This is a genomic window from Acidisphaera sp. L21 (assembly GCF_009765685.1).
Classification (GTDB): domain Bacteria; phylum Pseudomonadota; class Alphaproteobacteria; order Acetobacterales; family Acetobacteraceae; genus LMUY01.
This window is the reverse complement of sequence record NZ_LMUY01000048.1, coordinates 1-41,378: the sequence shown is the minus strand read 5'-3', so window position 1 is coordinate 41,378 and position 41,378 is coordinate 1. Positions and strand designations below refer to the sequence as shown.

Annotated in this window: 39 protein-coding genes, 1 tRNA gene and 3 pseudogenes; 22 read left to right on the top strand and 21 right to left on the bottom strand. The window is 64.5% G+C overall.

Going from position 1 to position 41,378, the window contains the following annotated elements; genetic code table 11:
• Together GSQ76_RS10960 and GSQ76_RS10955 are read left to right on the top strand one after the other, a co-directional pair.
• On the top strand, positions 1-860 hold an 860-nt coding region (locus tag GSQ76_RS10960; RefSeq protein ID WP_216850994.1), incomplete at its 5' end, for a transposase.
• 52 nt (positions 861-912) lie between these two features.
• A pseudogene (locus tag GSQ76_RS10955) lies at positions 913-1,029 on the top strand (IS5/IS1182 family transposase); the annotation flags it as partial.
• A 54-nt stretch (positions 1,030-1,083) separates the two neighbouring features.
• On the opposite strand, the pseudogene GSQ76_RS10950 reads toward GSQ76_RS10955, so the two are convergent.
• From GSQ76_RS10950 to GSQ76_RS10930, 5 genes and pseudogenes are all read right to left on the bottom strand, one after another.
• Positions 1,084-2,307 (bottom strand): annotated as a pseudogene (locus GSQ76_RS10950) (IS256 family transposase).
• 345 nt (positions 2,308-2,652) lie between these two features.
• Positions 2,653-3,531, bottom strand: a complete 879-nt coding sequence (locus tag GSQ76_RS10945) for a WcbI family polysaccharide biosynthesis putative acetyltransferase (RefSeq protein ID WP_158743952.1) — start codon at positions 3,529-3,531, stop codon at positions 2,653-2,655.
• Between the two features lie 361 nt (positions 3,532-3,892).
• Positions 3,893-4,496, bottom strand: a pseudogene (locus tag GSQ76_RS10940) (IS3 family transposase); the annotation flags it as partial.
• Between the two features lie 334 nt (positions 4,497-4,830).
• A complete protein-coding gene (locus GSQ76_RS10935) occupies positions 4,831-5,007 on the bottom strand; it encodes a hypothetical protein (protein ID WP_158743950.1) in 177 nt (58 codons plus the stop codon).
• Positions 5,008-5,028: 21 nt separating this feature from the next.
• On the bottom strand, positions 5,029-5,316 hold the full coding sequence (locus tag GSQ76_RS10930; protein ID WP_158743949.1) for a hypothetical protein: 288 nt from the start codon (positions 5,314-5,316) through the stop codon (positions 5,029-5,031).
• A 441-nt stretch (positions 5,317-5,757) separates the two neighbouring features.
• Here GSQ76_RS10930 and GSQ76_RS10925 point away from each other — a divergent pair, with 441 nt between their 5' ends.
• Positions 5,758-6,348 carry a phage baseplate assembly protein gene (locus GSQ76_RS10925; RefSeq protein ID WP_158743948.1) on the top strand — a complete coding sequence of 197 codons (591 nt, stop codon included), beginning with the start codon at positions 5,758-5,760 and terminating at the stop codon, positions 6,346-6,348.
• Between the two features lie 248 nt (positions 6,349-6,596).
• On the opposite strand, the gene GSQ76_RS10920 is transcribed toward GSQ76_RS10925, so the two are convergent.
• The gene (locus GSQ76_RS10920; protein WP_158743947.1) at positions 6,597-7,730 is read right to left on the bottom strand and encodes a DUF4238 domain-containing protein; all 1,134 of its coding nucleotides are present in this window, start codon (positions 7,728-7,730) and stop codon (positions 6,597-6,599) included.
• Positions 7,731-7,958: 228 nt separating this feature from the next.
• Here GSQ76_RS10920 and GSQ76_RS10915 point away from each other — a divergent pair, with 228 nt between their 5' ends.
• Positions 7,959-8,165, top strand: a complete 207-nt coding sequence (locus GSQ76_RS10915) for a hypothetical protein (protein ID WP_158743946.1) — start codon at positions 7,959-7,961, stop codon at positions 8,163-8,165.
• A gap of 14 nt (positions 8,166-8,179) precedes the next feature.
• Here the strand turns inward: GSQ76_RS10915 and GSQ76_RS10910 are convergent, their stop codons facing one another.
• The 3 genes from GSQ76_RS10910 to GSQ76_RS10900 form a co-directional block, all read right to left on the bottom strand.
• Positions 8,180-8,701: a hypothetical protein gene (locus GSQ76_RS10910; protein WP_158743945.1), complete on the bottom strand. Its 522-nt coding sequence runs from the start codon at positions 8,699-8,701 to the stop codon at positions 8,180-8,182.
• Positions 8,702-8,996: 295 nt separating this feature from the next.
• Positions 8,997-9,089, bottom strand: a tRNA-Ser gene (locus tag GSQ76_RS10905).
• A 55-nt stretch (positions 9,090-9,144) separates the two neighbouring features.
• Complete coding sequence (locus GSQ76_RS10900; RefSeq protein WP_158743944.1) at positions 9,145-9,393, bottom strand: Lrp/AsnC ligand binding domain-containing protein; 249 nt, start codon at positions 9,391-9,393, stop codon at positions 9,145-9,147.
• A 172-nt stretch (positions 9,394-9,565) separates the two neighbouring features.
• Here GSQ76_RS10900 and GSQ76_RS10895 point away from each other — a divergent pair, with 172 nt between their 5' ends.
• The 9 genes from GSQ76_RS10895 (at position 9,566) to GSQ76_RS10855 (ending at position 18,468) form a co-directional block, all read left to right on the top strand.
• Entirely contained in the window at positions 9,566-10,171 is a 606-nt protein-coding gene (locus GSQ76_RS10895; RefSeq protein ID WP_158743943.1) for a glycoside hydrolase family 19 protein, read from the top strand.
• A 3-nt stretch (positions 10,172-10,174) separates the two neighbouring features.
• The gene (locus GSQ76_RS10890; protein ID WP_158743942.1) at positions 10,175-10,612 is read left to right on the top strand and encodes a hypothetical protein; all 438 of its coding nucleotides are present in this window, start codon (positions 10,175-10,177) and stop codon (positions 10,610-10,612) included.
• 42 nt (positions 10,613-10,654) lie between these two features.
• A complete protein-coding gene (locus tag GSQ76_RS10885; protein WP_158743941.1) occupies positions 10,655-12,415 on the top strand; it encodes a thiamine pyrophosphate-dependent enzyme in 1,761 nt (586 codons plus the stop codon).
• A complete protein-coding gene (locus GSQ76_RS10880) occupies positions 12,412-13,608 on the top strand; it encodes an MFS transporter (RefSeq protein WP_158743940.1) in 1,197 nt (398 codons plus the stop codon). The genes GSQ76_RS10885 and GSQ76_RS10880 overlap by 4 nt, the downstream gene beginning before the upstream one ends.
• Positions 13,609-13,662: 54 nt before the next feature.
• Complete coding sequence (gene serS / locus GSQ76_RS10875; protein ID WP_158743939.1) at positions 13,663-14,928, top strand: serine--tRNA ligase; 1,266 nt, start codon at positions 13,663-13,665, stop codon at positions 14,926-14,928.
• A 91-nt stretch (positions 14,929-15,019) separates the two neighbouring features.
• Complete coding sequence (locus GSQ76_RS10870) at positions 15,020-15,637, top strand: TetR/AcrR family transcriptional regulator (protein ID WP_158743938.1); 618 nt, start codon at positions 15,020-15,022, stop codon at positions 15,635-15,637.
• An 82-nt stretch (positions 15,638-15,719) separates the two neighbouring features.
• Entirely contained in the window at positions 15,720-16,118 is a 399-nt protein-coding gene (locus GSQ76_RS10865) for a DUF2852 domain-containing protein (protein ID WP_158743937.1), read from the top strand.
• Between the two features lie 111 nt (positions 16,119-16,229).
• Positions 16,230-16,820, top strand: coding sequence for a hypothetical protein (locus GSQ76_RS10860; protein WP_158743936.1), 591 nt, complete (start codon positions 16,230-16,232; stop codon positions 16,818-16,820).
• Positions 16,821-16,887: 67 nt separating this feature from the next.
• Positions 16,888-18,468, top strand: a complete 1,581-nt coding sequence (locus GSQ76_RS10855; protein WP_408836452.1) for an ABC transporter substrate-binding protein — start codon at positions 16,888-16,890, stop codon at positions 18,466-18,468.
• Here the strand turns inward: GSQ76_RS10855 and GSQ76_RS10850 are convergent, their stop codons facing one another.
• The 7 genes from GSQ76_RS10850 to GSQ76_RS10820 all read right to left on the bottom strand — a co-directional run bounded on the left by GSQ76_RS10850 (position 18,469) and on the right by GSQ76_RS10820 (position 29,193).
• Complete coding sequence (locus GSQ76_RS10850) at positions 18,469-20,619, bottom strand: malate synthase G (protein ID WP_158743934.1); 2,151 nt, start codon at positions 20,617-20,619, stop codon at positions 18,469-18,471.
• Positions 20,620-20,689: 70 nt separating this feature from the next.
• Positions 20,690-22,048, bottom strand: a complete 1,359-nt coding sequence (locus tag GSQ76_RS10845; protein ID WP_158743933.1) for a cytochrome P450 — start codon at positions 22,046-22,048, stop codon at positions 20,690-20,692.
• 4 nt (positions 22,049-22,052) lie between these two features.
• A complete protein-coding gene (locus GSQ76_RS10840) occupies positions 22,053-22,241 on the bottom strand; it encodes a hypothetical protein (RefSeq protein ID WP_158743932.1) in 189 nt (62 codons plus the stop codon).
• A gap of 175 nt (positions 22,242-22,416) precedes the next feature.
• Positions 22,417-25,575: a CheR family methyltransferase gene (locus GSQ76_RS10835; protein ID WP_158743931.1), complete on the bottom strand. Its 3,159-nt coding sequence runs from the start codon at positions 25,573-25,575 to the stop codon at positions 22,417-22,419.
• Between the two features lie 28 nt (positions 25,576-25,603).
• Complete coding sequence (locus GSQ76_RS10830; protein WP_158743930.1) at positions 25,604-27,403, bottom strand: ABC-F family ATP-binding cassette domain-containing protein; 1,800 nt, start codon at positions 27,401-27,403, stop codon at positions 25,604-25,606.
• Between the two features lie 45 nt (positions 27,404-27,448).
• Positions 27,449-28,327 carry an MBL fold metallo-hydrolase gene (locus tag GSQ76_RS10825; protein ID WP_158743929.1) on the bottom strand — a complete coding sequence of 293 codons (879 nt, stop codon included), beginning with the start codon at positions 28,325-28,327 and terminating at the stop codon, positions 27,449-27,451.
• The gene (locus GSQ76_RS10820; RefSeq protein WP_158743928.1) at positions 28,324-29,193 is read right to left on the bottom strand and encodes an ATP-binding protein; all 870 of its coding nucleotides are present in this window, start codon (positions 29,191-29,193) and stop codon (positions 28,324-28,326) included. The genes GSQ76_RS10825 and GSQ76_RS10820 overlap by 4 nt, the downstream gene beginning before the upstream one ends.
• A 74-nt stretch (positions 29,194-29,267) precedes the next feature.
• On the opposite strand from GSQ76_RS10820, the gene yajC reads away from it, so the two are divergent.
• Entirely contained in the window at positions 29,268-29,606 is a 339-nt protein-coding gene (gene yajC, locus GSQ76_RS10815; protein ID WP_158743927.1) for a preprotein translocase subunit YajC, read from the top strand.
• Positions 29,607-29,634: 28 nt separating this feature from the next.
• The gene (locus tag GSQ76_RS10810; RefSeq protein WP_158743926.1) at positions 29,635-30,288 is read left to right on the top strand and encodes a hypothetical protein; all 654 of its coding nucleotides are present in this window, start codon (positions 29,635-29,637) and stop codon (positions 30,286-30,288) included.
• Positions 30,289-30,292: 4 nt separating this feature from the next.
• Here GSQ76_RS10810 and GSQ76_RS10805 read toward each other — a convergent pair whose 3' ends face one another.
• The 4 genes from GSQ76_RS10805 to GSQ76_RS10790 form a co-directional block, all read right to left on the bottom strand.
• On the bottom strand, positions 30,293-30,868 hold the full coding sequence (locus GSQ76_RS10805) for a nitroreductase (protein WP_158743925.1): 576 nt from the start codon (positions 30,866-30,868) through the stop codon (positions 30,293-30,295).
• Positions 30,868-32,298 (bottom strand): M20 family metallopeptidase, encoded by a 1,431-nt coding sequence (locus GSQ76_RS10800; RefSeq protein WP_158743924.1) that lies wholly within the window; start codon positions 32,296-32,298, stop codon positions 30,868-30,870. Before GSQ76_RS10800 ends, GSQ76_RS10805 begins: the two co-directional genes overlap by 1 nt.
• 108 nt (positions 32,299-32,406) lie before the next feature.
• The gene (locus GSQ76_RS10795) at positions 32,407-33,294 is read right to left on the bottom strand and encodes an alpha/beta hydrolase (protein WP_158743923.1); all 888 of its coding nucleotides are present in this window, start codon (positions 33,292-33,294) and stop codon (positions 32,407-32,409) included.
• A gap of 225 nt (positions 33,295-33,519) precedes the next feature.
• A complete protein-coding gene (locus tag GSQ76_RS10790) occupies positions 33,520-33,735 on the bottom strand; it encodes a hypothetical protein (RefSeq protein ID WP_158743922.1) in 216 nt (71 codons plus the stop codon).
• A 486-nt stretch (positions 33,736-34,221) separates the two neighbouring features.
• Here GSQ76_RS10790 and GSQ76_RS10785 point away from each other — a divergent pair, with 486 nt between their 5' ends.
• The gene (locus GSQ76_RS10785) at positions 34,222-34,707 is read left to right on the top strand and encodes a helix-turn-helix domain-containing protein (protein WP_158743921.1); all 486 of its coding nucleotides are present in this window, start codon (positions 34,222-34,224) and stop codon (positions 34,705-34,707) included.
• A gap of 26 nt (positions 34,708-34,733) precedes the next feature.
• Here GSQ76_RS10785 and GSQ76_RS10780 read toward each other — a convergent pair whose 3' ends face one another.
• Complete coding sequence (locus tag GSQ76_RS10780; RefSeq protein ID WP_158743920.1) at positions 34,734-35,705, bottom strand: tetratricopeptide repeat protein; 972 nt, start codon at positions 35,703-35,705, stop codon at positions 34,734-34,736.
• Positions 35,706-35,806: 101 nt separating this feature from the next.
• Between GSQ76_RS10780 and GSQ76_RS10775 the strand changes: the two genes are divergently transcribed.
• The 6 genes from GSQ76_RS10775 to GSQ76_RS31070 all read left to right on the top strand — a co-directional run.
• Entirely contained in the window at positions 35,807-38,017 is a 2,211-nt protein-coding gene (locus tag GSQ76_RS10775; protein WP_158743919.1) for a TonB-dependent siderophore receptor, read from the top strand.
• A 3-nt stretch (positions 38,018-38,020) separates the two neighbouring features.
• A complete protein-coding gene (locus GSQ76_RS10770) occupies positions 38,021-38,701 on the top strand; it encodes a Fe2+-dependent dioxygenase (RefSeq protein WP_158743918.1) in 681 nt (226 codons plus the stop codon).
• Positions 38,701-39,855, top strand: a complete 1,155-nt coding sequence (locus GSQ76_RS10765; protein WP_158743917.1) for a PepSY domain-containing protein — start codon at positions 38,701-38,703, stop codon at positions 39,853-39,855. Before GSQ76_RS10770 ends, GSQ76_RS10765 begins: the two co-directional genes overlap by 1 nt.
• 80 nt (positions 39,856-39,935) lie before the next feature.
• Positions 39,936-40,700, top strand: coding sequence for a tonB-system energizer ExbB (gene exbB, locus GSQ76_RS10760; protein WP_335904896.1), 765 nt, complete (start codon positions 39,936-39,938; stop codon positions 40,698-40,700).
• Between the two features lie 5 nt (positions 40,701-40,705).
• Positions 40,706-41,131: a TonB system transport protein ExbD gene (exbD, locus tag GSQ76_RS10755; RefSeq protein ID WP_158743915.1), complete on the top strand. Its 426-nt coding sequence runs from the start codon at positions 40,706-40,708 to the stop codon at positions 41,129-41,131.
• A 56-nt stretch (positions 41,132-41,187) separates the two neighbouring features.
• Positions 41,188-41,378: hypothetical protein (locus GSQ76_RS31070; RefSeq protein WP_216850993.1), on the top strand; the 191-nt coding region annotated here is incomplete at its 3' end.

The following is a 41,378-nucleotide window of genomic DNA, read 5'->3' as shown; positions in this document are numbered from 1 at the left end:
ACCTGATGGAGAACGTCAGCGCCGCCTTCCTGGAAGCCGTCAGACGCTCGATGCGCGCCATCCGCGAGATGCTCAACGCCACGGTGATCGATCCGGCGCTGCTGACCCAGGCCGAGCGCATCCAATACGATGGGTTTCTGCTGCGCCAGGACAGCAACCGAACCATCAAAGCGCTGGCCGCGGCAGGGATGCCGATCAAGAAGATCGCGCGGCAGACGGGTCGAAGCCGCAAGCTGGTACGCGGCGTGCTGCGCGGCGCCGACGGCGATGTATTCCGCTGCCTCACCAGCATCCTGGAGCCGTTCCTCGTTAAGCTGGCAGCCGAGTGGGACGGCGGTTGCCGCAATGGTGCCGAACTCTGGCGCCGACTTCGCGCTGCGGGATTTCAAGGCGGTGTTTGGGTGGTGGCGGAATGGGCTACCCGGCGGCGGCGCACCGAGAAGGTCGGGCAAACCCTGTCCCGCACCGCGCCACCTGCGCGCCAACTGAGCCGCTTGCTGACGACGCGGCGTGACCACCTGTCCAAGGCGGATGCCATAACGGTGGCTGCGATCGAAAGCGGGGTGCCTGCTCTTGGGATGGCGCGCGATCTGATGGACCGCTTTCACCGCATGCTGCGGGCGGGTGACGCTGACGCGCTGGCACCGTGGCTGGCCGACACCGGAGCCAGCCTGCTTGCCTCATTTGGCAAGGGCGTCAAAGCCGACCTGGACGCGGTGCGAGCCGCATTGACCCAGCCATGGTCGAACGGCCAGACCGAGGGTCAGATCACGAAACTGAAGCTTTTCAAACGCCAGATGTATGGCCGCGCTCGGCTTGATCTCCTCCGGGCACGCCTCGTCATCCCAAGTCCAGCCTGACCATCAACCTGCACCGAGATTGAGTCAGAGCCCAAATTCCATGCCGATTGACAAGAACCGCGCCCGGCTGCTGGACGGCGATGTGGCCCAGCGGCTGCTGGCTGCCGTGGTGGCCCAGCCGGGGGTGCGGGCGTTGATGTCGGATGAGCATTTCTCTGTGGATGGCACCAAGCCAGGGCGCGAGGGACTATCCGAATTTCCGTGTATGGGGCCTGTTGATTGCTCAGGCTCGCGCTTTTGTGGATCGCTCTGGGAAGAGGATAGCGAATTGTGCCTTTGCCATGGTCCATTCACGCGGTGGCATGATCCATTCCTTCTCGGCACGGTGCAAGACGAGAAACAGCAGCTTGAGGGCTGCCTTGTCGGTTGGAAAATGTCCGCGGGTTCGGACGCTACCGCAGCTTTGCGTTTAGCGCCTCAATGGAATTGGTGGTGTAGAGGATCCTGCGGACGTCATCGGGAACAGCGTAGAACGGGATGACTTCGTGCCAGGCGCGACGCCAACTCTGCACGATGGCGGGATATTTTGCTCCCCAGGGCCCGGCCTCAAAGGCATCCAGCGCGACGGAGGCGGCGATATCGTCTTTGGCCCGGTAGATGTCCTTCAGCGCGGTGGCGACATCCCTGCGGTCCTTGAAGGATACGAAACCCAGCGAATAGCGCAGCAGATGAACAATACAGGTCTGAACCGTGGCTTCAGGAAAGACCGCCCGGATGGCTTCCGGAAAACCTTTGAGCCCATCGACTACGGCGAGCAGGATGTCCTCCACACCAAGGTTTTCAGTTCGTTCATGACCCGCAGCCAGAATATGGCCCCCTCATTCTGCTCAATCCAGAGCCCCAGCACCTCCTTGGTTCCGTCCGCCCTGACGCCAAGGGCGACATGGATGGCCTTGTTGCGCACCAGGCCCTCATCGCGGATCTTGACCCGCAAAGCGTCGAAGAAGACCAGAGGATAGCTCGCCTCCAACGGTCGGTTCTGCCAGAGGGCCACCTCCTCCAGCACGGCATCAGTAATGGCGCTGACCAGGTCTGGGGAGATGTCCAGGCCGTAGAGTTCACGGATGTGGCCCTGGATCTCTCGCGTGCTCATTCCACGCGCATACATAGAGATGATCTTCTCATCGAAGCCAGGGAATCGGCGCTGATACTTGGCAATCAACTGCGGATCTAATGTGCTTTGCCGATCCCGGGGTCCATTCCAGGGCCAACCGTCCAGTGTCGGTCAGCACCGTCTTCTGGCCGTAGCCATTGCGGGTGTTGGCGCGACCGCCGGCCGCTTCGCTGCCCAGGTGCTGATCCATCTCGGTATTCAACATCCGTTCGGCCACGCCTTCTTTAGCGCGTCGAGCACACCGTCCGGGTTGAAAGCTGTGCGAGGATCCGCACCGTCGAGAAGCTGGTCAAGCAGGGCATCCGGGATAACAGGTTGTTTGCGACGCGCCATGGAAAGGGTCCTTTCGTCCTAATCGGACCCCAGACACGAATTCCTGATAGAACCCGCGCATGGCTCCAGCATGCGACGTCAGTCAGGGGAGGTGCACCGCCAAGCTGCGCGGGCGGGCAGAGTTGTTCGAACCCAGCATAGGCGTCAGCGTGCAGACAACCACGGTTGGCGCCGAGCAGGCACTCTCTTGGTGACGTGGCCAGCCAGAACTCGAGGATGCGTCGCCGGTCTCATCCCATCCTCATGGGTCTGCGCCGACTGCCGTGGCGTAATCAGAACGCAACCTATGAAAACATCTCATACTTTTTAAGTGCGATACTCATAATCCTAAGCACGAGGGTCGAACTATACGGCCTGAACAAGCTCAGCCTGCAGAAACCGGCGTGCACGGTCCAATGCCGGGGCGGTAAACCCTCCTTCGACCGCTGCAAAAGCCTCGTGGCTTGCGACTACGAACTCGTGCAGATTCTTTTTTCCCAACACAGCGTGAAAGAACTCATAACTGCCGCCCGGCTTGCTGAGGGCCTGGGCGATTCCGGGGTAGATCGGCCACCGCGCCGCACCACGCAATTCATCGTCAGGGGCGTTCGGGATGAGGTCTCGATCAAACCGGATCCCGGCGAGATCCAAGGCTTGGATGGCGACAGCATGTATGGCCGAGATGGTTGGGTGATTGACGGTGTGCATGAAGACGTCTCCGTGCAACATTGGGCCAATGTCGTAGCCGAGCTGCGTCGCCGATCGCTGCAACGCAACCGCGGCTTTCTCAAATTGGTCGAAATAGCCAAGCGAGGCGAAGACGTAGTTGTTAAATAACCGAACAGTCCTGGCTGCCGACAATCCCTCAAGAAACGCACCTGCAACGAGGGCGGAGTGGTAAGGCCCCATCGGTCCCTGTATATCGCGACCCTCTTTCCTAATATAAATGCAATCAGGTTGATAACCCGTAAAGGCAATATACGGAAACCGGACGACCTTCTGGCAAATCTTCTCCAACTTATCGGGCTCGAAGTCCCCGTAGGTGCCGCCGCTCAGCGGCAGAGAAAAGACTATGTCTGCTTCTGCCAAAGACTTAAGCCACCCAGCCTTTCGAACTTCAGATGGCTCTGTGGCGATCTTGCCTAAATGGAAGACGAAAGCGCGTGATCCAGGAACAAGCAACTCAAGGCTACGTGCGAAACCTCGAGCCGTACAATTCCCTACGATACCAAACGATGCACTCATCGGCTTCTCCTTTCCTGTCCACTCTATTGAATTAAGGACAGGTGGCGTTCTCAAGCGAACAGAAAATTCCTGCTAACACACGGTAACTCAGCTGTCATGATGCAAACAGTCCATGGTCCTTGCTAGAGGTAGCAAGCTATTGAGGCTTTGGATACCCACGAGTGATTTCACGGAGTTGGAACATCGTGGAACTGCGTTGTAGGCGACCGTGGCGTGGACATTGGACTGCTTGATAAGGTTGCCACCCCGGCCGGGTTGATGAGCGCCTCGCCACCCCAGAATGTACCTTTGACCCCTTGCCCCGGCCTTGACCATTCTGACGCGCATTCCCGCAACTGCTGATGAGTCGAGCAAGCAGAGCTTATTGCAAAGGCTCTGCGCGGCCAGAGTCGCGTCCCTGGCGTCTCCCTAGGGCCGAATGAAGGCGCTGGCGATTGTAGAAGCCCTCGACATACGCGAACAAGTCGCGTTTGGCGTCATGCCTGGTGGCGTAGGTCCTATGATGCACCAGCTCGGTCTTCAGCGTGTGGAAGAAGCTTTCGATCGGCGCGTTGTCCAGTGGGTTAGCCCGCCGGCTCATGGATGGGATGATACCTACAACCTTCAGGGCTGCTTGGTAGTCATCGCACGCATATTGGACTCCGCGGTTGGATTGCTGGCCGAGATCCGGGCTCGGCCGCTGACGTTGGATGGCCATCATGAGCGCCGATGTTGCCAGCTCAGCGCGGAGATGCTCACGCATGCTCCAGCCGACGATCTTGCGGGTGTGCAGGTCCATAACGGCCGCCATGTAAGCCAGCCCGCTTCGGTTGCGATGTAGGTCAGGTCTGCCAGCCAGACTTGGTTTGGCGTTGCAGTCGTGAACGTTCGGTCCAGCCGATTGGGGGCAATCGAAAGGCGTGGCGGCTGTCGGCCGTTTGCACCCGCCGTCGGGGGACGACGAGACCGCGCACGCCGCAGCCGCGCGATCTCGGCCGCCTGGTCGGCTGTCGGAACGGGCACGCGTTTGAGTGAGGGGACAGTTGCCAATCGTCCCGCCTCGGCCGTGGCAGTGCCAGCGCTATACTACCGCACCCATTGGCACAGCAATGTCGGGTGCAGGCCGATTTCGGCCGCAACTGCCGTCGACGTACCCACGCTGCTTCCCCAAGGTCCACGACCTGGCGCTTATAATCCTCTGTAAAGGAACGGCTTGGCTCTCGTCGCCTGCTGATCCATCGAACACCTCTCGCTAAATCATGCCGCATGGTGTCCACGAAAACAAAGGAAGATCAGTTAATCGGCTGCGTTCTCAGTCGCCTAGGCTGCTTGCCGCTGCTCGAGCTCCGCGACCGGCTCGTTTGCTTCACAGACGTCCTTAGCATTATTGGAAGCGTCATCGATTGCGTGAAGCCAGGTGAAGGCCCGGTCGACGCTGTCCCAGTCACGGCCAAGGGCATCAACAAACCGGGCAATCAGGGCTGTCTCGTCAAGCATCTCGTCAACTCCGGGAGCGGATCACTTCACCAGCGTGTAGATCAGTCCACCGATCCCGGCCCAGATCGGCACGGACAACGCCACGCCCAATGCGATGCCGCGTGCCGGCGCAATCGGATCTACCTCAATGGGCAGTTCGCCTTCATCCTCAAGTGCACGGCGAAGATCCTCGGGGAGGTCGGCGTCTTTCGCAGGCGCCCGCAGCAGCTCGATGAGCGTAGGCGAGACATCGGCTCGGCCTAAGCGCCGACGCTCAGCCGAGCTGATCGCGTCAGTCTGATCAGCCACGTTCTGCACATCGATGGTCATGGCACCCGCCGGGAAAAGATGCCCACTTGTAAACGCTAGGGGTTACCAGATTGTTAGCGCGTCACGGCTTGGTCGGGGTGGAAGCGCGAGTGGCAACCCACTCCAGCGGTTGTCCTGGTCCCATGGTGTTGGCTCGATGCTTCAAGTATTGTTTTACCCGGCGTTGCAATCACAAGCGGTTGCATTATTGCCGCTGGCGCTATCGTCTCTTGAAGGACGAGGGTGGCGACGACGAGGCCACGAAGAAGCTGAAGGCAAAGAAGCGCGCTGCCAAGAAAAAGGTCAGCGATGGCGACGATGATAGCGACGAAAGCGACGACACGGACGCGAAGGTCAAAGGCGCCCGCGAGCGTGGTCGGATCGCTGCAATCATGTCGTCCCTCGCTGCACACAAGAACCCGGGCGCTGCGCTGAAGCTGGCTTTTCCCACAGGGCGTGAACGTGGAGGCTGCCGGCACGACGTTCTCGATGGATCAGCGGTTCTCAGATTACGTCGTGACGTGGATGTCCACCGATGCGTTTTTCCAGACGAGGCAAGCTTTCGATGGGGCGACAAACGGCAACAGCCAGGTCAACTTGCACGACGCTTCCCAGCCCCCGCTTCGCCTCCGGCCGCACATCATCGTTTCAGAGCAAGTTGACCAAAGCATGAACTTCGCCCAGCGCCGGGCGACGTGGGAGATGACCCGGAGGAATGGCAGAAGCCGCGTCAGCACTTTGACAACCGACACGTGGCGCGACAGCGCTGGAAAGCTATGGCAACCCAACGCGCTGGTCAGTGTGGACGTGCCGTTGCTAAAGGTCAGCACGCAGCGCTGGGTTATAGGTGAGGTCACCTACCGCTTGGACGAGAGCGGCACCCATGCGGATCTTACGTTGATGCCGCCAGAGGCTTACCAGCTGGAGCCGTTCAACCTGCAGCCCGTCCCTTGGCAGGTGTATCAGGAGCTACAACGCGGCGGTGCAAGCCGTGATCTGCCGTCGGCCGACAACGGGTATGACCCGACCATCCAGGGTCGGGGCGATCTATAGGCTGGTGATCGAGACCCGACCCGAACTGGTGAACGCCTGGCGCCGGGCGGGAGGCGGGCAGCCAAGCAAACCATTGTCGGCCGTGACGGATTAGAGATCGCCCTGTGCCAGTCCCCAGCGCTTGCGCTGCGGCTGGGCTGAGGTGTTGCGAAGGGCTGCCCTGGCTTGTGGAAGACGGGGCAGCCTGAGCGTCTAAACAGTGCGATGGCGTAGGCTGCGGCTCCGGAGAAGCGCCGATAAGGTGAAACCTAAGTCATTTGTCCATCGCGATCAAACTTCCACCCACGCTGTTGCGCAAACTCGGGAAAGTCGCCCCACATTCGCTTGCCAGCGTCAATCTCTTCTGAAAACTCGCCGACCAGTTTCGCCCAAACAGGATCCCGAGGGCCGGGCTGCCGAACTCTGACGCCCTTTCGGGCCGTGAATGCCGACGGTAGTGATGGGCAAAATCTCGGATGGCGCTGCCCAAATCGCAAGAGCTGATTAGGGCTGCCGTCGATTGGAGACGTTTCAAACAACACCGTGGAATCTAGCCTAAGTCCTGCGTATCTGGCGTGTATGCTGCGGCACTCTGCCGCTCCGACCTCAGTTTTAAAATACATGTTATTAAGCGCATTGAGATAGAATGCTATATTTAGCTGGCGGACGTCTTGCGCGGTAATCGCAACAGTCGGTTCCTTATTTTTTCCCAACTTGTAGACGCTGGAGTCGTACATCACCAGGCAAAGCCCTGGATTGATAGGAAGTGCTATTTGGAGGCCTATGGAAGACATGCCATGTGTAAAAGGAGAGTTGCTTTCTCTAAAATGCGAGTTGAATTCCAATACAGGATTGTCAGACAGCAAGAACGCGGTTCCGACGGGAGAAGCAAGCAGCTTTATATTGAGGTCAATAAGGATGGGGCTGAGCATCATCCCCATCCTTACATTGTAAGCCGGAGCGCTTTCCATTCCAATTCTGAAGCCAAGTCGGTCAATGTAAGCAAGCAACTCAGGCGCGGTTCGCTCCATCATCGCACGAGCCACCTTGTCGGCCATTTCATTCGTGTGCACTGAGCGCGCCTCAGTGCGAGAGGCCTGCAGGGCAATGAAAGTCAGCAAATCAAAATGCGCTCTTGTCCCGTATGCCGGAGCCCTGCGCCCCTGTATTATGGCTTTGAACAAGGCACTTATTGTTCCCTCAAACTCGGACAATATGTTTTCCATTACGAGATCTTGACCATAGAAGTAAGGTTTCTGGCATTGCCCGCTCAAGCCAACTGGGCAGTCAAGTGTTTTCCCTTTGCGTATGTTGAACATACCAATGGTCTTTTCTTCCACATCGGGAGAGAAGTGGCGCATCAGGAATTTTGGCACGAAATGCTGGTTCTTTTTGTCTGCCATCTGGACCGCCTCTCTGCACAAACTGCGCCCCATCGTAGGTCGGCACCAGCGCCCCTCCAGCCGGAAATAGCTACGTGACACGCATACCTTTGGCGTGGGTATGCGCCTGACGCGAATACCTCAGTTGTAGAGGCGCCACCGTGATGGTGATGCCTTCGACCCACCCCAAGGAGGGGTGCACCAGATGGCACACTTGCCGTCCATTTGAGATAGACGGGAGAGGAGATCGTGACGATCTCCGCAGCCGATCGCCAACCGGTACTGGCCTGTCCCACCCTATCCCTGGAGGCCGTCAGCAGTAGCGCCGACCACCGAGTTGGGCCGTCCAAGGTCTACCCCGCGCCGGTTAGCGGCGGCCCGGTCGAGCAGATGGATGATGAGGGCGAACGGTTCTGGGCAGTGACGATCGTTGTGCTGGAGGAGGATCTGGGCTAAATGGGGTGTCGCACTTAGCGTACACCCGGGGTAAGATGGGGGACTGGAGGCACGGTAGTCGGTTGCGTAGCGCTAACCGCGGGATGAGTAACAAGCGCCGACACGGCTCGTTCACCGTAGAAACCACCAACGATGAACGAAGTGATGCTGAGTGCACCGAGCACACCGGTAGAAACCTGAGCGGAAATGCCAACGGCCACCGCCCAGCGCGCTCCTCGGCGAGCTTGGCGTAACTGCTTTCTCGCAAGACCGTCCATGCCTGCAGGTAGTAGGGCCTCGCGCGCCTCCAGCATTGGAAGCAACGTGGCCGCAACGGTCATACGGGATGCAGTCGTTACGGTCAGAAACGCAATCACGACGCCGATGCCGGCCAGTGCAACCCCAATGGCAAAAGATATAAACGCGATCAAAAAGCCCTGTGAAACAGGGGCATCGCTTGGTGCAAGCGCCTTGTAGAAGGTCGGGAAACCCACAACCGCGCCCCCATTCAGCGTGACGCACGTCTGCAGCAGCAGAGTCCCAAGATCGGTGGCCATTTTGGTGGCCTCCCGAGTGAGAGGCTCAACCGTTTTCATTGTGTCGCGTATCACCGCTAGGAGTTGGCGACCAGCCTGCGGGCTATTCGGAGTCGAAGGCGTTCCTGACATGTGAGCACGCTGCCTGACAGGCTCTGCTTCAGCAATGTCTCCCCGGGGCCATGTGGGATTGTAGTGGCTCCGACTTGTGCCCGGCGATCCCTACCAAACCCTAGAGGCGAGTGGGACCCAAATTGGGTCATAATTTGAGCTCGAGAGAATTACCTCACGAAAACAGTCGGTTACGAGCTTGGAATGGAGGAGGGGATGGGATTCGAACCCACGGTACGGCTTGACACCGCACAACGGTTTAGCAAACCGCCGCCTTCAGCCGCTCGGCCACCCCTCCGTCGGACAAAGCCTTATAGAACACCCCATGGGGACGCAACCCCCGGGATCGCGCCCTATGTCGCGGCGAAGGCGTTGAACGTGATGAGCGTGTAAGTATCCTTCACGCCTGGCAGGGTCTGGATCCGTTCGGTTACAAATAGGCCGGTGTCCTGGTCGGGCTCCAGGTAGAACTTGCCTAGTAAATCATACTGGCCGGAGGTCGAATAGATCTCCGAGCACTCGGCCACGCCGTCGACGCAGGCTCGAGCCACCTGGTAGGCCTGGCCCATCTCGCATTTCACTTGCACAAATATCGCCCGCATCCGACGCACCATTTCCTGGCTGGTCGCAGATGGTAGCCACGTCAGGCGTCACTTTGTCAAAACCGGGCCATCAGCAGGAATCCCTCGAAACTCCGCCCTTCCGCGTGACAGGGTGCGGGCGCGGTTGGGCAAGTGCCTGGCCAGCATCCCCTCAATTTCGAAGGATTGTCCTATGACCGTCGATCGTTCGACGTTCTTCACCCGTGTCCGTCCCCTGTTCGCCGGCGAGCTTAGCCAAGGCCAGGTCGACGGCATGACCGCCATTCTGGATGCGTGGGAGGCATGGTTGCCCGGCAATGCCGACCTCAACCCGAACATCCGTTGGCTGGCCTACGCCCTTGCCACCGCGTTCCACGAAACGGCGCGCGCCATGCAGCCAGTCGCCGAATACGGGCACGGGGCCCATCGCGACTACGGCCTGCCCGACCCGGTGACGCACCAGGTCTATTACGGGCGCGGCCTGGTGCAGCTCACCTGGAAGGCGAATTACCAGCTACAGGGTGCCCGGCTCGGCTTGGATTTGGAGCATAATCCGGACCTGGCGTTGGGCCTGGATGCGGCGGCCGACATCATGCTGCACGGCATGGCCGCCGGGTCGTTCACCGGGCGCCGGCTGGGCCAATATTTTGGCGCGAATCCAGCCAACGACAACCCGAACGCCGCCCGCCGCATCATCAACGGGCTGGACCAGGCGACGCTGATCGCCGGGTATCACCGCGTCTTCCTCACCGCACTCGTCCCACCCACGCAACTTCAATCCGTGACGCAAGGCGCCTAAAGCATGGACATCAAGACCTATACCGCCCCGCTGCTGGCGGCGGCCACCGATCCGTTGGTGCTGGCGGCCGTCACCTTCGGGGGGCTGATGGCGCTGGCCAACTGGCTGCAGCACCGCAAGAACGTGCAGCTTCAGCAACTCGGCCAGTTGATCGCGATGGGCGGCGGCATTGCCTACAAGGCGTTGGCGTTGCGGGCGGCCGGCGGCGGCGCGGTGACAGCCGCGGGGCTGGCGGCGCTGGAACAACAGGCGATCGGGCAGGGCGTGGCCGCCATCAAGAACGCCGCGACCAAATCCGCGGGCACGCTGCCCGACGCGGCAACCCTGGCGGCACATGTGCAGGGCAAGCTCGGCAATCTGCTGGCGACGGACCCGACCGTGACGGCGCTGCCGCCATCGGCGCAGGCCGCACCCGAACCTGCGCGCCCCGCATTGGCGTGACGCCCGGCCGCGTCTATCCTGCCGCCGCGAGGGAGACGCGATATGGAATTGAAGCGGGCAAGCGCGGCACGGCAAGGGGCGCGGCCGGGGGGACGAGTGCTGGCGGATGCACTCGTGGCCCAGGGCATCGACCACGTGTTCGCCGTGCCGGGCGAAAGTTATCTGGACGTGCTGGACGGCCTGTATGCCGTGCATGACCATCTGAAGCTGGTGACCTGCCGGTTCGAGGCCGGGGCTGTGAACGCGGCGGAGGCTTACGGCAAGCTCACGGGCCGACCGGCCGCGGCGATGGTCACCCGCGGCCCCGGCGCCTGCCATGGCGCCATCGGCGTTCACATCGCCCAGCAGGACAGCACGCCGATGCTGCTGTTCGTTGGCCAGATTCCATTTGCCGAAACCGACCGCGAGAGCTTCCAGGAGGTGGATTACCGCCGGATGTTCGGGCCGTTGGCCAAATGGGTCACGCAGATCGACGATGCCGACCGCATTCCGGAGATCGTGGCCCATGCGGTGGACGTTGCCACCACCGGGCGTCCCGGTCCGGTGGTCATCGCTCTGTCGGAGGAGATGCAGAAGGATCTGGTGGACGTGCCGGACCTCGGCCCCGCCCTGGTGTCCCGCCCGCAGCCGGATCCGGACGCGATCGCGGCGATCGGCAAGTTACTTGCGGGGGCCAGCAAGCCGCTGGCGATCCTGGGCGGTGGCGGCTGGACCGCGACGGGGCGGGAGGCGATCCATCGCTTCCTGACGGCGCACGACATCCCCACCACCGTCGCGTTCCGGCGGCAGGGGCTGTACGACGGCACGCTGTCCAACTTCGTCGGCGACCTCGGCGTTGGACCAGACCCGGCGCTGGTGGCGCGCGCGAAAGAGGCTGACCTCATCCTCGCCATCGGCACCAGGCTGGGAGAGGCGGTGAGCCAGGGCTACACCCTGTTTGACCAAGCCGGCGGCACGGCCATCGTGCACGTGCATCAGGAAGCGTCCGAGATCGGGCGCGTGTTCCGCCCACGTCTGGGCATCACGGCGGATCTGAACGCGTTCGCCACCGCGGCCGCGGCCTTGCCGGTGAAGCGGGTGCCGTGGGGCGAGTGGACGGCGGAATTGCGCGCCATCCGCCAGGCCGGGCGGGTTCCGACCGACACGGCGTATCCGCTGAACGTCGGCGCTGCGATGCGGGAACTGGAAACCTTGCTGCCGCCCGATGCGATCTGCACCTGCGACGCCGGCAATTTCGCAGGCTGGCCGCAGCGCTTCATCGATTTCGGGCCGGGCCAGCGTTTCCTGGGACCGACCAATGGCGCCATGGGCTACAGCGTGCCAGCCGCGGTGGGGGCGAAGATCGCGTTTCCTGACCGCATGGTCGTGTCCTTCGTCGGTGATGGCGGGTTCCTGATGACGGGGCAGGAAATTGCCACCGCGTTCCACCATGGCGTGGCGCCGATCGTCATCGTTTTCAACAACTCGATGTACGGCACCATCCGCATGTATCAGGAGCGGAGTTACCCTGGCCGCGTGTCCGGCACGGCGCTTACCAACCCCGATTTCGCCAAGTGGATCGAGGCATTCGGCGGCCATGGCGAGACGGTGAAGGAGACGGCGGAGTTTGGACCCGCCTTTCGTCGCGCCGTGGAGAGCGGGCGCCCGGCGGTGATCGAACTGGTGATGGATCCAGAGCAGATCACCAGCCGGGCGACCGTCACGCAACTGCGCGCCGGCACTGGTGTGGTGAAGCCGGCGGCCAAGCCGCCGGCCGCCAAGCCAGCACGCCCCGCCACCGCACGCCCCCGCGCGAAACGTTGAGCGGGGGGAATGCACCCGCCACGCAAGCCAAGCCTAATTCCGCCAGCACTGTAACGAGGGCGCTGCTGCCGTTCATCGCGGTGACGTTCGTCGGCTACTGCGCGGTGGGGCTGCCGCTGTCTACCCTACCGCTGCTGGTGCATCGCATGGGCTACGGCACGGCCATCGTCGGCGTGGTGATGGGGCTGGCGCCAGCGGTGACGCTACTGACGCGGCAAATGGCCGGCAGCCTGGCGGACCGGGTTGGGCCGAAGCGCATGGTGATGATCGGGCTGGTGACGGCGGCGCTCAGTGGCGTCGCCTACCTGTTCTCCGCCGGGCTGCCGCCAGCGATGGCGTTGGCGGCGGTGATGATCGGCCGCTTGGTGCTGGGGTTGGGCGACAGCCTGTTCACCACGGCACTGACGGGTTGGATGGTGACGGAGGTCGGGCCGGCGAATGCAGGCCGCGCCCTGTCGTTGAACGGGGTGGCGATGTATGGCGCCTTTGCCGCGGGTGCGCCGATCGGTGCGCTGTTGGGCAGCCTGGGCGGGTTTGGCGCCGTGGCCGTGGCCGTGATACTGCTGCCGTTGCTGGGTATTCCCATCATCGCCGCGCAACCCAGCCTGCGCGTCGCGTCTGCCCGGCGTAGCGGGTTCGGCAAGGTCGTCGGTGCCATGTGGCCGCCTGGCGTGGGCCTGATCCTGGCATCCAGCGGCTTCGGCACGATCGCGGCCTTCCTGGCGCTGCGGTATGACGAGCAAGGCTGGGCCGGCGGCGGTTGGGCGCTAATGACGTTCGGCGGCGTCTATATCATCGCCCGCCTGCTGATGGGTGGCCTGCCGGATCGCCTGGGCGGCATAAAGGTGGCCCTAGTCTGCCTGGTGACGGAGGCGGCCGGCCTGTCTGTCATCGCAGCCGCCGGGTCTCCGCTGGTGGCGGTGTTGGGCACGGCGCTCACCGGGCTCGGCTACTCGCTGGTATTCCCAGCCTTGGGGGTGGAGGTGGTGCGCCGGGTTGCGCCGGAAAACCGCAGCGTGGCGTTGGGCGCGTTCCTGGCGTGTTTCGACCTGGGGTTGGGGGCTGCGGGCCCGGTGATGGGGTTGTTGGCGGCTGGCCACGGGCTGTCCACCGCGTTTATGGGGGCGGCCGCGGCATGCCTGGTTTCCCTGGTGCTGGTCTGGACCACGCGGGTGCGTCGCCAAGTCGCTTGACCCGGCAATTCGGCCGGTTCAAAGCCGCTTGCCAATGACGATTCGGGGTTTCTGATGCACGACATACGCGCGATCCGTGAAGATCCAGTCGCGTTCGATGACGCAATGGTCCGCCGCAACGTGTCGCCCATGTCTGCCGGGATCATGGAACTGGACCTGGAGCGCCGTGCCGCACAGACCACGCTGGGTGAGCGCCAGGCCCGGCGTAACGCCTTGTCGAAAGAGATCGGCCAGCTTCGTCGCACCGGCGGCGAGACGGCGGCGTTGGAGGTGGAAGCCGTTGCCCTGCGCGACGACATGGTGGCGCTGGAAACCACAGTCACCGCGCTCGGCGCAGACATCGAGGCCCGGCTGGCCAGCCTGCCCAACGTGCTTGACCCGGACGTGCCCGATGGCACGGACGAGACGGCGAACATCGTCGTCAAGCAAGTCGGCACGCCGCCGGAGATGTCCGCCGCCCGGCAGCATTTCGAGTTGGGCGAGGCGTTGGGGCTGATGGATTTTGCTGCCGCCTCCAAGCTCGCCGGGTCGCGTTTCACCGTGTTGCGCGGTTCGCTCGCGCGGTTGGAGCGGGCGTTGGGCCAGTGGATGCTGGATTTGCACGTGACCGAACACGGGTATGAGGAAACGGCGGTCCCGCTACTGGTGAACGATGCGACGGCCTATGGCTCCAACCAATTGCCGAAATTCGTGGACGACATGTTCCGTACCGCCGATGGGCGCTGGTTGATCCCGACGGCGGAGGTGCCGCTGACCAACATGGTGGCGGGCGACATCGTGGCGGAAACGCGCCTGCCGTGGCGCATGACGGCGCTGACGGAGTGTTTCCGGTCGGAGGCTGGGTCGGCCGGGCGGGATACGCGCGGCATGCTGCGGCAGCACCAGTTTCGCAAGGTGGAGATGGTGTCGATCACTCGCCCGCAGGACAGCGACGCCGAGCACGAGCGGATGACCCGTTGCGCCGAAACCGTGCTGGAGCGGTTGCACCTGCCGTACCGCCGAATGCTGCTGTGCTCCGGCGACACCGGGTTCGGCGCGGTGAAGACCTTCGATTTGGAGGTTTGGCTGCCGGGGCAGGGGATGTGGCGGGAGATCAGTTCCTGTTCCAACACCCGCGCCTTCCAGGCCCGGCGTATGAACGGCCGCTATCGCCCGGCGGAGGGCAAGGTGGAGTTCGTCCATTCGCTGAACGGGTCGGGCGTGGCGGTTGGCCGGGCGCTGATCGCGGTGATGGAGAACTACCAGCAGCCGGATGGCTCGATCACCGTGCCGGAGGTGCTGCGCCCCTACATGGCCGGGCTGGACCGGATCGGCGGCTGAGCCGACCCAGCACCGCGCAACGCTGGCCGATTCTCGCTGGCTTCGTTGCTGCGCTGTCCCAATCTGCGGCAGTGATGTAAACCCTGCTCACATGAGCTTCGGGCGCGATAGCTATCATCACGGCAACTTGCGAGAGGCGTTGGTCGAGGCGGCGCGGCGGTTGATTGCCGAGCGTGGTTTGGGCGGGTTTGCCTTCGCGGAGCTGGCACGCGCTGCCGGCGTCAGCCCCGCCGCGCCCTACCGGCATTTCCGCGACCGTGGCGCCTTGGTGGCCGAACTCGCCCTGCGTGGCTTCGCTATGTTGCGGGAGGATTTGCTGACCGCCTGGAACGATGGCCGCCCTGACCCGGCCGCCGCTATCGAACGCTGCGGCCGTGCCTATCTGCATTTCGCGCGGCGCGACCCGGCGGCCTACGCGGCCATGTTTGACGGGACGCCGGGCGAAACCGACCCAGCACTGCGCGCCGCTGCCGATGCTGCCTTCGCCGTGGTGCGCAACGCTGCCGAAGCCGCGTGCGCCGCCGCGCCCACCCGCAACCGGCCGCCGGCGCTGATGGTGGCGCTGCATGTCTGGACCCTGTGCCACGGCACGGCGTCCTTGTTCACCGGCCCACCATCGCCGGGTCGCCGCCCGCTGCCGATGACGCCGGAGGATCTGCTGGAGGCGGGATTGCTGGTCTATCTACGGTCCCTCGGGCTCGGCGGATAACAAATTCGCGAGCGGCTTTACGCAGGCCCGAGGAAGGGGCATCTATGTGAATGTGATTAACATTCACCCTCGGAGTTCCCCAATGGCTTTCTCCGCTTCGCGTCTCGATGAGATTGGACGACCCGCCTGGATTGCCATCACCATCGCCACCTTTTGGCTATGGTGGCCGCTTGGGCTGGCCGTGCTGGCCTATTGCGCCTTCGGTCGTCGCCGGGGTCGCGGCATGAACCGCGGGCAGTGGCGGTTTCCGGACATGATGGGGCGCTGCGCCAGCGGCTTTTCCTACGCGCCACCCTCCGGCAACCGCGCCTTCGACGAGTATCGCTCGGAAACCCTGCGCCGTCTGGAAGACGAGCAGAAGGAGTTCGTCGAGTATCTGGATCGCTTGCGCCAGGCGCGTGACAAGCAGGAGTTCGACCAGTTCATGGCCGATCGCCGCCAGCGCCCGGCGCGCACGGAAGACTTCAACCAGCCTTCGTAGGCTCTGAAAACCGCCTCCTTCCTGGACGAGGGAGGCGGGTTCGGGCTGGCGTCCCTTGCCCCCGCTAGCCAGCGTTCTTAAACAGACGCCGAACTTCGATGGATCGGTCCTTTGCTTCGAATCGTCGTTCTCGGCACCCTGCTCGTGGCTCTGGCCGGCTGCAAACCGGATTATTCGGCCAACTCCTACAACAGCAGCGCCGTGCAGCAGGCCAACAAGGTCGATGAGGCAGTGGTCGTTGGCCGCCGCAATGTTGGCGTCACCACGGCTGGCGCCACCGGCGCGGTGACGGGTGCGGCCGCGGGCGGGATCGCCGGGTCGCAGGTAGGCGGGGGCGTGACCTCCGCATTCGGGGCTTTGGACGGTACGGTCGTCGGTGGGTTGCTCGGATCGGCCGTTGAGAAGACCACCGGCGAGGCGACAGCCTATGAGTATGTCGTGCGCAAGCCGAATGGCGATCTGCTGTCGGTGACGCAGCAGGATGTGAAGCCACTGGAGATCGGGCAGAAGGTGCTGGTGATCGCAGGCAACCAGGCGCGGATCATCCCCAGCTACATCGTCACGCTCGACCCGGCGCCGCCGCAGCCGAAGACCGAAGCGACTGCCCCGCCGCCGCCGCCGGTCGCGGCCACTCCGCTGACGCCGCCGCCGCCGACCACCGAGCCGGTGCCGGTGCCGACTGCTCCAACCCCCGCGCCCTGACGCCCCTTTTCACCGCGGGCAGAGTGCGAGAGGTTGCCGGGATGCACGAGGACGCAGCTCCATGACCATTTCCCGCCGCCGCCTGCTGCAAGCCGCGGCTGCCAGCACACTTGCCGCGCCCGCCATCGTGCGGGCTGCGGCCGAGACGACGCTGCGATTTATCCCGCAGGCGGATTTGGCGGTGCTGGACCCGGTCTGGACCTCCGCATACGTCACACGCAACCACGCGTTTGCCGTGTTCGATACGCTGTATGGGCAGGACGCGTCGTTCAAGCCGCAGCCGCAAATGGTTTCCGGCGCGATCGTGGAGGACAAGCACACCATCTGGAAACTCGGCCTGCGCGATGGCCTGCGCTTCCATGACGGCACGCCGGTGTTGGCGAAGGATTGCGTGGCTAGCATCAAGCGCTGGGGCGCGCGAGACTCGTTCGGCCAGTCGCTGATGGCGGTGACGAACGAGATTTCCGCACCCGACGACCAGACCATCCAGTTCCGGCTGAAATCCTCCTTCCCGTTGCTGCCGGACGCGTTGGGCAAGGCCGGGCCGAACATGTGCCCGATCATGCCGGAGCGGCTGGCGAACACCGACCCGTTCAAGCAGGTCACCGAGATGGTGGGCAGTGGCCCGTTCCGCTTCATCGCGGACGAGCGCGTGTCCGGCTCCCGGGTGGTCTATGCCAAGTTCGATGGCTATATCCCGCGGTCCAGCGGCAAGCCGGAATGGACCGCCGGGCCGAAGCAGGTGCATTTCGACCGGGTGGAATGGAACGTCATCCCGGACACCGCCACCGCGACCGCGGCCATGCAGCGCGGCGAGATGGATTGGTGGGAGAAGCTGGATTTCGACCAAAAGCCGCTGCTGGCGAAGGACCCGAAGCTGCAGATCTTCGTCGTTGAAACGACGGGAAATTGTGGCTTCCTGCGCTTCAACGAATTGTTTCCGCCCTTCGACAATCCGGCAATCCGCCGTGCGTTGCTGGGCGGGGTGATCCAGGGCGACTACATGGCTGCCGTCGCGGGGGACGACACGTCCGCATACCGCACCGACCTCGGCTATTTTCCGCCGGGCACGCCGCTGGCCAGCGATGCCGGAATGTCGGCGCTGACCAGCCAGCGCGACTTCGAGAAGGTGAAGCGGGACCTGGCTGCCGCCGGCTACAAGGGCGAGCGGGTGGTGGTGATGGTCGCCTCCGACTTCCCGACGCTGGGCGCGCTGGGCAATGTGGGCGCCGACATGCTGCGGCGCTGCGGCATGAACGTGGATCTGCAGAGCACGGATTGGGGCACGATCATCCAGCGCCGGGCCAGCAAGGCGCCGTTGGACAAGGGCGGCTGGAGCGTCTTCTTCTCGACCTTCACCGGGATCGACATGGCCAGCCCGGCCAACAGCCAGGGCCTTCGCGGCAATGGCGCCGCGGGCTGGTTCGGCTGGCCGGACTCGCCGAAGCTGGAGAGCCTGCGCGCCAACTGGTTCAATGCCCCGGACGAAGCGGCGCAGAAGAAGATCGGCGAGGAATTGCAGCGCCAGGCGTTCAATGACGTGCCTTTCCTGCCGCTGGGCCAGTATTTCCAGTCCACCGTGCAGCAGCGCAACCTGAGTGGGACGTTGCGCGGGCTGCCGGTGTTCTGGAACGTGAAGCGAGGCTAGCTAGGCGGCCTTCGCCTCCCGCCGGCGGGCGGTGAGGATGTACTCGGTGTAGCCGTTGGGCTGGGTGCGGCCCTTGAACACCAGGTCGCACGCGGCGTGGAAGGCCGGGCCGTCGAAGCCCGGCGCCATCGGCCTGTAGACCGGGTCGCCGGCGTTCTGCCGGTCCACCACCGCGGCCATGCGGCGTAGGGTTTCCATCACCTGGACCTCGGTCGCGATGCCGTGGCGCAACCAGTTGGCGATGTGCTGGCTGCTGATGCGCAGGGTGGCGCGATCCTCCATCAGCCCGACATCGTGGATGTCCGGCACCTTGGAACAGCCGACGCCCTGATCGATCCAGCGGACGACGTAGCCGAGGATGCCCTGGGCGTTGTTGTCCAACTCGGCCTGGACGTCGTCCGGCGCCCAATTCGGGCGGTCCGCCAGGGGGATTGTCAGCAGGTCGGAGAGTTTGGCCTGGGCGCGCCGGGCTAGTGCTTCCTGGCGGTCGGCGACGCTCACCTGGTGGTAGTGCAGGGCGTGCAGCGTGGCGGCGGTGGGTGAGGGGACCCAGGCGGTGTTGGCGCCGGCCTGCGGGTGGCCGATCTTCTGCACCAGCATGTCCGCCATCTTGTCCGGCGCGGCCCACATGCCCTTGCCGATCTGCGCCTTGCCGCGCAACCCGGCGGCCAGGCCGATATCGACGTTGCGGTCCTCATACGCCTTGATCCAGGCCGTGCCCTTGATCTCGCCCTTGCGGATGAACGCGCCGGCTTCCATCGAGGTGTGGATCTCGTCCCCGGTGCGATCCAGGAAGCCGGTGTTGATGAACACCACGCGGTCCTTCGCGGCGGCGATGCAGGCGGCGAGGTTGGCGCTGGTGCGCCGCTCCTCATCCATGATGCCCATCTTCAGCGTCGCATGCGGGATGCCGAGGATCTTTTCCACCCGGCCGAATAGTTCGGCGGCGAAGGCGACTTCCTCCGGCCCATGCATCTTCGGCTTGACGATGTAGACCGAGCCCTTGCGGCTGTTCTTCTTCAACTTCAAGTCGTGCATCGCAATCATCGAGGTGATGGCGGCGTCCAGCATGCCTTCGGGGATTTCCTCGCCCTGCGCGTCCAGCACGGCGTCGGTGACCATGTGGTGGCCGACATTGCGGATCAGCATCAGGCTACGGCCGCCGAGCCAGAGCGATCCACCAGCCGGCTTGGTGAATTTGCGATCCTCGGACAGCTTACGAACCAGGGACTTACCGCCCTTTTCGAAGGTAGCGGACAAGGTGCCGTTCATCAGGCCCAGCCAGTTGCGATAGACCAACACCTTGTCGTCGGCATCGACAGCGGCGACGCTGTCCTCGCAATCCATGATCGTGCTGATGGCGGATTCCAGCACTAGGTCGGCAACGCCCGCCGGATCACCGGAGCCGATCGGGTGGCCGCGGTCGATCAGAACTTCGATATGCAACCCATTGCGTTTCAACAAAACCGCCGTGGGGGCAGCCGGCTCGCCGAGGTAGCCGACGAACTGCGCCGGGTCTGCCAGGCCGGTGCGGCCGCCGGCGTGGTGCACCAGCAGCGCGCCGTCCTCGACCGTGTAGCCGGTGGCGGGTGCGTGGGAGCCGTGGGCCAGCGGGGCGGCTTCGTCCAGGAATGCCTTGGCGCGGGCGACGACCTTCTCACCGCGGGCCTTGTTGAATCCCTTGCCGCGGGCGGCGCCGTCGGCATCGTCAATGGCATCCGTGCCATACAGCGCGTCGTACAAGCTGCCCCAGCGTGCATTCGCGGCGTTGAGAGCGTAGCGGGCGTTGCTGACGGGCACGACCAGTTGCGGCCCGGCGATGGTGGCGATCTCCGCATCCACGTTGCTGGTATCGACCGCGAACGCCGCCGGCTCCGGCAGCAGGTAGCCGATGCTCTGCAGGAACGCCTCGTAGGCGGCCGGGTCGGTCACGGCGCCCTTGTGCTGGACGTGCCAGGCATCGATCTGGGCCTGCAACTCGTCCCGTTTGGCCAGCAGCGCGTGATTGCGCGGTGCCAGGTCGGCCACCAAAGCCGCAAAGCCGGACCAGAACGCGTCCGCTGTCACCCCCGTGCCGGGCAACGCCTCGGCTTCGATGAAGGCGTAGAGCGGGGTGGCGACCTGAAGGCCGTGGGCTGGGGTCCGCTGCATCAAATCCTCCGTAAATGCGGCCCCGTTCTTGCGCCGGCGCGGCCGGTTGTCGAGGGCTCGCGTTGGTTCGTTAGCGCCGGCGCAGGGTGAAATGCGCCAGCCGGTCTGGCTGGGTCGTCACACGGCCGATCGGCCGGACTGCAGCGGCGTCGGGCGAGGTGATATGCAGCGCGCCCACCAGCTTGGCCAGCACCAACATCGCCTCCGCCATCGCGAATTGCGCGGCCACGCAGATCCGTGGCCCGGCGCCGAAGGGGAGGTAGGCAAACCGGGGCGGTGGCGGCGCTTCCGGCATGAAGCGCGCCGGGTCGAAGGCGTGGGGGTCGGACCACAGCAGGCTGTGCCGGTGCAGCACCCAGGGCGCGATCGCAACGGTCGCCCCGCGCGGTACCAGCGTGCGGTTGGCCGTATCACGCGCCAGCGCTTCCCGGGTCACCAAGAAGGCAGGCGGATACAACCGCAATGCCTCACTCACGACGGCCCGGGTCACGGGCAGATGGGACAGCACACCAGCAGCGTCATCCGGGCTGAACGGATGCGCCGCGGCCTCGGCCGCCACACGTTCCTGCCATAGGGGAGCCTGGGCCAACAGGTTCAGCGACCAGAACAGCGTCAGCGCTGTCGTTTCGTGCCCGGCCAGGATCATCGTCGCGACCTGGTCGCATAACTGCACCCGGCTGAAGCCCTCACCGGTTTCGGGATCGCGCGCCGCCATCAGCATGTCGAACAGGTCGCGCGGTCCGTCGCCGGGTGGCAGGCGGGAGCGTGCGTCGACGATGCCGCCGATGAGCGCGATCCACTCGATGCGAAACCGCCGCCGTGCCGGGTCGCGCGGGTTGGGTAGGCCGTCCGGCAGCAGCAGGTCGAAGGCGGAGGCGTTGGCGAGCTGCGTCGCGAACCGCATCAGTAGGCTGCGCATCGGGCTGCCCATCTCCGCCATTTCCAGCGAAAACATCGACTTGGCGGCGATCTCCAATGCGGTGCGCTGAACCTCCGGCAGCAACTCCACTGCGTGGCGATCTGCCAACCGCACCAGGCAATCCTGCGCCGCGGTGGCGATGTGGTGGGTGAGCACCGGCATCGAGCGGGGGGCGAAGATCGGTGCGATCGTGCGGCGCTGATGCCGCCAGGCAGGTCCTTCGCTCAGCAGCAGCCCTTCGCCCAGTAGCGGTCCCAATACCCGGCGGGAGATCCGCGGCCGACGGTAATTGGCTGCGTTCTTTACAAGAACGTGCCCGATCGCGTCCGGCTCGTTCAGCAGCACTTGCACGCGGCCCATGAAGCTGCCGACGACGACCGGCCGCTCGTAGGCACGGCGACCCCACATTTGCAGCGCATTCGTGCGGAGGATGCGTAGCAGACCCAGCGCGCCCGGAGCGGTCGAGCGCAAGGCGTGGATCGGTGGGGCGAGCCGGGGCTCCGCGAGCATGGTGCTAGGACGCCTTGGTCAGCGCAGCCAGCAGCGCCACCTGATCGACCGGTTTTTGGAGCCGCGGCACGTTCTGATACCGAAGTTCGACCGCGTGCTTGCTGAAGCCAGTCTTGAACAGGACGGGCATGTCGTCCGCCATCAAAGCGTCGACGACCGGGTAGGACGGACGGCCGTACAGGTCCAGATCCAACACGGCGCAATCAACGCGCGTGGCCTGCGTGCAATCAACGCCAGCGCCGCCTCCACACGACCTACCGGCCCCGCCATCTCCGCCCCGGCGCTCTCCAGCATGTAGATCATGTCGGTGGCGATCATGTAATCATCCTCAACGACTAAAACCCGGCGCCCGTCCAGAGGGCCCTTGGTCAAGACGTTACGGCAGGACGATGCGTGCCCTCGTCGTCTTCCAACGGGATCTCGATCCGACACGACACGCCATCACTCCGGAATTTCAGGTCGGTCGTTGCACGCATCGCGTTTTCGAGAGATCGCCGGATCAATTCCATACCAAATCCGCTCTGTGTTGGGCCGTCGGTTGCCATCTTCACCCCGGACTCGACCCAATCCACGATCAGGCTTCGTCCATCACCGATCGATTGGACCCGCCATGTAATGGAGAGTGAGCCCATCGAGCCCTTCAACGCACCGTACTTGACCGCGTTCGCCGCCAATTCGTGGACGACCAATGCAATCGCCTGCACGCGCGCCAGGCGCAGGCTCGTCGGCGGCCCGGCCACAATCACCTGGCTGCTCTCCGCATCGACCGATGCGCCATGCGCTTCCAGTTCCAGGCGGATGAGCCCACCGAGATCGACCATCTCGTCCCGCGCCTCGCTGATCAGACCTTGCACCCGCCCCAACGCGCCCAAACGCTCGTTGAAGCCTTCCAATGACCCGCCCTTGCCAAGCGTCTGGCGAGCAATGGCCTGAATGACGCCCAGCATGTCCCGGGTGCGATGCTGCAGTTGGGCAACCAGCATCCGCAATTGCGCTTCCGCCCGGGTGAGGTTGGTGACGTCGACGAAGGTGACAACGACGCCGGCCACCAATTGGTCGAGATTGCGATAGGGCGCGAACTGAACCAGGAAGTGCGCACCATCGGTTTGGCGGTGGATCTGCCGCTCGATCTGCTTGCCATTTTCCATCACGGCGGTGACGTCTTCAACCAGGTCCGGCAGCTTCAAGGGCCCGGACAAGTCGGTGATCGGGCGGCCGCGGTCCCCGGGGAGGATGTTGAACAACTTGCCGACGGCTGGCGTGAAGTTGCGGATCGTCAGGCGCCGGTCCAGGAAGACCGTGGCGATGTTGGTGGCATCGAACAGGTTCTGCAGGTCGTTATTCGCCCGGTCCAGCGCCTCGACCTTGGCGTGCAGTTCGGCGTTGACGGTGTGCAGTTCCTCGTTGACCGATTGAAGCTCTTCCTTCGATGCCTCCAACTCCTCGTTGCTGGATTGCAGTTCCTCGTTGACGGATTGCAGTTCCTCATTGCTGGATTTCAGCTCTTCCAGCGCGGTCTCGTATTCCTCCACCAGCGCCTGCAAACGCTCCCGCGTGTCGCGCAGTTCATTTTCCAGCAGCGTGTGGGCGCCATCCGACACGATGCTGAGCCGGAGAGCCGCCTCTTCCTGGCTCAGCGGCGCGCCTTCGTCGGCGAACAGCACCAGATAGAGCGGTTCTTCGGAGAGTTCGATCAGCGGCTCCACGGTCAACGTCACCAGTTGAACGCGCCCATCCTCGCCTTCCACGCGGATGCCGGACCGGACGACCATCTGGTTCTTCTCGACCGCCTCGCGAAACACGGTGCGCAGATCCAGCCGCATACTGCGCCGGGCCATGGTGAGTAGCTGGCGGGTTGGGATGCCAGGGGCGGCTTCCAGATAGCGCCCTGTCTTGTTGGAGAAGAACACGATGTCGCCTTCCCGGTTGGCGACGACATGGGGTGGGGAAAACCGCTCAAGCACCTGGGATTGCACGAACTGGCGCATGCTGATGGCGCCATTCACGCCACGCCGGGGCGTCGGTGCTGTCGCTGTCGGCGACGCTGGCCAGCCCGACATGGTCATCGGCAGGCGGTATGACGGCGCAGTGTCATCCCGGCTGCGGAAGATCCGGTGCCGCTTGTCCATGGGGGCGAACAGGTCGCGATACTGCGAGATGTTTTCCGAGGTGCCGAGAAACAGATAGCCGCCCGGCCGCAATGCGTAGTGGAAGGTCGGAACCACCTGTCCCTGTATGTCCGGCCCGAAGTAGATCAATAGGTTGCGGCACGACACCAGATCCATGCGGGAGAACGGCGGATCCCGGATGACGCTGTGGGGTGAAAAGATGCAGAGGTCACGCACGTCCTTGGACAGGACGAACGCGCCGCCATCGACGACGAAGAAACGCTGACGCCGTTCCTGCGACACGCTATCCAGCAAGGCGGCAGGATAACGGCCCGCACGGGCAACCGCCAGTGCGTGCTCGTCGATGTCGGTGGCGAAGATCTGCACCCGCGGCAACGTGGCCAGCGTCGCCATATGCTCCCGCAGGAGGATCGCGATCGAATAGACTTCCTCGCCTGTGGCGCAACCCGGCACCCATACCCGCACCGCATCATCGGCGCCGCGGCCCTCGAACAAGCGAGGGATCACCAGGGTGGCGAGGTTGTCGAACGCTTCGGAATCGCGAAAGAAGTTGGTGACGTTGATCAGCAAGTCGCGGAACAGCGCATTCGCCTCCGTCGTGTCCTGCTGCAGACGGGCAATGTAGGCCTGCAACGTGCCAAGGTGCACCACCTGCATCCGCCGCTGCACCCGCCGCATGAAGGTCTTCACCTTGTAGCCGGCAAAGTCGTGCCCGACCTGGCTGCGCAGGATCGTGTAGATTTCCGATCGTTCGGCATCCAGCACCCGGCTGTCCTGCTGGAGCGTGGCATCCTCGGCAATGTTGTCCAGCAGGGTCAGGCCATGCGCGAATTCGACCAGTTTGCTGCCCATCGCCTCCACAGGGATGGCCAGATCGACCAGGCCGGTGGCAATCGCGCTGTCCGGCATGCTGGGATGACCCGGGCCAGAGCCGTTGCGGGTTTGCGCGAGGGTAAGGCCACCGCGCTCCTTGATCGCCTTGATCCCGAGCGTGCCATCGCCGTCGCTGCCCGACAGCACGGCGCCGGCGGCGTAATCGCCAAGGTCGAGCGCCAAGGCACTGAAGAATATGTCGATCGGCTTGCGCTCACGGCCGCTCGCGCCGGGTCGGGCGATTGTCAGCCGGTAATTCTGGATACCCAGGATCGCGTCCGCTGGCAGGACGTAGACGCAATTGGGGCAGACCTCCGCACCGTCGGTCGCGACCTGAACCTTCAGGGAGGTGTAGCGCGCAATGATCTCGTGCAGGATGCTCTCCCGCTCGGGGTTCAGGTGCGTCACGACGACCACCGCCAAACCAGGTTGGTCCGGCATGCCCCGGAAGAATCCTTCCAGCGCCTCCACCCCACCTGCCGACGCGCCCACTCCGACGATGGGAAATTGCGCTGATTCAACCATGTGACGCAACGCGCTCCAAAATGATTATTCAGGCTTGGTCGTTGGTCGCCATCATTTCACGCATGGCCTCCAATTCTAACCAACGTTCCTCCGATTTTGCCAGTTCTGCCTGCGCTGCCGCTAGTGCCGCAGTGGCTTCCTTGAACCGGGTGACGCGGCGACGATACAAATCCGGGTCGGCCAGCTCGGTTTGCAAGGCGCGCACGCGATGCTCCAGCTTGCCGATCTCGGCCGGAAGCGATTCGAGCGCCAGTTTGTCTTTGAACGACATTTTGGGCGCGCGGGTGCCCGTGCGTGGCTTCGCCGCCTTTGCAGCTTGCCGCACCGTCTCCGCTTCCGTGGGTCCTCGCTGGAGCAGCATGTCGCTGTAGCCGCCGGCATACTCCGTCCATTGCCCGGCGCCTTCGGACGCCAGGGTGGAGGTGACGACCCGATCCAGGAAGTCACGGTCGTGGCTCACCAGCAGAACGGTGCCGCTGTAATCGGCCAGCAGCTCCTGCAGAAGGTCCAGGGTTTCCAGATCCAGATCGTTGGTCGGCTCGTCCAGGATCAGCAGGTTGGATGGGCGGGCCAGCGCGCAGGCAAGCAGCAATCGCCCGCGCTCGCCGCCGGACAGCATGCCGACGGGGGTGCGCGCCTGTTCGGGCTGGAACAGGAAGTCCTTCATGTAGCCGACGACGTGACGCTTCTGCCCGGCCACGGTGACCTGGTCGCCATCGCCGCCCGTCAGCGTGTCCTGCAGGGTGGTCGCCGGATCTAGCGCGGCGCGCTGCTGGTCGAGCGTCACCGGTTGCAGGTTGGTGCCCAGCACCATGGAGCCGGTGTCCGGCTCGTCCAGTCCGGTCATCAGCCGCAGCAGCGTGGTCTTGCCAGCGCCGTTCGGCCCGACGATGCCCAGCCGGTCGCCACGGAGTACCCGCAGCGACAGGTCCTTCACGATGGGGCGCTCGCCATAGGATTTGCTGGCGTGTTCCGCCACCACGACCTGCTTGCCCGAGACCTCGCCGTCAGCGGCGGCCAGCTTCAGCGTGTTGCCGGGGCCGCCGGCCTCGCGCCGCTTCTGCCGCAGCGCCGCCAGTTCGGCCACGCGGCGCACGTTGCGCTTGCGCCGGGCGGTGACGCCGTAGGTGATCCAGTGTTCTTCCCGCACGATCTGGCGGTTCAGCTTCTGCCGGTCGCGCGCCTCCTGCTCGGCCACTTCTTCGCGCCATGCCTCGAAATGTTCGAAGCCGCGATCCATGCGGCGGGTGATCCCGCCCTCTAGCCAGATGACGCTGCGGCCGACATTCTGCAGCATGCGGCGGTCATGGCTGATGAGCACGATGCCGGCGCGCAGGCTGGCCAGTTCCTTCTCCAGCCACTCGATGGCCGGCAGGTCCAGGTGGTTGGTCGGCTCGTCCAGCAACAGCAGGTCGGGAGAGGGCGCCAGCGCACGGGCAAGCGCCGCACGCCGGGCCTCGCCGCCGGAGAGGTTGGCCGGGCTCTCGTATCCCGTCAGGCCCAGCCGGTCCAACAGCGCCGGGCCGCGGTGCTCGTCGTCGCTGGGGCCCAGGCCGTCCTGCACGTAGTCCAGCGTGGTGGCGAAGCCGGACAGATCCGGCTCCTGCGGCAAATAGCGCATGGTGGTGCCGGGCTGCACGAACCGCGTGCCGCCATCCGGCCGCAGCATCCCCGCGGCGATCTTCAGCAGGGTGGATTTGCCAGACCCGTTGCGCCCGACCAGGCAAATCCGCTCCCCCGCGGACACGCCGATCGACGCGCCATCCAGCAGGGCCTGGGTGCCCAGCGTGGTGTTGATGTCCTGAAGTAGCAAAAGAGGTGGGGCCATGGCGGCTGTCTGGCCCGCCCCACCGGTTATGGCAAGGCGGCTGGGTCAGCCGGGCGGCAACTCGCTCGACCAGACTTGCGGCTGCACGACGAACCCGGCGCCTGCGCGGGCGATGCGGCCGAGCCCGGGGAAGTGCATGTGCATGCCCGCGACCAGCATGTCCTCCGCCACGGCGCGCTCCAGTATCTCCAGCCGCGTCTTGGCGGCCCGCGCCGGGTCCAGGTCATAGGGCAGCGTCACTTCCGGCCGGGCGGCCTGCACGTCCGGCACGTGGAAGATGTCGCCCCAGATGAGCAGCCGGTCCGCCCCCGTTCCAACGAAGTAGCCGGTGTGGCCCGGCGTGTGGCCAGGCAGGGGAATGGCCTCGATCCCCGGTAGCGGTTCGGTGCCGGTGAAGCGGCGGGTGCGGTCGGCGTAGGGCGCGGTGGTTTGGCGGGCGAACTTGAACCCGCGGTGGCGAAATTCGGGCAGCGCGGCCATGTTGGCGTCGTCGTACCAGAACGCGATCTCCACCTCTGGCACCACCAATTCGGCCTCGGCGAAGACGGCCAGGCCGTCCGCGTCGATCAGCCCGCCGGCATGGTCGGAGTGGATGTGGGTGAGAAGCACGGCGTCGATGTCTGCGGTGGACACCCCCGCCTCCTGCAGGTTGCGCAGCAGGCGGCCGGCGGTTGGCCCCCCGAACCCGCCATAGCCGGTGTCCACCAGCACGGTGCGGCCAGGCCATTGCAGCAGAAACACGTTCACCGCCGTGTTGAACGGCGGCCGGCGACCGGCGGCGCGCATCAGCGCCTCCACCTCCGCCGCCGTCGTGTTCTGCAAGAAGCTGGGTGAGATGGTCAGCTCGCCATCGTGCAGCACCGTCACCAGAACGTCGCCGATGCGGTGGCGATAGATGCCGGGTGCCTGTTCGGTTGAGATCATGTGGCTGGTTCCTTCCTCTCGCTCACGCCCATCCGCCCGGCCAGGTCCTGGATGAATTGCCAGGCCACCCGGCCGGACCGCCCACCGCGCCCGGCGGACCAGGCGATCGCCTCCGCCTGCAGCGCCGCCGGATCGATGGGCAGGTTGAACTCGCGTGCGTAGCCCTCGACCATCGCCAGATAGGTCGGCTGGTCGCAATTGTGAAACCCAATCCATAGGCCGAACCGGTCGGAGAGGGAGACTTTCTCCTCCACCGCCTCGCCGGGGTTGATGGCGCTGCCGCGTTCGTTATCGATCATGTCGCGCGGCATCAGGTGGCGACGGTTGGAGGTGGCGTAGAACAGCACGTTCGGGGGGCGGCCTTCGATCCCGCCATCCAGCACGGATTTCAATGCCTTGTAGTCGGCATCTTCACGTTCGAAGGAAAGATCGTCGCAGAACACCAGGCAGCGGCGGTCGCTGGCGCGGAGCAGGTTCAGCAGGCCGGGCAGGGTGACGATGTCTTCCCGCGCGATCTCGATCAGCGCGAGGCTGTCGGGGAAGCGGGTGAGTGCCTCGGCATGGGCGGCCTTCACCAGGGACGATTTACCCATGCCGCGCGCGCCCCACAGCATGGCGTTGTTGGCGGGGAACCCGGCGGCGAAGCGCATGGTGTTGGCGACCAGGCGTTGCTGCTGCTGTTGCACCCCCTGCAGCAGATCCAGCCGGACATGGGCGACGTGAGCGACAGGCTGCAGCCGCGCGCCCTCCGGATGCCAGACGAACGCATTGGCGTCCGCCAACGCCACGGCAGCCGGTGGCGGGGGCGCCAGGCGTTCCAGGGCATCGGCGATGCGGGCGAGCAGGGGGGCAAGATTTGCGTCCAATATAGGCCTCGGCTTGACGGGAGGGCCGGGCAAACTATGGTCCGCCGCCAATCACCGCAACCCGGACCCCCCATATGTTCATCAGCCCCGCCCACGCCCAGGGATTCGATCTGGGCGGCGCATTTGCGCAGTATTCCCAGTTCTTGCCGATCGTCTTGATCTTCGGCGTGTTCTATTTCCTGCTCATTCGCCCGCAACAGACCGCACAGAAGAAGCTGAAGGCCCGCCTGTCCAACCTGCGGCGCGGCGACAAGATCGTCACCGGCGGCGGCCTGGTCGGCGTGGTGCAGCGCGTGAAGGAGGGCAGCAACGAGGTCGAGATCGAACTGGCCCCGAACGTGCGCGTGATCGCGGTGCGCGAGACCATCAACACCGTCATCGACCCGGTGGCGGCGAACGACACGAAGAAATAGGCTGTCCTCCGTAACGAGGAGAGCCGAGATGACGTTGAAGGCGGGATGGGCGGCGCTGGCCCTGGCTGCGACTGGCTGCGTTGCTGGCGGGCCGGCATCGCTTCCTGCCTCCGTCCAGGCGGCGGCGGCCAACTACCCGCCGATGATCCTGGGCGGCAACGTGCATCCGACGGATGGGCACGAGGTGCCGCCGGCCTGCGCCGCCGCCGGCACCAGCGTGGCGCAGAAAGGCGGGCCCGATTTCGAGTTCCTGGGAGCCGACCCGTCCAACCCCGAGCTATGCGTCATGAAGGTGGGCGGCGAGACGGTGAAGGCCTGGTTCGACATCTGGGTCACCGACTGGCCCGGCGCGGATGATGGGCATGCCGCCCTGCGCCAGGTCATCAACGGCCCCAGTGGCTCGATAGCCGGGTTCGACACCAGCATGACCACAGGCAACCAGTGGCACGATCTGGTGCGCAACGATGGGGTCGAGGATATCGCCCTGCTGGGCAAGGCGTATCGCGCGCTGAAGATCAGCCACTATCGCGAGGGTGCCAACGGCAACAACTACCGTTCGGTGAGCACGATATGGAAGGATTTTCCCTCCGGCGTGCTGCTGTATGGCACCTACCAGCACATCGCCGGCCGGCCGGAGATCGATGATCCGCTGATCCCGACCGCGATCGTGACGGGGAAGTAGGGGGCTAGCCGGCCCACTCCGTCAGGTAATCCGCCACGGCCGGCCGCTTGACCTCCGGCAGTGGGCCGTCTGGCGTGCCCAGATACAGGAAGCCGGCAAGGCGATGCGGCGGCGGCAGGCCGAGCGCGGTGCTGACCGCCGGGTCGTAGGCGTTCGGGCCTGTGATCCACTTGCCGGCATAGCCGAGTGCGTGGGCAGCGTTCAGCATGTTCATCGCGGCGGCGCCGACGGTCTGGATCTGCTCTATTTCCGGGATCTTATGCGCCGGAGTGATGTGAACCCCCAGCGCCAGGATCATCGGCGGCGCCGATAGCTTGCCGCGGGTGCGGTCCAATTCGGACTGGGCTACATCCGGGTCCCGCGCCTGCATTGCGGCGATGACCAGGTCGACGAAGCGGGCCTTCGCGTCGCCGGAAATGGCGATGAAGCGCCAAGGCCGCAGCTTACCATGTTCCGGGGCGCGCAGCCCGGCGGCGACGATTTGCTGCAGTGCCTGGGCGTCCGGCGCCGGCGCCTTCAACGCGCCGGTGGACACGCGGGACATCAGCAGGTCCAGCGTGGTGTCCCTGACGTCCAGCATTACGAGGACGCCAGCGACATGGCGGCGATCGGCGGCGGGATGCCTTCGGGGATGGGGCAGATGTAGGGGCTGGCCGCCGTACGCTCCGCCAGGTCGGCCTTGGCACGCTGGATCAGCGCCGGGTTCTGCGCGGCGTCGATCGCGGTGGCGGCCATCACCTTGGCCACGAAGGTCATGCCCTTATGCGCGGCCGTGTTTTTGCCCTGCGCGGTGAGCTGCCAGGAATGCCCCGGCGTGCCGATGGCGTACGTGGCGGCGTGGGCCTGCACGGTAGGCACGACCCAACTCACGTCGCCGACATCGGTGGAGCCGATCATTGGCACGCCCTGGGTTCCCAGCGGCACGACACCGTCATGCAGCGGCGTGTCCGCCTTCGGCCCGATGCCGACCCGGCGGTATGCGGTGGACAGATCCTCCGGCGCCAGCGTGCCCTGGATCTTCTTGGCGAATGCCTTCTCCGACTCGTCCCACTCGGGGGCGCCCAGGCGCTGCATCGCCTCGAACATTGCCTGTTCCAGCGGCGGGTTGGCCAGCAGGTTGGAGACCGCGCCCAGCACCTGGATGTCGAGTTGCGTCTCCGTCATCAGCGCCGCACCGCGGGCGACGTTCTTCACCCGTTCGAGCAGGGCCAGCATCACCGGCAGTTCGGGTGCGCGGACGGAGTAGCGGACCCGCGCCTTCGCCTGCACCACGTTTGGCGCGATGCCGCCGCCGTCGATCATGGCGTAGTGGATGCGGGCGTCGGATGGCATGTGTTCCCGCATGTAGTTCACGCCGACATTCATCAGTTCCACCGCATCCAGTGCGGAGCGGCCGAGATGCGGCGAGGCGGCGGCGTGGGAGGCGCGGCCGGTGAACAGGAAATCGACCCGGGTGTTGGCGAGCGACAGGGCGGGTGCCACTTCGTTGAAGGCGTTCGGGTGCCAGGTGATGGCGATGTCGACGTCGTTGAATGCACCCTCGCGCACCATGAACGCCTTCGCCGCGCCGCCTTCCTCCGCGGGGCAGCCGTAATAGCGGACGCGGCCCGGCGTGCCGGTTTCCGCCAGCCAATCCTTCACCGCGGTGGCGGCCAGCAGGGCGGCGGAGCCGAGGAGGTTGTGGCCGCAACCATGGCCGTTGCCGTTGCCCGGGATAGGCCGGTGCTCCGCCACGTCTGCCTCCTGACTCAGGCCGGGCAGGGCGTCGTATTCGCCCAGGATCGCGATCACCGGGCCACCCTCACCGGCCTCGCCCATGACGGCGGTGGGGATGTCGGCCAGGTTCTCGGTCACCTTGAAGCCTTGGCGGTTCAATTCGGCGATATGCTCGGCGACGGAGCGGTGCTCGGTGTAGCACGTCTCGGGCATGCCCCACACGCGGTCGGCCAGGGCGGCGAATGCGTCGCGCTTGGCGTCCACCAGGTTCCATATCTGTTCGGCGTTTTGCATGGGGCTCTCCTTCACCGCGAGTTAGCGCGTGTCGGGGGGCGAAGTCCAATGGGGGGACGCAGGAGAAGATGCTACGGCATTTGAAGGTCGGGTGTTATCGCGTTGTATTCACGTGCGAAGATGCTGCAACAGGAATGCGGTCGCCAACTGCATCGAATGCTGGGCCTCGGGCATTCGAAAGAGCTGCCATACATGCGGCACCACCGGCCAGGTCCGCATCGTCGCATCCGTTCCCGCTTGCTGGGCGCGCTCCACGACCCGGCGACTATCGTCGAGCAACACTTCGTATGACCCGACATGCACCAGCAGCGGCGGCAGATCGCCAAGTTCGGCATAAACCGGGGATGCGAGCGGGTGATACGGATCGGTGCCTGCGAGGTAGGGCGATGCCGCGCGCTCCATGCCCTCGCCGACGAACATGGCGTCGCGATGGTGATTGACGCGCAGGCTATCGCCCGTGCCCGCCAGATCGGTCCAGGGGGAGAACAGCATGGCGGCGGCCGGTAGTTTATCCCCGGCGTCGCGAAGGCTCAGCAACAGCGCCAGGGCCAGTCCGCCCCCGGCAGAATCACCAGCCACGACGATCGAGCGTGCTGGAATGCCCTGCGCCAACAGCCCGCGATAGGCGGCGACGGCATCGTCGATTGCGGCGGGAAACGGGTGTTCCGGCGCCAGGCGATATTCCGGTGCAAATACTGCCAACCCGGCGGCGGCAAAGGCGCAGGTGATCGGTCGGTGGGTTTGGGGAGAGCAAGCGAAGTAGCCGCCGCCATGCAGATAGAGCAACGTGCCCGATTTGACCCCGGAGACCGAGCGGACCCACTCGCCCTTGATCCCGCCAATGCTGTCCTCAGATGCAGCTAAACCGGCGGACACGCGGTGCTTGAACCGGTCCATCGTCGCGCGGGCGCGGAATACGTCGGTTTCGCCGCGGATTTTGCGTTTGACCTGCCATTTCAGAAATAAAACGGTCAGGTGAGCCTGCCAACTCGCCATTGTCAGACGTGCGAGCCAGCGTGTGAGGCGAGGATCATTACGTCGGTGTCGCCATAAGAGCGATCATCGGCTAGGTATAGTGTTGGCGTCAACGGCCGGCTTGACAGAGTTCTATGTGGTGACGCCACGCAGAGCCTACGTGAGTGCCGCCCCAGACCCTGTCAAAGCGGCTTGAATGTCTGCTTAAACGACGGTTGAAAACTGAAAAAACTCATCAGTTCAACGCTATGCAGAGTAAACCTCAGTCTGACGCACGCGTACAGGTGTGCATGTTACGTCCGCAGCTTCATCGAACAGACGATAGGCGAGTTCGACCAAGCCACGTGCTTCGTCGAGACGGCCTTCGCTGTAGGCTTTCTCCGCAAGGAGGATCGCACGACCACCTGACATTTCATACCGTCCAGAATTTTGTCCCACGGAAAGCATATCCATATAAGTCATTGCTGAATTCCACCTTTCGTCGTCTTTCTCAGGCGAGTCGCACAACACACCCTCGTGTGTAAACTGTTAAGGGGTAAAAGTGAGTGAAATTCGTTAATTTTCTCCCGTTGCGGGAAAGCCACGATTTTTACTCAGGTTTGCAAGTCGCGGCTGCTAAGCCCCTGACCCTGAAGTTCCCATCCCTCCTATGCGCGCCTGCCAGGTAGACAACGGTATTCACCGCTGGGAGTTCGGTAGGCGGTTCCTAACGATAGAAGCGGCGATGACAGCTGCCATCCTGATAGTGATTTGACCGGCTATTGTTACCGGCAAAATCCACGATAGTGTTAACGATAGTGCGGAGAGACGAAGCGCCACAACCTGCGATTGATTTGAGAAACAACCGGCGCCTTCACTTCTTGTTTGGGCGGCTTGGGCTAGTTTTCATCATGGGTGCGGCGGCAACGCGGCCTGTGCTCACTGTGATATTGATCCAATGGAGCTATTTTGTTTGGGGATAAGCGACGGCCAGCGGCCACCATTGCTGCTGAGATCGACCAAGTCATAGGCGCTAATATGCGCCGGGCGCGCGAAGATGTTCACCTAGGGCAACACGAACTCGCGACCCTGCTTGGCATCTCTGTTCACGTCCTGATCCGGTATGAGGAAGGCCAGGAGCGCGCACCGGCGGCGGTTTTGCTGGAGCTGACACGTCATCTCGGTTGCCATCTGACCGATCTTTTCGCTGGGATGCCATCGATGGAGGCTGAAGATGAGTTCCCAGGATCCCGTCCCAGCGGCCTGCCACCCATAACGCCGACAGCCACGCCGACAGCCACGCCGGGGGGCGCGCAGGCCCCTGCCGCCACGGTGGCGGAGGCGACGGGCACGGTGGAAGCCGCCGTCGTTGCCAGCATCATCAAGGCCTATTCGGATCTGACAAGTCCCACCCTGCGTCTGTCGCTTGTCTCATTACTTCAGGCGCTTGGATAACGACGCTTCGATCTTGGGTGCGCCTACTATGGCGCCGGCTCGCGGTGCCGGCGTCGCGTCCACCTGAGCAACCCGGGTCTGTCGGCGCTGGCCGCCGGCTCCACGCCAGCCAGCGCCGTCGCTGCATTCGAATGACCCGCTTCGTACGCCCGGCGCAACCACGCGCGGGATAGCTTCGGCTGCGGGCTCGGTCCCGCGGCCAGGGCGGTGCCATATCTATAGTAGTCTTCCGCATTGCCGCGTTCGCAACATAGGGAGGCGATCCGCAGGCCGATTGCGTGCAGCCTTGGGTCGGTCCGGGCCAGCAATTGGTCGGCTGCAATGCGGCGAAAATCTTCCGAGCCGGTTACTCCCGCTTGGTCCAGCCAGGACAGGGCCTCGCCGGTGCGGCCCTGCTCCACCAGCAGGGTGGCGAGATTGTACTGGGCACGGAAATCGCCACCGTCTGCGGCGCGGCGATACCATGCCTCGGCAGCGGACAGATCCACCTGTCCAAGCCATCCTCCTTCTAGGAAGCGGGCGACCAGATTCATGGATTTCGCGTGACCCTGCTCGGCCGCGGCCAGGAACCAGGACCAGGACTGGGGAACGTCGCGGTCCAACCCACGGCCGCGCAGCAACATGTTCGCCAAATTGTACTGCGCCCAATCCAGCCCGGTCTCCGCGCCCTGGCGGTAGAGGCGCGCTGCCGACGCCATGTCCGGCTCGCCACCCCAGCCGCGTTCCAGGCATCGACCCAGCATGTTGGCAGCCGGTGCGTGACCGTGTTGGGCTGCCAGCGCGAACCATCGCCGGGCCGCGGCGCCGTCGGCCGGCGTCCCGCGCCCGTCCAGTAGCATCTGCCCCAGCGTGGTCTGCGCCTCCGGCAAACCGTGACATGCGGCCTGGTAAACCAGTTGCACCGTGTGGCCAGCATCGGCCGCAAGTGCCGCTTTCCGCTCCGCCGCGGGCAGCGCAACGAGCCCGCTGAGTGTCAAACTCTGTCTGGCTTGTGTCATTTGTGGGTTTTTCCTGAACGAATGCAACAAAGCCGGTTGCGTGGTGTACGGCAGCTCACTATGAGAATGACTCTGATAATCATTCTCAATTGGATACCAGCATGAGCGGAACGACGGAAGCCTTTCCCAGCCTGGAGCGCTCTGGGCTGGGACGGATCGCCCGGACGGCGATGGGTGTGGTCTTCGGGACGACGGCAACCGGTATGGCGACCCAGGCGGACGCGCAATCGGCGACCACGGCCGACACGCAATTGCCCACCGTGTCCGTCCAAGGCGCGGCGGCGCCCACGCGATCCGGCTACCAGACCACCATGCCGTCGCTGGATAAGCTGACGCAGCCCCTGCTGGACACGCCGCAATCCATCACCGTCATCCCCAAGCAACTGATCGACGACAAGGGCGTCACCAGCCTGCGCGATGCGCTGCGGGATGTCCCTGGTGTGAGCCTTGCAGCCGGCGAGGGCGGGCAGCAGGGCGACAACCTGTCGATCCGCGGCTTCAACGCGCAGAATGATTTCTACCTCGATGGCATGCGCGATTTCGGCAGCTACACGCGGGACCCGTTCAACCTACAATCGGTCGAGGTGCTGAAGGGTCCAGCCTCCGTGCTGTTCGGCCGCGGTTCTACTGGCGGCATCATCAACCAGGTTTCCAAGCAGGCGCAGCTGGAGTCGGTCACCATCGGCACCCTGGCGTTCGGCACCGATGGCACGAAGCGCACGACCGTTGACATGGACCGGCCGATCACCGGCCTCGATGGTGCAGCGGTTCGATTGAACGCGATGGTCAACGATGGCGGCATCGCCGGGCGCGATTCGGCGCAGAACCGCCGTTACGGCATCGCCCCGGAAGTCGCCTTCGGCCTGGGCACCGACACGCGCGTGAAGCTCAGCTACTTCAAGGAGCAGCAGTACGACACGGTCGAATATGGCATTCCCTGGCTGAACGGCCATCCGGCGCCGGTCAACCGGAGCAATTTCTACGGCTACTCGAACCACGACCACTTCCGCACCAACATCGACATTGGCACCGTGCGGGTGGAGCACGACTTCAACGACAGCATCACGGTCGCCAGCCAGACCCGTTACGGCAGCTATCGGCGCGACCTACGTGTCACCGAGCCGACGCTGATTGGTTACGCCACGGCCAACAACATCGTGCAGTCCAACGTCCCGCTCGCGAACGTCCTGGTGACGCGCCGCACGCTCGCCCTGTCGAGCCAGGAAACCAACCTGGACCACGAGGATGACGTGACCCTGCGCTTCCGCACCGGGCCGCTGGAGCACACGGTCGTCACGGGGGTCGAGGTCGCCCGGCAGACGTCCGACCCGACCCGCTACACCAGTGGCACGACGACGACGAGCCTGCTGAATCCGAACGCGAATGTCAGTTTCTATCCGGTGACCTCGCCGGTCTCGTCGATTGCCGGGCTCACCGCGAACAGCTATGCGGCCTATGTCACCGATACGGTGAAGCTCGGGCAGCACATCGAAATCATCGGCGGCTGGCGCTTCGATCGATACGACAGCACCTACCATCAGATCATCGCCCCCAAGGCGAACGTCACCCGTAACGACGACGCGCCGACCTGGCGGGCGGCGCTGGTCTACAAGCCGATTGAAAACGTCAGCGTGTATGCGTCGTACGGCACATCGTTCAACCCGTCGGCCGAAGCGTTGAGCCTGACTGCCAGCACCGCAGCCGTGGCGCCGGAAAAGTCCCGCAACTACGAAGTTGGCGGCAAGTGGGACACGCTGGGCAATCGCCTGTCGCTGACCACGGCGTTCTACGACCTGGCCAAGACCAACGTGCGCGAGACGAACCCGAACGATGCGACCACCAGCATCCTGGCGGGCAATTACCGCGTGCTCGGCTTCGAAGTGGGTGCGACCGGCCACATCACCGAAGCGCTCTCGGTCTTCGCTGGATACAGCTACAATGATGCCGAGGTCGTTGCGTCGCCCAATCCGCTCGAACTTCATCATCAGCCGCCGAACGCGCCGCGCCACACCTTCAGCGCATTCGCCGAATACAAACTGCCCTGGTACGGGATCGAGGTCGGCGGCGGCGTCAACTATTTGTCGTCACGCACGGCAAGCTCACTGCCCGTCACTGGCACCTCAATCATCGAGCGCGCGCCGGGCTACGTGATCGCGCAGTTGATGGCCAAGGCGCCGATTACCGACACGCTGACGGCGCAGGTGAACATCACCAACATTACCGACCGCTACTACTATGATGGCCTGCACCCCGGGCACATCATCGTGGGGCCAGCGCGCGCGGCCTTGTTCACGCTCACGGCCAAGCTCTGATCGATGCTGCTACAGATACCCGACGTCCTGACATCCGAGCAAACCCGGCAGTGTCGTGATGCCCTTGAGAATGCGGAGTGGGTCGACGGCCGGGTGACCGCCGGGTTCCAGTCCGCACGGACCAAGGACAACCTGCAGGTGCCGGAGAACCACCCGGTGGCGCGCCAATGCGGGGACATGATCGTGTCCGCATTGGAGCGAGCGCCGCTGTTCCTGTCGGCCGCGTTGCCGTTGCGGGTGTTCCCGCCGCTGTTCAACCGCTATGGCGGCGGGCAGGCGTTCGGCACCCATGTCGACAACGCCATCCGCCAGGTGCCGGGCACGCCGCACCGAATTCGGACAGACCTATCTGCCACGCTATTCCTGAGCGAGCCCGATGAGTATGAGGGCGGGGAATTGGTGGTGGAAGATTCTTACGGCGCGCATGCGGTGAAATTGCCGGCGGGCCATATGATCCTGTATCCCGCGACCAGCCTGCACCATGTCCGCCCGGTTACCAGTGGCGCGCGGGTTGGTTCGTTTTTCTGGATCCAGAGTATGGTTGCCGATGATGGGGAAAGGACGATCCTATTCGACCTCGACTCCTCCATCCGCATCCTGGGACGCGATATGCCTCTCTCGCCAGAGGTCGTTCGATTGACCGGGATTTACCACAACCTCATCCGTCGCTGGTCGAAGTTATGATGAAGTTCCTACGCGTCTCGCACCGCTGGGTCGGGCTGGTGCTGGCGTTGCCGATGCTGCTGCAGGCGATCAGCGGCTGCTTCCTGGTGTTGACCCCGGTGTGGGAGGATATTCGCCCCGTGCCAGCTGTTGCCGACGGCGTGGCTAAACCCGCAAGCGCCATTCTGGCCGCAGCCGCGATGCCTGGCCTCATTCCGACGCGGTATCAGCCCCCCGAGGCGCATGCCCCCGCAACCATCGACATGGGCGTGCAGGGCCAGCGCGGCGGCCAGTTGCAGGTGCTGGTGGACCCGGTGTCGCTGGCGGTGCTGGCCACGCGGCAGACCAGTGCGGTCTATCGCTGGGTGCATCTGCTGCACGAACATCTGTTGATGCCGGGCTATTCCGGCCGCAGCATCATCGGCTGCTGCGGTATTGGGCTATTCCTGCTGGGCCTGTCCGGTGTGGTGCTGTGGTGGCCTGCCGCCGGGCTACCGCGGCGTTGGGTCGCCGCAATCACCGTGCGCAAGAAGGCGCGTGGTGCCCGGCTGCAGCGCGAATTGCATGGAGCGGCCGGGTTTTGGTTCAGCGCCATGCTGGTGATCATGAGCGCGAGCGGCGTCACGCTCGCCTTTCCTCAGACGGCGCGCGAGGTGCTGGGCCTGCCGGTGCAGGGCAGCCCGGGGCCTGGCGCCGCCTCGGCCCAACGCGGCGAGGGCCGGGGACCGCGGGACGCTGGGCCGCGTGGCGCCGTGCACGAGGACCTCGATATGGACGCTGTGCTAGCCCGCGCTGCCCAGGCCGTGCCGGGCGCGCAGATCGTTGATGTGCGCCTGCCCAATCAGCCGGGCCGTCCGGTCTTGATCCGGATGGAGAGAGATGGGGCGTTGGCCGGTTCGCCTCCCGTCGTGGTCACCATCGACCCGGTTGGTGGAAATGTTATATCGTTGCAAGATCCTCGGACGCAGCCTATGGGTGCCGTCCTGCTCGCCTGGTTGCGGGCGCTGCATTTTGGTGAGGCGTTTGGGTTTCCTTGGCGGGTCTTGGTGTTCCTGACCGGGTTGGCGCTGCCGACCCTGGCCGTCACGGGCGTGACGTTGTGGCTGCTGCGGCGCCGCAATCGGCTTCGGCTGCAATCGCAACGGCAGGTGGCCATTCACGGCGCTGCCGAGTGAACTCGTTATCCAACATGAAAGGACGTATTGTGGTCCGTCATCGTTTTCTGACATTCACGGCGACCGTACTCTTGGCCGCTGTGGCACTCCACCCGCTGGGGGCGCTGGCGCAGGGCGCAGCAGCGCCTGCGGTTCCGGCCGTCCCCGCCATCACGGCATCGCTGCCGCAGGATTTGTCGGTGCGGGCGATGTTCCTCAACGCCGACATCATCGTCAAAACGGTGATGGTCATGCTGCTGCTCGCCTCCGTCGCGACGTGGACGATCCTGATTGCCAAGGCGATCGAGCTATCCGCCACCGCCCGTGCGGTGCGCCGCTCGATCGCCACGTCCGAGGGTGATCGTACGCTCACCTCCCATCGCACTCGCGTCGGGGCGGAGGGCGGGGCGGCCGCGATCTTCTGCGACGCCGCGGCGGCCGAGATCAAGCTGTCGCAAGGTGCGGATGCAGCCGGCACCAAGGATCGCATCCAATCCCGTTTGCATCGGATCGAGGCCGCGTTGGCCCGGCGGGCGACGCGCGGCACCGGCGTGCTGGCGACCATCGGGTCGGTGTCGCCGTTCGTCGGGCTGTTCGGCACGGTGTGGGGCATCATGAACAGCTTCATCGGCATTTCCCAATCGCACACGACCAATCTGGCCGTGGTGGCGCCGGGCATTGCGGAGGCATTGCTGGCGACGGCGACCGGCCTGGTGGCGGCGATCCCCGCCGTGGTGATCTACAACGTGTTCGCGCGCGCGACTGGCGGCTACAAGGCCGAACTCGCCACCCTGTCCGCCCTGGTGCAACGCCTCGCCTCGCGTGAGCTGGATCTGCCGCGCACCCTGCGCGCCGAAGCGGCCTAATCGGCATGGCAGCCCAACTTGGCGATGACGGCGATGACATGACGGAGGCCAGCGAGATCAACGTCACGCCGTTCATCGATGTGATCCTGGTCCTGCTGATCATCTTCATGGTCGCCGCCCCGCTGGCCACGGTGGATGTCGCGATCGACCTGCCAAGCTCCACCGCGCAGCCAGAGAAGCGGCCGGACAAGCCAATCTACCTGACGGTGAAGGCGGATTTGACGTTGGCGCTGGGCGAGGCGCCGGTGCCGCGTGATGCGCTGCGGGCTGCGCTGGACACCGCCAGCAGCAACGACCGTACCCAACGGGTGTTTCTGCGCGCCGACAAGACGGTGCCGTATGGCGAGTTGATGAAGACCATGGATGGGCTACGCGACGCCGGGTATTTGAAAGTCGCCCTGGTGGCGCAGGACGCGTCTGCCAATCCATGAGCGGCCAGATCATTGCGGCTGGCGCCCCGCGTCGGCCATTGCCGTGGCGTTGGCCAGTGGCTGCACTGGTCGTGCTGCTGGTGCACGGCAGTGGGCTGTTCCTGTTGCAGGGCGTGCGCCCGGTGGCGGAACTAGACCCGCCGTCCGAGGCGATCCTGCTCGACCTAGCCCCGGCCCCGCCCGAGGCGACGCCTGCCCCGCCGGCGCCCGCCGCGGCCGCCACGCCGCCACCACCTGCGCCGACGCC

What these genes read in the sequence shown, in the direction of transcription:
- GSQ76_RS10945 (WP_158743952.1), bottom strand. Translation starts at nt 3,531, where the DNA reads ATGAGTGCATCGTTTGGTATCGTAGGGAATTGTACGGCTCGAGGTTTC.
- GSQ76_RS10935 (WP_158743950.1), bottom strand. Translation starts at nt 5,007, where the DNA reads ATGCTTGACGAGACAGCCCTGATTGCCCGGTTTGTTGATGCCCTTGGC.
- GSQ76_RS10930 (WP_158743949.1), bottom strand. Translation starts at nt 5,316, where the DNA reads ATGACCATCGATGTGCAGAACGTGGCTGATCAGACTGACGCGATCAGC.
- GSQ76_RS10920 (WP_158743947.1), bottom strand. Translation starts at nt 7,730, where the DNA reads ATGGCAGACAAAAAGAACCAGCATTTCGTGCCAAAATTCCTGATGCGC.
- GSQ76_RS10910 (WP_158743945.1), bottom strand. Translation starts at nt 8,701, where the DNA reads ATGGCCACCGATCTTGGGACTCTGCTGCTGCAGACGTGCGTCACGCTG.
- GSQ76_RS10900 (WP_158743944.1), bottom strand. Translation starts at nt 9,393, where the DNA reads ATGCGGGCGATATTTGTGCAAGTGAAATGCGAGATGGGCCAGGCCTAC.
- GSQ76_RS10895 (WP_158743943.1), top strand. Translation starts at nt 9,566, where the DNA reads ATGACCGTCGATCGTTCGACGTTCTTCACCCGTGTCCGTCCCCTGTTC.
- GSQ76_RS10890 (WP_158743942.1), top strand. Translation starts at nt 10,175, where the DNA reads ATGGACATCAAGACCTATACCGCCCCGCTGCTGGCGGCGGCCACCGAT.
- GSQ76_RS10885 (WP_158743941.1), top strand. Translation starts at nt 10,655, where the DNA reads ATGGAATTGAAGCGGGCAAGCGCGGCACGGCAAGGGGCGCGGCCGGGG.
- serS (WP_158743939.1), top strand. Translation starts at nt 13,663, where the DNA reads ATGCACGACATACGCGCGATCCGTGAAGATCCAGTCGCGTTCGATGAC.
- GSQ76_RS10870 (WP_158743938.1), top strand. Translation starts at nt 15,020, where the DNA reads ATGAGCTTCGGGCGCGATAGCTATCATCACGGCAACTTGCGAGAGGCG.
- GSQ76_RS10865 (WP_158743937.1), top strand. Translation starts at nt 15,720, where the DNA reads ATGGCTTTCTCCGCTTCGCGTCTCGATGAGATTGGACGACCCGCCTGG.
- GSQ76_RS10850 (WP_158743934.1), bottom strand. Translation starts at nt 20,619, where the DNA reads ATGCAGCGGACCCCAGCCCACGGCCTTCAGGTCGCCACCCCGCTCTAC.
- GSQ76_RS10845 (WP_158743933.1), bottom strand. Translation starts at nt 22,048, where the DNA reads ATGCTCGCGGAGCCCCGGCTCGCCCCACCGATCCACGCCTTGCGCTCG.
- GSQ76_RS10835 (WP_158743931.1), bottom strand. Translation starts at nt 25,575, where the DNA reads ATGGTTGAATCAGCGCAATTTCCCATCGTCGGAGTGGGCGCGTCGGCA.
- GSQ76_RS10830 (WP_158743930.1), bottom strand. Translation starts at nt 27,403, where the DNA reads ATGGCCCCACCTCTTTTGCTACTTCAGGACATCAACACCACGCTGGGC.
- GSQ76_RS10825 (WP_158743929.1), bottom strand. Translation starts at nt 28,327, where the DNA reads ATGATCTCAACCGAACAGGCACCCGGCATCTATCGCCACCGCATCGGC.
- yajC (WP_158743927.1), top strand. Translation starts at nt 29,268, where the DNA reads ATGTTCATCAGCCCCGCCCACGCCCAGGGATTCGATCTGGGCGGCGCA.
- GSQ76_RS10810 (WP_158743926.1), top strand. Translation starts at nt 29,635, where the DNA reads ATGACGTTGAAGGCGGGATGGGCGGCGCTGGCCCTGGCTGCGACTGGC.
- GSQ76_RS10805 (WP_158743925.1), bottom strand. Translation starts at nt 30,868, where the DNA reads ATGCTGGACGTCAGGGACACCACGCTGGACCTGCTGATGTCCCGCGTG.
- GSQ76_RS10800 (WP_158743924.1), bottom strand. Translation starts at nt 32,298, where the DNA reads ATGCAAAACGCCGAACAGATATGGAACCTGGTGGACGCCAAGCGCGAC.
- GSQ76_RS10795 (WP_158743923.1), bottom strand. Translation starts at nt 33,294, where the DNA reads ATGGCGAGTTGGCAGGCTCACCTGACCGTTTTATTTCTGAAATGGCAG.
- GSQ76_RS10790 (WP_158743922.1), bottom strand. Translation starts at nt 33,735, where the DNA reads ATGACTTATATGGATATGCTTTCCGTGGGACAAAATTCTGGACGGTAT.
- GSQ76_RS10780 (WP_158743920.1), bottom strand. Translation starts at nt 35,705, where the DNA reads ATGACACAAGCCAGACAGAGTTTGACACTCAGCGGGCTCGTTGCGCTG.
- GSQ76_RS10775 (WP_158743919.1), top strand. Translation starts at nt 35,807, where the DNA reads ATGAGCGGAACGACGGAAGCCTTTCCCAGCCTGGAGCGCTCTGGGCTG.
- GSQ76_RS10770 (WP_158743918.1), top strand. Translation starts at nt 38,021, where the DNA reads ATGCTGCTACAGATACCCGACGTCCTGACATCCGAGCAAACCCGGCAG.
- GSQ76_RS10765 (WP_158743917.1), top strand. Translation starts at nt 38,701, where the DNA reads ATGAAGTTCCTACGCGTCTCGCACCGCTGGGTCGGGCTGGTGCTGGCG.
- exbD (WP_158743915.1), top strand. Translation starts at nt 40,706, where the DNA reads ATGGCAGCCCAACTTGGCGATGACGGCGATGACATGACGGAGGCCAGC.